Source organism: Paenibacillus sp. YAF4_2 (assembly GCF_052113225.1).
Taxonomy (GTDB): Bacteria; Bacillota; Bacilli; order Paenibacillales; family Paenibacillaceae; genus Pristimantibacillus.
Genome location: NZ_JBFRCT010000005.1, coordinates 57,672 through 115,342, shown reverse-complemented (window position 1 = coordinate 115,342; position 57,671 = coordinate 57,672). Strand labels below are relative to the sequence as shown.

Sequence of the window (57,671 nt, the reverse complement as noted above, 5' to 3'; positions counted from 1 at the left end):
AGCAAAAGTTATAAAAAATCACCAGCATGGACCGAACAGACTACACCAAATTCAATCTGGGCTAAACGAAAAGCAGCCAAAGCGGTACGCCGCTTTACAGATAACATTCAGAACGGTAAGTGGTATCGAAAGCTCTACTGTTCCTGGGATATTTGCGATTACCGTTTTTACAAAACCAAGCAACAAGCCATTCTCGAATGGGAGACATCTGACTGCTCACGGGATCAAGAAATGACTCGAGCCGAAGTCATCAACGACTGGGAAAAGCAATATAGAAGGAAATAAGCACAAGCGTCGGTCAAGGGAAGCCCGGCGCTTGTGTTTTTTCATTAGATACGGAAAAACTCTTTTGCCGTCTGCGTTGTGGCTTTCGCTACCTCATCTGCCGGTTTACCTATGCAATGAGCTACCGCTTGCAAATTATGCGGAAGGATTGCAGGCTCATTCCTTCCATCCACCGGTTTTACCTTCAGATCTCGAGGGGTCAGGAACGGTGCATCCGTCTCAATCATAAGCCGATCGAGCGGAATCATTTGTACAAGCTCCTTCAGATGCTTACCTCTGCGTTCATCACAAATCCAACCCGTTATCCCAATATGGAATCCCAGATCCAGATAGGCCTTCAGCTCAGACTGATTACCGGTAAAACAATGAACGACTGCTTTTTGCACGGCATGCTCTTTAAGCATCCCTATAAAATCTCCAAATGCTTCCCGCTCATGGAGAAACAAGGGCATATCTAGCTCCTGTGCCAAACGAATTTGTTCGCCGAACCACTTCCGCTGCACATCCCTTGGTGAGAAATCTCGGTTATAGTCTAGCCCACATTCCCCAACCGCGACGACCTGCGGCAGCGCCGCTAATTCCCGAAGCTTTATGATTGTTTCTTCATTACAGCTCTTCGCATCATGGGGATGCACTCCTGCTGTGGAGTACAGCTTTTTGGCATTCTGCCCGGCATAGCTGGCTGCGTCGATACTGTTTCTGAGGCTCGTCCCTGTAATGATCAATGGTGTAACGTTGTTTTCTACTGCTCTTGCAACGACTTGATCACGATCTTGGTGAAAGGAACGGTGCATCAAATTAACGCCGATATCTATAATTGGATCACTCATGGCTTCAATGCTCCTCTTCATCGTTGGATAGTATAACCAAGCAACACTCAGGCGGTACTCGATCAGCCAACCATACTTCGTTGCCAGCAAAATAAAATTCGATCCCTGATCGCTTCACATGCAATGTATCGATTTTTAATAAGACTAACTCTCCCCTTCGACTCCCCGCTAGTGTTGCAAAATTTGTGCTCTCCGACAAATGAACATACTGCCGATGTATCGGATTCAGCCCTTCCATTAAAATAGAGGCAAGAGCTTTCTTATTCGTACCGTGGTATAGAATCGCAGGAGGTTCTCCGGCTGGATATTGCACTCTTTCATGACTATGACCATACCTTGCCCTTATGCGCTCACCCTCAATGGCAAAACGCTGCTTTTCCGAGTTACGAACTACCTGCTCGATATCATCCATTGAAATGCTCGCCCATTTGGGCTGAGCCTGTATGGCTTCTAATAAAGTACGTATTGAACATGAACCGTCCTCAGGCTCCAAGACAACGCCAAACTCCCCAGGAGTGTGCCTAAGGATTTTGGTCATTAGTTTACTTAAGCTTTCTTCCATCGCTTTTATTAGCATGGTTTTTATTGCACCTTCTTCAATTCACTTTAATTTCCATTAATTTGATTATAGCTTCTACCATGCTGCAATAGGCGGGATTAATTGTTTTTACCGGAATGTTCGCACAAAAAAAGGCCTGAACCAAAGGATGGTTCAGGCACAATATACTCCTGCTTAAACTGTCACTTGAAACGCGTAGCTGCCTGAACCAAGAACGACAACCACATCATTCGTATCCAGCCTCAATTGGATTGAATCGGCTAGATTATCCGAATCGGATCGTGGCCAAATGGTCTGATTGCTTCCTTGCTCGAAAATCGACGATATAAGGGCACCATGACTTTTTATCGGAAAATAGACCTCTGCGGAGCAATTGGGCGGTATCTTTATCTCGCATTCCCAGCTGCCGCTGTTTTCTGTGGACCAACGAACGGTATACTGTCCGCGAATCGTATGGATCGAAGCAAATGCATGGCTTAAGCCCTCAACGCGAAACGGCTTGAAGACAGCTTGGTCGAATGCGACGGCTTCTGAATGTGGAGCTAATCCGGCCAAATGCTTGTAACACCAAGCGCTGACACTCCCGAACATCGGGTGATTATGGGAGTCATGTCCGTCCCATGATTCCCATAGGGTGGTGGCACCATTTTCGATCATATATCCGTAGCCGGGATATTCTCTAGTCAGCACCATTCCCAATGCTAAATCCGTCTCTCCTCGTTCACTCAGCAGGTCGAACAAGAAGGAGGTGCCAAATATACCGGTATCCAAATGCCCGCGTAGATCTTCACGGTAATGCTTCAATACCCGCTGCCACACTTTATCTTCATACCCTTCGGGAACACAGCCCAGAACGAACGGGAACAGATCGGCACCCTGCTGCCCAATGGAGTAGCACGCCGTTTCGGGATTAAAGAACGTCTCATTAAACGATGTGCATATATGACCAAACAGCTCCGTGTACTGCTCTTGATCTTCTTTTTGACCCAGCACTCCAGCAATCTTGGACATGATGTTCACCGTATAGGCACAATAGAAAGTGCTCACGAGCAGAGGGGGCAGCTTATTCTCCCCAGGGATACACCAATCGCCCAAAAACCAGCTGTCGGGCTCTTCAAACTCGACCAAATAGCCTCCTCGATTGCGCGTGCCCAAATAACTGATCCAGCTTTTCATACCTTCATAATGTTCAGTGAGCAAGCGCCGATCTCCATACGTGCGATACATCATCCATGGCATGATGATATAGGCCGATCCCCAAGCTACGCCGCCTCCGCCTCCATTAAACGGAGCTGTGTGCGGGACAAAGCCTGTCTCTTTGTTCTGAGAATCACTAATATCTCCAATCCATTTCGTATAAAATGCAGCCATATCAAAGTTATAGCCAGCCGCTTCAGCGGTTAAATGCCCGTCACCTGTGTATCCGAGCCGCTCTCGATGCGGACAATCGCTTGGCACGCCTCCATGCATATTGGTAAGCTGCGACCAACGATAAGCGTTCTGCACCTTATTCAGTAATGGTTCAGAGCAGGTGAATTCGCCAATGGGTTCGACAGAGGCATGCACAACTACGCCATCGAGATCCGTCAGCGCTGGTATGCCGGGATATCCGGTGAGCTCCACATAACGAAAACCATGCCAGACGAATCGTGGTTCGTATTGCTCTATTCCTTGGCCCTTCATTATGTAAGTATCGGCCTGGACTTGGTCGTCTCCTCCACAGCTTAACGTGTCAAGTCCGCCATTATCGCTGCAATTCTCTGCAAACCTCAGCGTGATCTGCTGCCCGGCATTTCCTTGCTGCATGCGAATGCGCACCCAACCGGAGAAGTTTTGAGCGAAATCAAAGACATAGACATTTGGTCGCACTTCGACACGGGAGACCGGAACGATCGTGCTAATTTTTTTATCCGGGGGAGACATCTGTGCTGTTAGCTGTCCTCTCGGAGCACGGACCAGGCGGGCATTGTCCCAAGATGAATCATCAAAATTAGTTTCGTTCCAGCCAGGCTGTTCGAGCCTCGCATCATATTTTTCTCCGTAGAAAACGTTATTGAACACAATCGGCCCAGCGCTACTTTTCCAGCTTTCATCGCTACGAATGCAGTCAACTGTACCATCCTCATACGTAACGACCAGTTGCAATATCAGCCGGGGAGCGCCGTAGCTCATTGTTCCTTCAACCGTTCTCTCCGTCTGATTGTAGAAACCGTTCCCCAGCATGACTCCAATCGCATTCTCTCCCTGCTGGATGTTGCCGGTCACAGCATATTGCATATAATTGACCCGCTTGGAAGTACGATCATCGAAAGGATACAGCAATCCCTCGATTTGGCGATCATCATAATCCGTCCAGTTCGGAACAAGGACGTGGTCCCCCATCTGATTGCCATTCATATAAAGCTCAAAGTAACCAAGTCCCGACACGAACACGGTAGCCTGCTTGACTGCTTTCTCAATGTGAAAGGTATTCCTGAATAATGGAGCTGCGATCTTCTCATCTGCCCCAATCCATTGTGCAGTCCATTCATCAGGGCTGAGAATACCCATTTCAAAAAAAGCGGGTGCATCAACCTCAAATAACTCTCCGTCTTGATCCCAACATCTGACCGTCCAGAAACAGCGTTGACCGCTAACCAGCGGCTTGCCCGCATATGTAATGTGGAAGGTTTCCGCAGAAGCGACTTTTCCGGAATCCCATAGCTCGCCGATCCCAGCAAGTGCATCCTTTTCGTTCTCAGATACGATAATTTGATAAGCAGCCTGCCTTCTGCCGCGTTTGGTGGTGTCGAGTTCCCAACTAAAACGAGGCTCGCTAGTTTGCACACCAATAGGATTCTGATTATACTCGCACCGCAATCGAATAATCTTTTCCATGATCGTAGTCCCCTTCTACTGATTAAGGATAAGTATGAGTTGTATTCGCTTTCAAAAAGAGATTAGTTAGTATACACATAGACTGATTAATACCCACATAATAACATACTAACTTTAACGATTAAACCATAAAACGCATACAAACTAAAAAAGGTCACGCGACCCTTATTCTTATGGAAACAATATATAAAACAAAAAAAGCCGCAGACTATGCGACTTCCATAAGTAAACTATAGGATCTTAACAGTCGCAATCTCTTTACCTGCCCATAGCCTAAAGGTGTACCCACTGACAAGTTCATGCCAGGGAGCTTCATCAACTATAAATCCTACATCCGCATACGTATCCCAAGTACCCTCAATAAAACCTGTAACTCTAACTGATACAGTCCAAGCATCTCCCATCAACTGTCTACCCTCAATAATCCCAAAGTGCACAATTAGATCACGCAGCCAAATATTAAGCTCATACTTGGTTGGATCTCTATCCCATGAAATAATAGCTTTGACTGACCGTATCGTCTCCATAGTCGATCTCCCTACGTTCAATTACAATGTTTATCTTCGTGCTCTAACCCACTCACTATCTTGAGTATCTCTCCATGCTATCCAACCAAGGGGAAGGTCTGAGAGTTGAATTAAACTTGGATCAATATCGACCATTTGTTTTAACGATAATATACGTGCCTCCTCTTCAATTACATCTTCACCATCAAGGAACTGCCACATTCCATCTTCTTCATCATGTGTCACATACAGAACTGGGCCTTCACGCTTCATTATTTTATCGATAGTCAAGATGGCTACATTTTTCGGATCCTCAAATGGCCATTTTCTTTTGAACATTTATTCACCTACTCTATTGGATTATTCTGTAGATCATTCATTTAAAAGAAAAGCTCAACCATCAGAATATCACTGGCTAAGCTTTTATAACGAATCTCCTACACCTTATATCTCGCCGGACCTCTAAACACCTCACGAAAATGCCAGTGAACGAAGTCATCCTTCGGCATGTAGTCCGGGTTAATCGGTTCGCGAACCTTGTGACCATGATATCTCATCAGCCACTCATTAAAGCCATTGGTTCCATGAGCCTGCTCCGCAACGAGCAGTTCCCTCTCATCGGTTATCGTAAATACGCCACGGTCGAACAACTTATGGTGCAAAGAGCATAACGCGATTCCGTTATCCTCAACGTCTGGCCCACCGGCTTGATGCCATTGGATATGAGCAGCATCTATGGCGACCAAATTATTACCTAACCGCACATTAAAGCCGCACACCGCGCAGCTATATTCATATGCCCTCAGAATGCGGTCTCTAAAGTTCGGATCACGTGGTCTTTTCCGCTTAATGGAGAAGTCGAGTCCTATCTCGTCTAGAATATCTTGATGAATACTATCTGGAAAATGTTCCGTTAACAGCATTTCCGCAAGCTCCTGAGATAGCAAGCTATTATTATGAAGCAGCTTCAACACATCGCTGTTGAATCCACCAGATACATGCTCAGACAGCAGAAGCTTGTCCGAAAAGCTCTTCTTATCTACGGACTGACTAAGCTCCCATATTCCGTCGGTCGAAAGCCTGACAAAAGGCTCTTCTGGATGATAAGACTTTCTAGCCGGACCAAACTCGATAAGCAGCTTTTTCAGCTTCTCCCTAACCATCTCATAAGGCAAAATTGTATGTTGCTGTTGGAACTGGGCTAAGCTTAACAGGATTAACAATGGCTTATGCGGAGCTCGCTGCCCGTTCTTTTTCCAGATCGATAGGTTCGCAATCTTGTCCTTAAGCTCATTAGCCTCCATGCTATTTCCCTTCCTCCAGCTTCTCTACGAACGGAATATCTGCCGGGGCAAAAGTAAACTCCTTGAGCTCCACACTACTGATCCAACGGTACTCATCATGATCAACCAATTCAATCTCACCGCTCATGAAAGTCGCTTTATATGCAATGAGCCGAATATGCGTTGAGCCATAGTGATGATCATTGACCCCGAAATACGCGTAAGGGTTGATCCCGATGTGCATCTCCTCAAGCAGCTCCCGCTTTAGGCAATCTTCTGCCGTTTCGCCTACTTCAATCTTGCCGCCAGGGAATTCCCACATGCCAGCTTGAGATTTCCCTTGCTTCCTTCTCGCGATCAAAATCTGTCCTTGCCCGTTTTCTATAATAGCTGCAGCAACCTCGATCATGTCATTCACGTCCTAAACAATCGCTTTATTCGCCGCTGGCACAAGGGCTGGCGGCATTTCTGTCTTGAGCCTCCATACGAAGCTCATTGGCTTATTGCCTTCATGTCTGACGTACTCCGCTTCGCCCAGGAAAACAAACGGAGAAGTGTAGTTACTCTCTTCCTTGTATTCCCGAACAAATAAGCAAATACGAGTCCCGAGCTGACGATGATGAATATATCTTTGTGCGGTTTTCGACTCTTCAGACGTACGGCTCTGCGTTTGCCAATGGAACAACCGCTCATTAATCGCATAGTCCTCATACAGCGTAGACGGAGAAAAATCTTTATCTGACTTATTTAACGTGATGAAGAAAATATCCGTTTCTTTATCATCGAAATATTTAACGCCCTCACGAAAGGCTGGTGACTTCTCCTCATTCCAATAGCCAAACGCAGCCAGCACCTGATCCGTGGAATAACTGCAATGCACGTCTAACGGACAAGCATACGGGAAGGTATTCGACTCATCAACGAAGCTAATATGCGAATCGTTATATTGAAGAATCTCTATTATCTCCTCACGGAACTGTGGACTGGCCACAATGGACTGAATGCCATGCTCTATTGTCTCGAAGCCATGCTTCTTAGGCTCAGACCGATAAAACGTATAATAGAACAGGTTCAGCATAAGCTGCTCTTCATCGGTAACGGTTTGTTTTTCCCCAGAGAGATACGCAATGAGGAATCGCAATAATCTTCGTGAATTTAAGCTTAACAATGCAGGAATTCGCTTCGTTAAATACTCTCCGTTTTTGAATTCAAATGGTCCCATAAGCTCTGCTTCTACCATTAAGCCACAGAAAGTACGATTACCTGTCCGGCCACCATATAACTCCTGAATGCTAAGTCCGTGATAACGGAGGAAGCTTGCGATGGTAAGCTTTTGCCCCGTGTCCCCTTCAAAATACTTCATCTTATGAATTAAGCTTCGACGGTTATTAGTCGCTTGCTTCAAGCTCTTCAGAATGTAATCCCGAGCAACCTTTTCCAGTTGAATAAAACTGCCTCTCGGGAGACTAGAGAAGCCATTCTCCACGTAGTGTTGAACAGAATGCTTCGTCTTGCCGAGTAAGGCTCGAAGCTTGTCCTGGAAGTTATATTCCTTATGAGCTTGTCCGATAAAATCTAGCACCGTTAAGCATTCTTTGCCTTCTGCCAGGCGTAATCCCCGACCTAGCTGCTGGAGGAATACGGTCAAGCTTTCCGTTGGACGAAGGAACAGAACCGTGTTCACTTCTGGAATATCTACGCCTTCGTTATAGAGGTCTACGACAAAGATCATTTTGATCTCGCCACAAACAAGTCTGCCCTTTACCTGATCCCGATCCTCATCACTCGAACCACCATGCAAAGCAATGGAAGGAAGACCAGCTTCATTGAATACCTTCGCCATATAAAGTGCATGCTCGACTCCAACGCAGAAACCAAGCCCTTTTACCTCATTAAGATCGGTCACATACTTCTTCAAGCTGTTAAGGATTTGGGTCGCACGGATTTTGTTGTTTGTGAACAGGTTCTCAAGCTCCGCCTGGTCATACCCACGTCTCGTCCACTTCACCTGCGAGAGATCCACATGATCACTCACGCCAAAATATTGAAAAGGACAAAGCAGCTTCCGATCAATCGCATCCGTCAGACGGATCTCAGCAGCAATCGTATCATCGAAATAGCGTAGAACATCCTTGCCATCCATCCGTTCCGGCGTAGCCGTTAAGCCCAATAGGATTTGAGGCTGATAATGCGCGAGCAGCTTCTGATAAGATGGTGCTGCCGCATGATGGAATTCGTCCACGATAATAAAATCATAGTAATCCGGCGTCGTAATCTCCGTTAGCTTCATTGAGTTCAGGCTCTGAATACTTATGAAAAGATGATCAAGCGCCTTTGCTTGATTACCTCCTACATGCAAGTCCCCAAAATTCAAATCCTTTAGGATAAAACGGAACGTATCCAAGCTCTGCTTCAGAATCTCCTCGCGATGAGCAACGAACAGAAGTCGCGCTCGTTGCGGGTTACGCTGAGCGAATCGTCTATAGTCAAAAGCTGAAATGACGGTTTTTCCGACACCAGTTGCTGCTACAAGCAAGTTTTTATGCCTGCCGTATAACGTCCGCTCTGCCTCCAGCTTCTCAAGAATCTCCTTCTGATAATCATAAGGCTGGATGCTGAACTTGAAGAACATCGCATCTTGGGCTTGGTCTTTGGAGTGATTTTTGCCCAGGGCTTGTTTGAGTTGTTCCTCATGGATAGGGTTGTCTCCTGAGAATGCAGAGAATTCTCGATCATTCCAATAGCTCTCGAAAGTCGCTTCGATTTTCTTGAGGACGTCGTAGGAATCCTTCTCCGTCACCTTCAAGTTCCATTCCAAGCCACTTGTTAGAGCTGGGTTGGAAAGATTCGAAGAACCCACATATGCCGTCGTAAAACCGGTGTCGCGCTTGAAAACATAAGCCTTCGCATGAAGCCTTGTCCGGGTGGAGTCGTAAGAGATTTTGATCTCCGTATTCGGCAGCTTGCTAAGCTCCATAATCGCCTTATAGTCCGTTGCTTCCATATATGTAGTCGTGATGACCCGCAGCTTCCCGCCTCTAGCCGTAAACTGCTCGAGTTGCTCGATCATGCAACGAAGGCCGCTCCACTTGATGAAGGACACCAAGAAATCGATGCGATCCGAAGTCAGGATCTCATGCTTTAATTCACTTAACATATTCGGCTCAGCATGAGAGCCTGTGAAGAGTGAGCTTTGCGATAAAGGAGTGGTTGGCCGAAGCACCTTCTCTTCCTTAACAGCACGAATAGAGTTGAGCTTCGCATAAACATAGGTTAGTACTTCTCCTTGTTCAGCGAGCTGCAACTCATCATAGTCTTGCTGGTCTAATACGTTTTTGAGGGTGGAAATAATGTCGTTACACGCGCGAACCTGTGCGAGCACTGCCTCTTCGTCGGTGTCAGAGTTCTCTCGAACAGCCTTTAAGGCTCTACGAGTTACGGTAGCGATATAGTTAGAAAGCAGCTTTCTTGCTTCTTCTGGATCTAATGGTTCTTTGCCTATATCAAAGGCGGAGGTGTCCAGTGAAGTTAGCTGCTGTAAGGTTACGTTGTTGATAAGTTGTTCGTAGAGACCTTGTTTCATTGGGGACACCTCATATAGAAAGTATGTTAAATACAAATAGGTTCTAGAACATAAAATCACTCAATATAAAGTCATGTAATCAAGGTTTTCTAACTCTTCCTCTAAATAAGAATAATACAAACCTCGATAATCTGTCCCTTCACCTTTATAGTCTATTGTCCCCTTTCTCCCCTTTCCTAAATATACAGCCTTGTTGGACTCAATATCAAAGCTTGTCTGAAACTGATTAAAACTAATAGGGTTAGTTAATTTAAAGTTTTCAACTAGTTTATCACAATATCCCTGTTCCTTATTTTCCTTTACAGGGAATACATAGTTTTGATACAAACGAACACTTCTATTATAATTACTGCTTCGAGATGTAAAAAATCTAATCCCTTCAAATTGTGTCGAATTCCTAACCCATTGCAGCAAAAGCTGAGGAATAATATACTCAGGTTTAAATGGTCGACTATCCTCTTTTACCTGAACGGAACATGCAGCAATTAATGGCCAACAAACATATATTGCTTTTAATGTATTAAATCTTTCAACTGGACTATTAATTAATGAATCTACTGTCGCCGTCGCTACTCTAGGGGGACAACCTAAATCAATAAAACTTACTCCTTTATTTATCTTAAATGAAGAAACATATACATCCTGTGTAGTACCAACCGATCTCAATTCCTCTAAACATGTATAAATCGAACTTCCCATATATAGGCAGGGAAAGCCTGGAATACTATATCTTTGAGTGGATACAAGCGTCCGTTCTTCAAATGGAATATGAAATAAGTCTTTTTTATTTGTTAGCATGCTCTGATTTTTTCTTATTCTATATAATCTAGGTCCTTCACTTATATTAAATAATCGGAAACTATCAAAATAACAGCTTATTTGATCAATAGCTGGTTTTATTAAATTATATGCTTCAGAAGGTTGTCCTTCATAATATTTATTGAGTGAGTTTTCAATTGCATCGCATACTTTATTGATCACTTTTATCTCAGCATCTGAAAGAACATTTATTAATTTTAACTGGTTAGCCCCTTCAATAAAGTAATGATTTTTATTTTTTATTAGCTCTTTATAAGTCAAACTAGTATAAGTAATAGGCAAATTAAATTCATCTTTTCTTAACTCTTCTTTAATAGCTTTTAATTGGTCTTCAATCCTCAAATTCATCAATCCTTATCTATACTATTATTTCACTAATCCTGGTGTGTCCGTTGTAGTTATTTTTAATCTTGTGAAATATTCGTTACTACCCCAACTAATTCCTTCCATTTATTAACACAGACAAAAAGAACTAGAAAAGAACTTCTCTAGTTCAAAATATAAAATATATTCTTCTTATCACTTTTGCCCTCAAACCCGCTTCGGCAGCACCTTCGAATACTTCCGCCTCAACCGGTGCAGCTCCTCACTCCCAGCAAGCGCAGCTTGCTCCCGCTCTTTCCCTACCGCGACAATCAGCGCCTCGATGACGGCAATCGGCGCCACCATCGAGTGGAACTCCCAGAGCTGGCCGCGGGCGGTGAAGAGGGAGATGTCGGCTTTGGCGAGCATGGGGCTGACGGCGAGGTCGGTGATGAGGAGGGTGCGGCAGCCGCGGTCGTGGGCGAAGTCGAGAAGCACGGCCATCTCTGGGGATTCGGAGACGAAGCCGAAGATGACGATGACGTCCTGTGGCTTGATTGGTACCATGCTTTCGAATAGCTCATGGCCACCGCGATCTAAGCGGCGAACGTCCGCGCCGAAGCGAGATAATCTAAAGTCCATTAATGCGGTTAAGCATTCAGCAGATCCAGGCCCGTAGATATGGACGGTTCCCGCTTCAGCCAATAATCCTACAGCAGCATCGAACGACTCCTGATCGATACGATCAGCGGATTGTTGAAGGTAATCTGCCACACCCAGCACATTAGCAGCTGCACCGCTTTCTCCGCCTACTTTATCAAAAGCAGACTGCAGCTTCCGAGCAGGAGAAAGCAGCGCCTCGTCTTTGACGCGCTGCTTGAATTCTTTCAGATTCTTCGAGCCTACTTCAGCCCAGAAGCGAGAGACGGTGGAGATACTTACGCCGCAGGCTGCTGCGATATTTTCTTCTACCATGAACGGTACGTCGTCCATGTTCTTACTTATATAATCCGCGATCCGTTGATGGCCGCGGGTCAGCTTCGTTTCATCAAATAGCATCATAGCCACTGTACCTCTCCCCCGTCCGCTCCCTGTTAGACTACTACTTCAACTTTCTTCTTCAGCAGCTTCTTCACGTAGTTCGCCGTGCGAACTTGTAGATTGAGGTTTGGCGAGATCACACGTTTGTATCCGCCGGCACGGATCGCTTCCTTCAACTCAGCCACGGTCTCAAAGTTTCCTGCAAAATCGTTATGAACACAGCCTACTTGGAACATCTGGTGCGCGTCACTTCCTGCGATAACTGGAACACCAAGCTCTTCGCCAAGCGTCAGTACTTTCGCGATATTTTCCTGGATACCAATCTCATAAAGATCTTTTCCGTTTAAATCAAACGCGTCGAAGCGTTTCAGCAGTTCCTTATCGATATGATACAAATGGTTGGATTCACGGAATGGATGGCCGCCGATGACCATGAGGCCACGTGGATGGCAGAGGTCGAACAATTGCTCCAGGCCGATAAAACGATCAGCTGTCAGATGATTCTCCTTCAGTACCGCATGTACTTCAAGTAATTTATCCTTTGGTCCGCTGACGAGGATATGGCCGCCTTCGGCTACATCGACTTCCATACCTGTGAAGAGTTTAAAACCGTCTACATTATAATAGTGGTTATTACATGGGTAGAGCTGATCAAGTGTGCCGTATACGTCCTCGAAGCGGTGCGTGTTGAAGTGCTCGGTGAGCGTAATAGCGTCGAGACCATGTGCTTTTGCTTCATTAATCATGCTGTTGAAATGCTCGATCTCGAAATTGGTTTTTTTCGAAAGTTTAACGTGAATATGAAAGTCGATCTTCATGACTTGATTCCCCCAGTTGGTTGTTAGTAGTTGCGTAGCTTAATTCCATTAGAACGCCTGTCTTCTTGTCGTATACATTCATCTGCTGCTCACGCAGCACCGCGAACAAAGTATCTCCCGGCTCGTATTCGGTCTCCCCGATCACACGGGCCATAAGCTGCCACCCTCCGGTATCCAGCTGTACCAACGTCTCCGCTCCGGATGGAAATACTGCCGATACACTTACACCAAGGCTCCCCGGTTGGTTCGTCTCATACAGCTTGATATCCTCGGGCCTTATCGTCAGGACAACTTCCTGTCCTTCTTCCAGACCTTCGTTCACGCCATCGCCCTCCGCCAGCGGCATAACAGCGATTGGTGTCTCCAGCCGGTGTCGTCCCCAGACTCCGCCTCCTGTCCGGATGACCCCTTCCAGCTGGTTCATCTGCATGCCTCCATTACCGATGAACTCGGCAACCTGCAGCGTCTTCGGATGTTTATACAATTGACGCGGCTTATCTAATTGCACGATCTGTCCGCCGAAAAATACCGCGACCTGCGTCGACAACGTCATCGCTTCATGCTGGTCATGTGTTACGTAAATCACCGTCGTGTTCAGCTCCTGATGGAGCCGTTTCAGCTCGGCGCGCATCTCAACGCGCAGCTTGGCATCCAGATTAGATAACGGCTCATCCAGCAGCAAAATATCTGGCTCTGTTACGATCGCCCTCGCAATAGCAACCCGCTGCTGCTGTCCACCGGACAGCTCACTTGGGTAACGCGCGGCAAGCTCGGCGATTCGCATTTTATCCAGCGCAGCTTCCACACTCCGCCGAATTTCGGCTTTCGCCAGCTTCCGCACCTGCAGGCCAAACGCGACATTTTCGAATACGGTCATATGCGGCCATAACGCATAGCTTTGAAAAACAAGGCTCAGCCTTCTAGCCGACGGCTCCATATGGAACCGTTTCTCCCCGTTCGCTACCTCGCGCCCACTGATCGTGATTGTCCCGGCATCGGCATGCTGGAGCCCGGCGATGGTGCGGAGCAGCGTTGTTTTGCCACAGCCAGAAGGACCAAGGAAGGTCATGAAATCCCCTTGTTTAATGGTAAGATCAATATCTTGAAGAACCTGCTTCCCATCCAGCGCAACGCGGATGCCTTGCAGTTCGATTGCATTCATGTTCATTGTCCTCCAATCCCTTGCGTTAGATCGGCTTTGCCGAACTTCACGGCGAGGAAATATACCGTAATGACAATCGCAATGATGATCATCAGAATGACGTTGGTCAGCTGCTCATAGCCTTTTTCGGCATAGTAAAAGGTAATCGTCGTCAGCGTCTCTGTTCGTGGTGTGATAAGCATGATGATTAGCTCCATCTCCTTCATCGCACCGATGAAGACGAGGAGAAATGCCGACACTAAGCTCTTGCGATTAAGCGGCAGCAAAATCCTTCGGAACCGTGTGAACCAGGAGGCTCCACTGATCTGCGCTGCTTCCTCCAACTCCTTGCCGATCTGCATCATCGAGGCGCTGCCCGCCTTCACGGTGAATGGTAGCTCCTTCACAACGGTAATTAAGATCAAGAGCGTCACTGTTCCGTATAAGGCCGGAATAATAAAGGTTGGCTTCGCAAACATCGAGATATAGATTGCGGCAAGCGAGATGCCCGGAATGAGATAGGGCAGGAAGGATACTTGATCCACTGCCCGCCCCAGCCAGGTCTGTCTGCCCCGGGCTACCACGTAGCCTAAGATCAGTCCAATAACGGCAGCAATAATGGATGCTACCCCTGCGATTTTCAGAGAGTTTTTCAGCGCAAGCATGAAAATAGGATTTTGCAGGACGCCCTTCTCCCCCGTATTAATGTCCGGATCGGAGCCGCCCCACCAGTAGTGCATCGTTAGGTTGCTCAGCGAATAATTGCCTTCCTTCAGCATGAAGGATTGAATCAGCAGTACAAGCAGCGGGACAACGGAGATGATGATCATTCCGATGGTAGTCGCGCTCGCCGCCGGGTAACGCCAGCGTCCAAGGGACGTTAATGTTCTGGCGCTGTCTTTGCCCGTGACGGTTACGAAGCTGCGCCGTCTTCCGATCACCTTCTGGTTCAAATAAATCGTCAAGATCGAGATGATCATAAGCGTCAGGCTAAGGACATTCGCTTCAGTAGTCAGCCGGGAACGCATACTGGAATACAGTATCGTCGAGATCATATAGAAGTTCACAGGCGTGCCAAGCAACGCCGGAACCCCGTAGGAGCTAATCGCCTTGGTGAAAATAAGGATGAACCCCGACAGGATCGACGGCATCACAAGCGGGAAAACAATTCGCCGCAGGATCGTCATCCTTTTCGCCCCCGACACATTAGCCGCTTCCTCCAGTTGACTGTTCATCGAGCTTAACGCCGCCCCAACGATCAGGAAGAAGAACACACTGTCGTGAATCGACAGGGAAACCACAATCGGTACAAAACCGTAAGACAGCCAATCCGGTGGAGACACATGGACAAGTGCTTCAAGAATGCCGGGTGTCCCGCCGATTTTGCCATTTTTGAAGAAGGTGAGCCACGCTTGCGAAATAATCCACGAAGGCAGCAGATACGGAATAACCGCGAGGAAAGAGATTGTCTTTTTCCAAGGGATATTCGTTCTGACCACCAGCCACGCAAGCCCGCATCCAATCAGCATGGAGAGCGCAGAGACGGCGAAGCCGACGCCAAGCGAATTCAAGATCGGCTTATAAAACAAGTTCATGCTCATATCGCTGGCCAGAACGCGGTCCCAATGATACAGCGTGAAATGTCCCGGATTCGCTTCACCCGTCAGACGGACATCCTGCTGTCTCCATATGAAGGTCGTATACATGATTTTCAGGACAGGCCATACAATCGTATACGCCAAAAAGAGGAGGGCGGCGATCCCGATCAGATGAACGGGATTCGCCAGCCAGTTTCGGGCTTGGTTATGGAATCGTGTTCGCTGCGCCAATTCTCTCTCCACCTTGCTGCCATTATTTTTGTTTAATCCAGAAGTCACGTACTTTCGGAGCTGTGTTGTACAGCTTATCGCCGTCGAACAGCCACAGGTTCAGGTCTTCGAATGAGATGTCATTCTTCGTCTTCACATCGGAACGCGGAACCCATGAGCCTACTTCGTTGAACGGATCAAGGCCAGCGCCCGTGCCGTCCTTCTCGCCCATCATCCAACGGATGAACAGCTTCGCAGCCGCTTCATGCGGTGCTTTGTTCGCAATAAAGAAATAGCCGGAGTCCGGAACGGACGTCTTTGGCTTAATATCGTAGATCGGCGCGATCGTCCAGCCGTTCTCTTCGTTCTTCGATACGTCGCCGGATACGGCTAGGCCGAGGGCGTCGCTTTTTGTTTTGCCAATCGCATCAAGTACATCATCACTGCCTTTAAGGACGATCAGACCGTTATCGAACAGCTCTTGGATGAACTCGTAGCCGGCATTTTCCGTCCCGTTCAAGACGAGATCTTTACCAAACTTCTCTTTGTAAGCCGCCGCCATGTCGTCACTATTGATGACCATAGTCGTGAACAAGTCCATGAAAGCTGGGGAGCTGAGCGGATCAGCTGTGTACACTTTGCCCTTGAACTCTGGAGTCGTCAGATCCCACCAGTTTGTAACAGGAGGTGCCGAGTATGTAGACTCGTTATAGAAAAGCGTGCGGAATTCCACATAGTTGGCATAAGCTTCTGCTTGTGTGCGGTAAGGCTCATCCACCATTGGTGCGATTTCTTCCGGCAGGTATTTGAGGTAGCGGCCTTGCATAACCATCTCTTCTTCCACCGCTCCGCTTACTTCCTTCGTAATAATAACGTCCGGGTTAAACTGTCCTGCGTCCTGCTCCTTCGTCACCTTGTCCATCATCTCGTCGGACTTGACCTTGCTCACTTCCACTTTGATCTCCGGGTATTGCTTCATGAAGGTCTCGGCTGCATCGTTCGCACGGCCGGAGGTGGAGTAGACAATCACTTTGCCTTCTTCCTTCGCCTTCGCATATAGTTCATCAAGCGACTCTGCTGCTGGAGCAGTGGACTGTTCGGCTGGTGCCGCCGAGGCATTCGCATTGGTGCTGTTTTCTGTGTTAGCTGGTACCGCGTTTGATAACGTGTTCGAGCTTTTGTTGTCCCCACAAGCGGACATGATCGTCATAGCGGATACGACCGTAAGCAGGACCAGAGCTGGCTTCTTCTTCGACATGAGCATAAGGATAACTTCCTCCTAGATAGATGGGCTCTCTATGGTTATGGCCTCATCCTCGTATGTTTGTTCTCTCAAGAAAGATCATAGTGCTCATTTGTAAGTGGCATGTTACGGCTATGTGGAGTTTTAGTAAAAAACTATTATTTTTCACGTTATGAAAGTTTTTCTTCATTCCGAGGAGTAAAAAGAACCATGCTCTCTGCTTCATACCTTGGATTCTTTCCACTATAATGGCCTTATATGGATCACCGGAGGAAAAGAAATGAACAAAACCGATCGGCAGCTTGCCATCATGCTTGAACTGCAGCGGAACAAGATATTGAGAGCCGAAGATATGGCTTCTCTATTTGAGACAAGCGTACGGACCATCTATCGAGATATTCAAGCTCTGAGCGAAATGGGAGTTCCGATCTTTGGAGCTCCGGGTCATGGCTATTCCTTAATGGAAGGATATTTTCTACCTCCAATTGGGTTCTCGGCTGAAGAAGCGGTAGCCCTGCTCATGGGTGCAGACTTTATCGAACAGCGGCTGGATGGCGATTACGGAAGAGTGGCTAAGGCTGCCAGGAGTAAAATTGAAGCTATTCTGCCGGAGCTGGTGCGGGAGGAATCAACGCGCGTTCGGGAAACGATGCGGCTTCTTCACGCTGGCGAACCAAAAACCGGCTTAAGGGAAAAGGACAATCTCGGTCTAGCTCGACGTGCCATCTTGGAGCGGCGAAAAATAAGCTTTTCGTACAAGAAAAACACACCAGAGCCGGATGGCAATCGGGAGAGCAAGCGCGAGGTCGCTCCGTACGGACTAGCGCTCGTTCAAGGCCATTGGATGTTAATCGGGCACTGCGACCTGCGGCAGGACATCCGTCATTTCCGGTTGTCGCGTATGACAGAACTAGCCGTGCTGGACAAACCATTTACCTTGCCGCTCGGGTTTAACCTGAGCCACTACCGCCCGCGGGATGACCGCAATGAGCATGTGCTGATTCGGGCCAATCCGGAAATCGCCGATAAAATCGCGGAGACCGGTAGTTTTTATATCGAATCAGTCGAGGAGCACAAGGATGGTCTATTGGTCCGCTTCCGCGTTAGAACACCGGAGGAGCTGCTGCAGCTTATCCTCAGCTGGGGAGATCATGTCGAGGTGCTGGAACCGGAATCGTTACGCCGCCGCATTCGGGAAGTAGCCGAAAAAATGTTAAAACGCTACTGACATACTGTTGTCAGTAGCGTTTTTTTATAGTGGAGTTATCCCGAAACAAATGAGGAGTGTTATTGATATGAGAAGCACAACGGAAGCATTGCAGGCGTTCGAAGCAGCGGTTGAACGGTATATAGATGAACTGGGTGACTTCAGTATGGGGCAATTACTCGCAAAGCCAAGCGAGGATGAATGGTCAATCGGACAAATGTATGTCCATTTGATTCAATCGGCTCGAAACATGCATCTTCATAATGTTGATCAATGCATAGCAGGAAACGATGCGGTATCGGTGGGCACAGAGGAAAAAACAGAGAACGGCAAGAAAGCCTTTGAGCTTGGAAGCTTTCCGCCCATTCGGATACGGGTCCCAGCTTCTCCGCAGTACACCCCACAGCAGCCAGAGAGCAAAGAGCAGCTAATTGAAGGACTTCAAGGTGTATTGGAAAGGATGAGACGTACTGAACCCGCATTAGCTCAAGCACCTCAAGAAAATACAATCCCCCATCCCAATTTCGGAGCATTAAACGCTGCAGAGTGGTTTTTTTTAGTAGAGATGCATTACAGACATCATTTCTTGCAGCTGGAACGATTGAGAACCCTTGGAATCTAAAGGCAATCAACCATGCTGTGAAACAAACAGCCCCCGGAGAGCATCACGCTCCCGGGGGCTGTTTGTTTCAAGCTATCCTATTTCAAGATATCTTCTTGAATTGTCTTCTGATCCTTCACGATCTGGAAAATATCATCTGGCATCAGCACGGTATCTTTATTCGCGGTATACCATTCTTGGTAGAACGCATCAATCTTTTCACCATTGTATTTCTTCCAAAGGCCTTGCATCTCGGTTATAGCCTTTTCAGGTGTATAGCTTGCGCCGCTTACAATCGCTTTCGTGGTGAGGTTGCCGATCTCAGTATTCGCATTCTGTTGGTCCACCAGCAGGTCTTGCGGAACAGTAGGCAAATGCTCTACGTGTGTCAGGCCAGGGAACTTGGCACCTTGATCAATCATGTTATAGAGAATTTCCATGTTTTCCTTGAACTTATCCTTCGCGAGCTTCTCATCCGGCTTATCCGGATTAAAGCTGCTTGCGATGAACGAACATTTGCCGCCGCTTACAACCGAGAAGATCATATTATAGTCTTGACCCAGGTAGCCTAGCTCGGTCTTGTTCTTCTCTTGATCAATTGGATTCGGACAGCCGGTTGCCCCTGCTTGCCAATGCTCGCCCTCAATGCCGTTTGTCAGTGTTCTGCCAGTCTCTGGTGTTGACAGGAAGTCGACATATTCCATAATCGCTTTTGGATCCTTGGCATTGCGATTCACAACCGCTGTCAGCTGCACCGGATTGTTAATCCAGACTGTGTACTGGCCAAGCGGAGATTTTGGATTTGGTACAATCTCAAGATCTGCTCCTGGTACATTTGCCTTCAACGTCGCATAATCCGTAATCCACAGACGGTTCCACATGTTCGTGTTTGCCTGTACGAAATAGATGCCTGTCTTCCCGTTCAGGAAGTCCTGGCGAGCCTTTGCTCCGTTGTTGTCGGTAATAAAGTCTTTATCAATAATTCCTTCATCATACAGTTGTTTAGCGAAAGCAATATATTGCTCGAAGTTATCCCATGTACGCACCAGCTTACCGCTCTCGTCAACATAGGAATTATTCAAGCCAGTTCCCCCGAAAATATCCGTAATACCTGGGCCGATATTCAAGCCATACGTATCCTTTTGGCCATTGCCATCCGGGTCCTGCTCGGCGAATGCCTTCGCCACCTGATACAGCTCCTCGGTTGTTTTCGGAGTTGTTAATTTCAGCTTGTCCAGCCAGTCCTGGCGAATAACGATAACATTCTGCGGAATTGCTTCATTTAACTTGCCGAACTCATACATCTTCCCGTCCGACTTGGTAGCTGCTGATTTCAGAGCCGGATTGTCCTCCAGAAGCTTCTTGTAAGTCGTGCTGTATTGGTTGATCATATCGTCCAGCGGCATAAGCTGCTTCTGATCATATAGCGGGTTCTTAATATTTGGGTCGAATTCGAAGATCAGATCCGGTGCACTGCCGGATGCAAACAGTGTATTCAGCTTTTGCTTTGACTCTGTCCGTGGAACAGCCGTAAATTTCACATTCGTTGGACCGTTCTCGTTAATCCACTTGGTCCAGCGGTTTTTCTCCATCGTGCCTTCGGACGCTGCAATCAATCCACGGTCGTATACCGTTGCGCTGATCGTTGGCTTTTTACCGCTGCCACTGTCGCCCGACTGTGCACTGTTATTCGCATTGTCATTATTTCCGCAAGCTGCCAGAACCGCAAGCAGTGTTAACGATGCACCTGCTATTAAAGCATTTCTCTTCGTCATCTTTACCATATATCTATTCCCCCATCGCCATAATGTAAAGTTAACCTTTCACAGACCCAAGCATGACGCCTTTGACAAAATACTTCTGCAAGAACGGATAGATTAGAACCATTGGCAGAATCAGTACAATGATACCGGCCGACTTGATTCCTTCAGGCACAAGTTCCAGGGCAGTCGTATCATTCGCAAGCGATTCGGTCAGCAAGGACTGACTTGCAATCATCTGCTGAATAAGAACGGTAATTGTATATTTTTCGGTCGAGTTGATATAAATGAGTACGTTCATGAAATTGTTCCAATAGCCTACGCCATAGAACAGGACTAGTGTTGCAATGACCGGCATGGACAAAGGAAGAATAATCCTGAATAACAGTGTCATTTCCTTACAGCCGTCAATTCGTGCCGCCTCTTCAATCTCCGGTTCAATGCCTTCAAAGTAAGAACGCATAATGAGCATATTATACGTGCTGACCGCCCCTGGCATCCAAATCGACCAATACGAGTCTATCAGACCCAGGCTCTTCACAACCAGATAAGTAGGAATTAAGCCGCCGGTGAAGACCATCGTGAACAGCAGCATCAGCGTAAAGGTTCTTCTGCCGTAGAAATAGCCTTTCGACAGCGGATAAGCCGCACAGATGGTAAAGACCATCGAGATGATGACGCCGCCAACTGTCATAACAACCCCGTTCCAAAGTGAGGCCAGCACCCGCGTTCCTTCAAATAGAGCTGAATAACTCTGCAGCGTAACATCGATGGGCCAGAGCAATACTTTGCCTGACTCAACGGCCTGCTTGCCGCTGAAGGAAATGGACAGAATGTTGATCACCGGTGCCAGACACGAGATCGAAATGAGCAGCAGGAGAACCGAAATCCCTATTCTTGTTATTTTATCTCCAGTAGATTCTCTCATCCTCGCTCACCTCAGAACAAATTGTTATCGAACTTCTTAGCCAACAGATTTGCGGCCAGAATAAGAATAAAGGCTACAACCGATTCGAACAGACCTAATGCCGTTGTCAGGCTGAATTGTCCGCCCTGAATACCAAGTGTATAAATATAAGTACTAATAACCTCCGAAATATCGGATACCATTGCGTTACGAAGGTTGTAGATTTGATCGAAACCAACCTCTAAGACTCGTCCCATGGAGAGAATTAGCACTAAGATGATTGTGCCTCTAATTCCTGGTAGCGTAACATTCCAGGTTTGTTTCCATTTGCTTGCCCCGTCAATCGAAGCCGCTTCATAAAGTGCTGGAGAAATGGATGTAAGAGCTGCCAAATAAATAATGGTGCTGAAGCCCATCTCCTTCCACACGCCGGAGCCTACAAAGATCGTGACCCAGGAGAGGGTTTTGTAAAGGAACGGATACGGCTCGCCGTATTTGTCTTCAATCCAATGGTTCAGGAAGCTGGATTCCATCGAGAACAGTGTGATGACCATGCCGCCTACGATAACCCAGGAGAAGAAATGGGGCAGATAAACGACTGTCTGGACGAATTTTTTATACCATGTACGTCTAACGCTATTAATCATGAGTGCCAGGACAATCGGTACCGGGAACCCTACCACCAGATTAAGCACGCTCAGCCAAAGTGTATTCCATATAATCCGAAGCGTTTTATCATTGCTGAATAGCATTTCGAAGTTTTTAAAGCCTACCCAAGGACTGTGGAACACCCCATCAAAGAAGTTGTAGTTCTCAAAGGAGATGATCAGCCCTCCTATTGGCAAGTATCTAAAAATCAAGTAATATGCAAGTGCCGGAGCGAACATCAACAGAAGAGGCACATTTTTTTTGAACTTAGATGCTGATTTCATGTTTTCCCTCCTTTCGAGTTTCTGTTAACCTTTGACCTGTAACTAGTGTATCCGGTTACAAAATGTACTTCTTTAACTTTAATTAGAGGAACCTTTGTTTAAATTAGATCTTGTGTTAACGGAGGACGGCAGCTATGTTCAACTTACCTTTTCAAACCCGAAGTCTTGTCGTAAAGCTTATTCTCAGCTTGTCGCTCATCGTTATTCTCACTTCCTCTATTACCGGGATTATCGTATACCGGTCCAATCAGAAGATGTTCCGCGAGGAAATCCGAAGCCAATTTCTGCAAAATAACAAGCAGGCGCTTCAGCGGATCAATCAGAATATTCACGAGGTGGAGCGTGTCTCGCAGTCCATCGTCTTCCACCCTACTGTTGTGTCCATCCTGACGAATTCCTTGAAAAACGAAGATAAAGTCGAACAGCTTCAGCTCATGTATGAAATGGTCTCGCAGGCCAAGCTGGATGCACCCCATGTCCGTGCGATGTTCATCTACAATCTGCGCGGTGAAAGCTATTATAATGCGAATTTCGGAGCTGTCTCGATGCTGGATCAGCCTACCCGCAGCCTCATTAATCAAGAGCTGGCTGGGACGAACGGGGCGTTGACCTGGTTCAGGTTGAAGCTTCCGAGCACAGCGGATCCAAGTGGTTACAGGAACATGATTATAGCGGCACGCCAAATGAAAAGCACCTTCCAGCAAACGTACGGGATATTAGTGCTGGTGCTGGACGAAGGTTTTTTCTCCGAGGTGATCGACGATATTGGACAAGATGACAGCATTGTCTATCTGCTTGACCGCAAGGACCGCCTTTTGTTTAGCGAGCAGAATCAGGACGATACTTACGCCGAGCCGAAGCCTGAAATCATTCCACTGCAGCACGACGAGGATGAGCAGGCATCTGTTGTCCAAGCTACCGAGCAAGGCAATTATCTGTTTGTAAAAAACATTTCCGATTCCGGTATCTTCAAGCTGATCAGCGGCTTAGGGCTCGATGCGCTGGACAAGCGGAACGCAGATATATTGAAGACGATCGCCATATCCGGCCTGTTCAGTATTCTGCTGGCCAGTCTGCTTCTGACGCTCACCAGTACCAGGCTGCTTCGTCCTCTGGGCAATCTGGTGTCCGGGATGAGGCGGCTCCGTTCAGGTCACATGAATGCCCGTGTCGAAGTTCGCTCCAAGGATGAACTTGCCTTTCTCGGAGAGTCGTTTAACGATATGGCCGACCATATTCAGAAGCTGATTGATGAGGTGCTGCTGAAGCAGCTGCGGGAGAAGGAAGCCGAGCTGAGGGCAATTCAGGCGCAGTTGAATCCGCATTTTCTATATAATATATTGAACGAAATCTACTGGAAGCTTTATCTCCAGAATGTGAAGGACACAGCTGGCATCATCCAGTCGCTGTCCAAAATCCTGCAATATTCCTTGAAGCCTATCGAGCAGACAAGCACATTACGGGAGGAGCTCGAGCAGCTTCGGAGCTATATAAAGATTCAGATGGAGCTGTTCCATCCCGAGCTGGAGCTGGATATTCAGACGGACGAGCATCTGCTGTCGACGGAAATTCAAAGACTGGTTCTGCAGCCAGCGGTTGAGAATGTCTTTGTCCACGCTTTTGCCAATAAAACAAAAGCGGACAAGAAGCTGCTGCGAATCCATGCTTATCAGGAGCAGGATCATCTGAGAGTAGATATAACGGATAACGGCAGAGGTATTGAACCCGAGATGCTGCGCAAATTAGCGGCCAGTGAACGGGACATCCATAGCGGCAATCATCTAGGTATTCATAACGCGGTGCGGCGGATTCTGCTTGTGTACGGGGCACCTTACGGCTTGCAGTTCGTAAGCAGGGTCGATGTCGGAACAACTGTCAGTTACATTTTACCGATCAGTAGTAAGGAGGGATTCGTATGAAGGGAACTGTCTTAATCGTTGAGGATCAGCCTAATTTTCGTGAAGGATTAAAGTTTTTCATCAGCCAAAGTATGGCGAACTGGACTGTGATTGGAGAAGCAGAGACCGGCGAAGAAGGCTGGAGAAAAGCCGTGGAGCTGAAGCCTGACCTTATTCTGATGGATATTCATATGCCGGTTATGAACGGGATTGAGCTCGCCGAGCGGATTCACAGCCATAACCTCGATACGCTGTTCATTATTATAACTGGCTTTCAAGACTTTCAATATGCGCAGTCCGCTATACGATATGGGGCTATGGACTTCTTGCTCAAGCCCTGTTCAGATGAAGATATTTCGGGCATTCTGGATAGTGCTTTCAAGCGGCTGAGAGTGAAACGCAAGGAGCAGCAGACTACGAAGGAGCATCTGCTCCGTTCTATCTTACTCAAGTATCAGATGAATCAGGAGCTGACTTCTCATTTCGTTCATCTGTTCCAATGCAGCCAGCTGTGGCTGATTACGATAACCGACTACTTCCCTGCAGTGAAAAACTACCGTGCCGACGATCTGTATGTACTGCAATACGGGATCTATAACATCATCCAGGAGCTAGCCTTCAGCGAGGATTCAGAGGCCAAGCTGCTTATTCTGAAGGAAGACCAGTTTATCCTGTCGCTGTCCTCCTCTGAACAGGCAGCCGAATCTTGGCGTGATAATGCAGCGGTTGCCGTTCGGGAGTATCTCGGTATCGAGATCGAGAGCACTCTCCTTGGATCAAGCTCGGATATCCATCTTCTTATGTCTGCCTATACCGGCTATTGCGAGCATCGCGTGCAGCCGGCGGGAATGCCACAGCCTGAGGCTAAGAGCAACAAACATCAAGCGGTTGAAGCTGTGAAAAATGAAGTAATGTCATTAATTATCTCCGGCGATCATCTTGCGCTGCAGGATTATTTCGAGAAGATAGGCCAGAAAGTGGGCGCTCTTCAGCTTACTGAAGTTAAGCTTAACGTGATTAACCATACCCTTGTGCTGGATCAAATCTCTGAAGTACTCGGGCTATTCTCGAATCAAAGCAAACCGGTGGACATGCTGCTGCAGATGATCGATCAGCTTCATAATAACGGCGAACTGCAGTGCTGGTTCAAGGATACCTGTCGCGATTTCACAGTCCGGCTCGAGCGGTGGAAGCAGCAGGCCAATCCTTATGTGAACAGCATTCAGCAAGCGATTGACTATATTGAAGAGCATTATTTGAACAGCGAACTATCCATCAAACAGGTAGCCGAATGTATCCACCTGAACCCTAGTTACTTAAGTACATTGTTCAAGAAAGAAACCGGCGAGACATTCACCGGTTATGTTACCAAGCTGAAGCTTCAGAAGGCACAGGTACTGCTGCGGAACACCGATATGAAAATATCAGAGATTTGCCAGACCGTCGGCTTCGACGACTCCACCTACTTCTCGAGCGTGTTCAAGAAGCACTTCCAAGTCTCGCCGAGCGAGTTCAGGCAGCATCATTAACAAAGCGTTCAAGGAGCAAGAAAGCTCCTTGAACGCTTTTTACTTACTTGAGCCCCTCGCTCATGCGTGCTTGTACTCGCTCTCGGGCTCGTGCTGCACTTTCGCTGCTTCCCTAACCTAACCCATTCTTCGCGTGTAGTTGGATTTTGTCCAACGTATTCCTCCTACTGGACTGCCTTATCTTTCGTACGTTGGATTTTATACAGTAGAATCCAACGATTTCGCTCACTCCGCCACCAGTTTGTTCATTTACGTTGGATGGAATCCAACACAGCTACGGCATGCAACATCTTCTTGTCATTTCGTTGGATGAAATCCAACTGCCCCTAGCTCAATCGCATACGTTGCATATTCAGTGACTCTATGGTTAATGAGCTCATCCGCCTATGTTGCACATTATGCAGCATATTGGTGCGTATCAGGCCAGTAACTAGGATTATCCTGCACGGAACGCAGCATATACCTCTCCAAACGGTCCATTCTGACCAATATTCCCGAGATATCCTGCACTCGGTGCAGGATATTATGACCGTACCCGTCATTTAAGCCGAAAATGCTGCATATCGTGCAGTGGAGCTCGAGTTATTTAGCATAGTTAGTTGGCGGAAGCGGATAGCGCGCCATTAGTGTACAATCAGTTACTCTATAATTAAGAAGCTCATTCGCTAAAACTGCACATTATGCAGCATAATGACGCGTACGAGCCCAGTCACACAAAAAAACAGCCCCCGATGAGCACCATGCTGCTCCCCGGAGGCTGTTCATCTACTATTACCCTTATTGCCCTACAATTGAACCCATCGAAGCAAACGCCAGTGGACCGAAGCCTTCGGTAGGCTCACCGACCGGCATGTTTACTTTAAATAAGAAGCTTGTGCCGTCTACCGTCTTCACGATAACTTCTTTCGTCAGCTTATCGCCGGAAGCTTTAAGCATCAGGTCGAAGTCACCCAGCATCGAGTTAGAATCCTTAGGATCAATCTTCTGCACATCGCCTACTGCAGCAAGCTCTTTTTCCCCATCTGCCTTAATATCCTCCAGCTTGAAGCCTTCCGGCAGCTTGCTGATCTCTACATAATAGTTGTTGTCGACATTCATGATCAGTTTGCCTGCTGCAGCATCGAATTTGAACTGTTCGAAAATATACAGCGCATAACCATCACCTTTTGCAAGTGTACCCGTACGGGTCTCTTCATTGCCTTCCAGCTGGAACTTGAAGTCTTTCGTAGCTGGAAGCTCTATCGCAGGTGTATTATCAGCCGATTTCTCAATCTTCGTAATGGTCAATAGCTTGGCTGTCGCATCCCCTTCGATGGCTGCTTCGGTATACTCGAAGGTAACATTATCGCCTTCTTTCAGAGTGTTAACCGCCTCATCCATTCCTTCTCCCAGCTGGTAGGCAGCTGCCTCGCCATCCACTGTAACCTCAACCGTATGGGAGTCGGCCAAGCCGACAAACACGCCTTTTCCTTGTTTTGTTTGTGCTTCAGGCGATTCGCTTGGCGTTGGTGATGCCGATACTGTCGCGCTTGGCGTCGGTGATGCATTCACATTCGAATTGTTGTTGTCGTTGCACGCTGACAATAGACAAGCTGCAAGTACGGTACTGCTCAGCAGGACGGTCCACTTTGTCGTTATGTTCTTGTTTTTCATTACTGATTTCCTCCTAAAAAGAATTGCAATTTGTTGAGTGGCCGCGTTAGGCCATTTTGAGGCAATTCTTACTTCGTAAGCCTTAGCTAAAGAATTGCAATTTGTTGAGTGGCCGCATTAGGCCATTTTGAGGCAATTCTTATTTCGTAAGCCTGAGCTAAAGAATTGCAATTTGTTGAGTGGCCGCGTTAGGCCGTTTTGAGGCAATTCTTACTTCGCCCCGCAATTCTTACTTCGTAAGCATTGCTCAACACTACTAACGAATCCTCCGCGCTAAAGGTTACATTAATTTTATGAATAACATCACCCAAGATTAGGGAAACCTTGTAATATCCCGCCATAAGAGGGGGTTCCTTGCATCGACAGCTCTACTATTTTGGAGCATAATGAGAGAAATATAATTAATCCTATATCGAAGCTTATTCACGATGAGCGGCCGCGGTTAAAGGAAGGATTTATCGCAAAACAAATTTTTTTGATTTTGAAAATTTCAGTTGTGGAAATTAAAAGGTTGTAATTCCGAGTAATCCGATGTAATATAAATTTCATTAGAAACAGCTCAGACAAAACTGGAGGATGGAATCATGCGCAAAAGCATACCCGCTTTACTTACCCTCATTATTCTTGCAGTAGTAATCAGTGCTTGCAGCGGCAACAACAATGGCAATAATGCAGGCAACTCCGAAGCATCGCCAACGAACACGGCAGCAGCCGATCAACCAAAAGACGGCGGCAGCCTGATCCTTGGTGTACAAGCCGATCCTGTCGTTCTTAACCCAATTTATGCAGGCGACCGTGTCAGCCTAACAATTGACCAAGCCCTGTACGCTCCACTGTTCCAAGTGAACAACGGCAAGAAAACATTCTACCTGGCTGACAGCCTTGAGCCTTCGGCTGACAACCTGACTTATACATTGAAGCTGAAAAGTGGTCTTACTTGGYATGATGGCCAGCCGCTCACAGCAGACGACGTAGTCTTCACTTTCGATACGATTCTCGACGAGAAGCAAAACAGCTTCTTCCGCGAGAACCTGATCATCGGCGGCAAGCCGGTCAAAGCAGTGAAAGTTGACGATACGACAGTTAAATTCCAACTGCCGCAAGTTAACCCGGCGTTCGAAGCAACACTTGTGCAATTGACTCCGATTCCTAAGCATATTTTCGAAGGCGAAGCGAATATTGAGAAAAGCACAAAGAACAATACACCAGTAGGTTCGGGTGCCTTCAAGTTCAAAGAATACAAAACAGGCGAGTATGTAACGCTTGAGCGTTTCGATAACTACTTCGCAGGCAAACCGCATCTGGATTCGATCACTTATCGTGTAGCAAAAGATGCGAATGCAGCGAACCTGGCTCTTCAAAATGGCGAAATTAACGTGAAATACCTGGATCCACAAGACGTATCGACAATCGAAAGCACTGGCAACTTCGATATTCAAGCTTACAGCGAAGGCCGCCTTGCTTACCTGCTCTTTAATGAAGACAGCGACACTGGCGCTCTGAAGAAAAAAGAAGTTCGTCAAGCGATCTCTTACGCACTGAACCGTGAAGAGCTGATCCAAACCATATACGGCTCGAGCGACTATGCCGATCAAGCCAAATCGTTCGTAACACCAGACGGCCTGTTCCACACGAACGACGTTACTTCTTACGATAATGATGTAAATAAAGCAAAAGAACTGCTGGCTTCCGCTGGCGAAAGCAACCTGAAGCTTCGCTTTATCGTATCAAGCGGCAACAAAGCGCAAGAAGCCGCTGCTCTGTACATTCAGCAAAAGCTGAAGGCTGTTGGTATCACGGTTGAACTGCAAAGCATGGACGCTTCGGCGTACAGTCAGAAATTCGTGGACCTGAAGGCAAAAGACTATGAACTGAGCTATGCAGGCTACATCATGGGTTACGACCCAGATGCTTACCGTATCCTGTTCACAAGTGGCTCTAACTCGAACTATGCTCGTTATTCGAACCCTGAAGTAGATGAATTGTTCAATCAAGGTGCTGGTGAAGCAGACGCGACAAAACGCGGCGAAGCTTACCAAAAGCTGCAACAAATCATTGCGGATGACGCGGTTATCTACCCTGTTGGCTATACAAAAACAATCGTAGCCATCGACAAACGTTTCGGCGGCCTCGATCAAGCGGTTCTGAAACCAGTCGTTATTTTCGAAGATCCGTCCAAGCTGTACATGAAATAAAACTTCTAATCTCTGCTTTAAAATTAAATCGAATATCGATACAGGCAAAAAATAGCTGGGGCTACCCCAATGTCATTACATGAAACTAACTTAATGACATTGGGGGTAACCCAGTTTATTTTTTGCCGTAAACAGCATAGGAGACAATCGTATGAGACAACTCATCGCTAGACGCTTACTGCAGACGATTCCATTGCTGCTCTTCGTCTCGATCGCCTGCTTTGCCTTAATTAAGCTGGCTCCCGGGGATCCTGTTCTTTCCTTCGTGACGCCTAACATGCATCCCGAGGACATTGAACGCATCCGTCATAACTTAGGGCTCGATAAGCCTGCTTATATGCAATATTTGTTATGGATCAAAGAGCTGTTCCAAGGCAACCTTGGTTATTCGCTTGTGAATCATCAGCCTGTTATGGACCAAATTCTAGACCGTTTGCCGGCAACGGCAGGACTGATGGGCTGCGCCCTTGCCCTTGCTGTTCTGCTAGCTATTCCGCTTGGCCTCACAGCCGGTGCGAACCGTGACCGCTGGCAGGATAAGCTGATCAACATGATCTCTTACGTCGGCATTTCGGTTCCATTGTTCTATCTCGCTATTTTACTTATCTATTTATTCGCAATTGAACTGCACTGGCTCCCGATTATGGGTATGCGGACGATTGGTGTCCACTCTCCTTGGGATGTCATTAAGCACGGCATTCTGCCTTGTACAGTTCTCGCCTTTGGCTTCTTGTCGGTCTATGTGCGTTACATCCGTTCCAGCACGATTGGTCAGCTGAAGGAAGATTACGTTCAAATTCAATACGCCTTCGGCGCAACTCGCCGGCAAGTGCTGTTCCGGCATGTGATGAAACATGTCCTGCTGCCGGTTATTACGCTGCTTGGGATGTCGATGGCGGACCTTGTTACCGGCGCGATTGTGACGGAAACAGTCTTTTCCTGGCCGGGCATTGGCTCGCTTGGCATGACAGCTGTTAAAGGGATGGATTATCCCGTTATTATGGGTATTACGCTCTTCTCCGCCTTGTTCCTGATCATAGGCAACTTGCTCGCGGATATTTTATACGGATTCGCCGATCCGAGAATCAAATCAACGAGGTGAGCTCATGAATCGGACCAAATGGCGAAATGCGGGCCTCGAGCTCGTACGCAGCAAAATGGGGATCGTGTCTATCGCGATTCTCGTTATTTTTATACTAGGAGCGGTCTTTGCTTTCCTCTCCTCTCATGATCCGAATGCTCTGGATGCGCTGCAGCGACTGAAGTCGCCAAGCTCCGAGCATTGGTTCGGCACAGACGACTACGGCCGCGACTACTTCGCCCGTGCGTTGTACGGCGGACGAGTATCCCTGATGGTTGGTTTCTCGGCTATGATTCTGGCGACCTCAATCGGCGTGATCGTTGGCGTTGTCAGCGGCTACTTCGGCGGTTGGATCGATAATCTGCTGATGCGTTTTCTGGAAGTCATATTGTCCATCCCATCGTTCCTGGTTATGCTCCTGCTCAGCGTATTCCTGAAGCCGAACCTGACCAGTATCGTCCTCATTATTGGACTCCTGATGTGGATGAACATGGCCCGCATCATACGAGCGGAGACAATGACGATTCTGGAGCGCGAATATGTGCTGTATGCGAAAGCCTCCGGTCAGAATCACTGGGGTATTATTTTCCGTCATATCTTCCCTAGCCTTGTTCCGGTCATTATCGTTGGCGCTACGAACAACGTGGCATCCGCAATTATGATGGAATCATCCCTAAGCTTCCTTGGATTTGGGGTACAAGCTCCTAACGCAACTTGGGGAAGTATGCTTAACAATGCGCAGGGCTATATCGCACAGGCGCCTTACCTTGCGTTGTTCCCAGGTTTATTCATTCTGCTGACGGTGCTCAGCTTTAATATTCTAGGCGATATTTTGCGCGTTGGCTTCGAGCCGAAGCTGGGCAAGCGTTAAATCATTTCTTGCCCTGTGCGCGTCCGAGAGGAGTGAACGTTAGATGGCAGACAGGCTGCTAACCGTCAATAACCTACAAGTATCATTCCATACCCGCAGCGGAGAAAATAAAGCGGTTCGCGGCGTCAGCCTTCATATTGATCAAGGCGAAACGATCGGCATCGTTGGCGAATCCGGCAGCGGCAAAAGTGTTACCGCCAAAGCAATTATGGCGATGATCCCGCCTCCAGGCCAAATTGTCAGCGGAGATATTACATTTGCCGGAGAGAACCTGAGTGGTTTATCCGATCGCAAATGGCGTCAGATCCGCGGCAACCGGATCGCAATGGTATTCCAGGATCCGATGACCTCTCTTAATCCGGTCAAAAAGATCGGCCAGCAGATGACCGAAGTCATTCGCCGGCATCGTGGTCTTAGCAAAGAAGCCGCTTTGAAAGAAGCGGTGGAAATGCTTCGTCAGGTTGGTATTACCGAACCTGAGCGGCGCGTCCAGCAGTATCCGCATGAATTCAGCGGCGGCATGCGCCAGCGCGTCATGATCGCGATGGCATTATCCTGCCAGCCGGAGCTGCTTATCGCCGATGAGCCAACGACGGCTCTCGACGTAACGATTCAAGCGCAGATCCTCGATCTGCTCAAAGAATTAAAAGATAAAACCAGCGCGTCCATCGCGCTGATCACCCATGATCTTGGTGTTGTCGCGCAGGTATGCAGCCGTGTTATCGTGATGTATGGCGGCATGGTCATGGAAGAAGGAACAGTGGAAGACATCTTCTACCGCTCCAAGCATCCATACACCCAAGGCCTGCTTCGCTCTGTTCCGAAGCGACAAGGCGGCTCGCGTGAGCGGCTAGTGCCGATTGAAGGCACACCACCGGATCTGCTTGACCCACCTTCGGGCTGCCCATTCATGGAGCGCTGTCCGCATGCGATGCCAAAATGTGCGGAGCTTCCTCCGCATTTTGAAATCAACGAAGGCCATCGTGCCCTCTGCTGGTTGAACGATGCTGAAGTTCAAGCCGAACTCGCGCGCCATCCGGAGCTTGAAGGGAGCGCTGCACATGTCAGAGGATAAAAAAGTGCTGGTGGACGTCCACCAGCTTAAGAAACATTTTGTGAAGAGCCGTGATGCTTGGGGCCGTACTTCGGAAGTATTGAAGGCTGTTGACGGTGTCAGCTTCCAGATCCGCCAAGGTGAGACTTTTGGTCTTGTTGGCGAGTCGGGCAGCGGTAAATCAACGGTTGGCCGTTGCATTCTGCGTCTGTACGATTACACGGATGGAACGGTGAAGTTCGACGGACATGATCTGGCCAAGCTTGGCGAGAAACAGCTGAAGCCGTTCCGCCGGCGCATCCAGTCGATTTTCCAAGACCCCTATTCCTCGCTGAACCCCGGCATGAGCGTGTTGGACCTGATCGGCGAGCCGATGAATATTCATGGTCTATATAAGAATTTGGATGAGCGAAAAGAAGCCGTTGGCTCATTGCTCGAGAAGGTTGGTCTGAAGCGTGAGCATCTGACCCGTTTCCCTCATGAGTTCAGCGGTGGTCAACGCCAGCGGATCTCGATTGCCCGCGCTTTATCCGTACGTCCCGACTTCGTTGTTTGTGATGAACCTATCTCTGCGCTGGACGTATCGGTGCAGGCACAGGTTGTTAACATGCTTGAAGATTTACAGGCTGAATTTGGCCTGACGTATTTATTTATCGCCCATGACCTGTCGATGGTTCGGCATATCTCGGACCGGATCGGTGTGATGTATCACGGACGTCTTGTGGAAGTAGCGGACAGTGATGAGCTGTACGAGAACCCTCTACATCCGTATACAAAAGCGCTGCTGTCCGCGATTCCGGTACCGGATCCTCGTGCAGTAGTCGAACGGGTTATTTATACACCGGACGCTGCAGCCGAAGAAGCTGCGGTGCTGAGAGAAGTAAGTCCGGGGCATTTTGTAGCACTGCCGTAAGGCATACGAGCTAGCTAAGGGAGGCTGAAACCTAATGACGAATATCGTGAAGCTGTCGCAATGGGATGCATTACTCGTGGAGTCGCTCCGTAAGGGACATGGCTGGTCCAACGACGAGATTATTGCAAAAGTAACAGGTGGAGTTGATCTCCCAACGGACGATAGCATCTTCCAATTTAACTACAGCGATCTGGCTGCTTTTGCTCAAAAAGAACCGGAGACGTTCGAAACTGCGGTACGTAACGGCTACCAGATCAAGTACAATACCGTTCGTGGTATTCGCAGCTGGATCTGGGTTGCCTTTGGCGAAGAGCCTCAGCTTGAGCTCGAAGCCGGACAAGAAGCCGTAACGGCACAGCTAACACCCGAACAACTAGAACGTGTGAAAACAGCGCTGTCGTTCGGATGGTCGATCGAGCCGACTGACGGCGCGGCAGGATCGTACCGGATTGAACCGATCCAACGGTAAATAGAGTTGATGAGAGCTGCTTTCTCGAAAGAGAATGCAGCTCTTTTTATTTTTATTTTTATCTTTATTTTTATTTTTTAGTTTCACCACCCTGCCCTCCAGCTATCGCAGCTTCCACTGCCTCCTCGCCGTAAACGATGGTGTTCGAGTAACTTTTGAGGCAACAGTGAGGCTAGACTCACTGTTAGTGAGGGGCGACGTTTGAATAAGGTGTAAAACCTCACTATTCCAGATAAAGAGACTCCCATCCACCACCTCAGCTCGAAATAGCAAAGAAAACGCTCAATGATGGTATAATAACGGGAACTAGTTAGCAGCTAAATGGAGGTCATATTGAACGTGGATACAACAACAGAGAACCAAATCGCCGAATGGATGATTAACGAGATTAAATTCCGGGGGATGCTTCGCCAGGAGGAAGCCATTGAGCACGTTAAACAACACTTCGGAGAACAATATGTATTTGTAAATGATAAGGGTAACGTCTCTCTCGAGAAAGAAGTAAAAAAGGCCTTCCGCAAGCAGCACGGCGGCCGTATCGCTTGGGATCGAGACGGATTCTTTTGGGCTTGGACATAGGCTAGTTAAGTTTTAATCAAAATTACTTTAAACAAATGATAAAAACAGGCTTCGCTACATTCGCGAAGCCTGTTTATTAATTAAAAGAGTTCTTTGCCGCCTTTGGATCTTGCTTCAAAGGACCATTCCAAATTAAGAGTATCGTTTTGGAATTGGCTTTGATCACCCTCATCAACGAATGTGAAACGCACAGTGAATGTATCCGTATTACCAACCTTCAGACCAGAAAGCTCTTCTATTGGGAAGCCAAGAAACTTCAGAACATCAAGATTCTCAAGTGCATCTGGACCTGCATTTTGAAGATCGTATAAGTTTGTTGTTAATACAACATTATCAGATTTATCAAGGTTTGTTAAAAACTCGACTTTGATATATCGGCCTAAATCCGCCGTGTTAGTCCCACCATGTCCATTAAGCGATCCATTGTCATCAGTAACTGTATACTTTGTATGCAAAATCGCTGATGCAATATCAACTGTTCCATCGTTTTTGAGTGTAAATGATTTAGTCATGTGATCTCCAGGAGCTAATTTAGAGAAAGTGATGTTTTCTGATGTCGCTGTACCGGCATTAAGATCAATATATCCTGATGCAAATGTACCTGTTTTTACAGCAGTATCAGTGAAATATGCGAAAGTACCTCCGCCTACCAACGAAATACCCAGTGCTGCTGTTGCCATACCAAGACCCAATTTAGCTTTGATTCCCATTTTTTTGTTTCCTCCCAAGGTTTCCTCATTTTGAGGTTTGTTTTTTATATTGTTATCCTTGTGCGCTGGCACAAGAAGGACAATCAGGTTACGATAAAGCTTCCGGATTAGGGTTAGGTGTGCTCGGCTCGTTCTTCTTTTTCTCCAGTTCAGCGAACGCCTTCAAGATGGTAATGATGGAGTAGAGAATCAAGAGAAGGCCTGGAACGAGCAGCAGCATGAGGCCGCCTATCTTAGAATTGGCAAAGTTCATCCCATATCCCACATAAGGAATGGTCAATCCGGAATACTGTCCAACGATACGATTGGCCGGTACTGGTGCTGTGTCAGCCGAGGGGTTATTGTCACCCTTGGTCGTATACACTTTTTGTCCATCCTTCGTATCGACGGCTGCAACTCTGTGCGTAATCAAGCGTTCTTCACTATCTTTATAAGTAACGACATCGCCGACATTGAAGCGGTTCATATCCCCGCCCGGCTTGATCGTAATGATGGAGCCTGTATGAATCCCCGGTTCCATGGAGCCAGACAATACAATCTTGATCTCGTAGCCTAGCAGCTTAGGCTCTCCGCCAGATGCCTTGGAGACAATCACGGAGAAGGCAACTAGAAGGAATACGACCAGCAGCAATAGCGTCACTGCCTTACTCATGATTGATTTCATTAGTTTCATTCGTTACACCACCTGGTTCATTGGAGTTTGATGAACTTTCTTCTGCAATCTCTGGAGGTGAAGTATTATCAGATACCTGCTGTTGATCTGGTTCAGAGATTTCTGGATGGCTCTCAGGAGCAGCCGTTCCATCAGGACTTTGTTCTACAGCTTGTCCCTCTTCTTGATCTACAGCCTGCTCTTCACCCGCTGCTGCAGCCTCGGCTTCCGCCTTTGCTTTCTCTCTTGCTGCTATTTCCGCATTTACTTGTGCAAGCTGTTGCTGTAAGCTAGTTTGCTGCTGTATATAAGAAGCGCTGGCATCATGAATGGAAGCTTGTACAGCTTCATAGCCGGCTTCGGCTTCCTCACTAACGGGTGACACTGGCGACAGGACTGCATGTGATTCTGCAATGGGTTCTGCAGAGACGGTATATACTGGTCTGCCGGATAACGCTTCATAGATTTCCCGAGCTCGTGACTCCAATGCCTCTGAAGCTATGCTGCTTTCATTCATCAAGGCTAGGAAGCTGGACAATACTGATGGATCTCTAGGTGTGAGGCAGTTCAAGCTGACACTCGACATATAATCGGACAGTTCAGTGAGGATCACGGAAGAGGAATGAAGCTCACCTTGAGCATCTTCCCATGCGGATACGTTCGTGCTCGAACGCTCGGCTAGACGATTTAACATTTCTGCAATATCGCTGATTTGCGAATTAATTCCATCACCTAATGTCCCTAACTGCTCATCAGATACCGTTGACAGATCTAAATTCCCAGCAGCTTCATCAAGTGATCCTGTATAACCCGATATGTCTGCATATTCCGCATCACCCTCACGGACATGCTGTTCAGCTTGTCCTAACAGCTGATCCACTTCATCCGGAAACACCGAGCAGATCCCAATCTCTCCTGTTACCTCAGCTGTTGCTGTGAAATTCCCGAAGGTTGTTCCTGCTTGGCTCGCCGTCATAATGAATAGCAGGAACACAATAGAAAGGGTATTCATGACTACAAAAAGGATCTTCGGAATACGCTCTTTCCTACTTCGCTTAACTCTGTTCCATCTTCGCTGCAAGAGCACACCCGCCTTCACTAAGAACGTTTTTGTTCGTTATTAAGAACAACTTGCACACTCAATATAGCCTATATCTCCCATAATTGAAAAGTTGGAAATAACGCCCAATATTCTTATTTAAGAACAAAGAGACTAATTTTAATCCAAAAATCACTCATTTTCTCATTATATCTTCTATTTTCGTTCTTTATAAAGAACGGTATCTTGCCACCTTTCCTAATCAAACAAAAAAACCCGGCCCCATGGCCGGATTTCATGAAAATGCTATATGTTTCTTTACAAAAATAGTTAATGTCCGTAAGATGATAATAAATACAAAGCAATTTCTATTATTTTTTAAGATAAGGATGCATGAACATGATTGATGAAATCGGAAAACGAATCCAACAACTGCGAAGCGACAAGGGCATGTCCATATCCGAGCTTGCTGAACGGGCTGATGTCGCCAAATCTTATATAAGTAATGTAGAACGAGGCTTACAGTCTAATCCTTCTATTCAGTTTCTCGAGAAAGTAGCATCTGCCCTGGAAGTATCGATTCACTCTATTCTATACAATGATCCTACGCAGACTGAGCAATTGCTTGATAATGACTGGCAGCTCCTATTACGAGAAGCAATGGACTCCGGCATTAGTAAAAGTCAGTTCAAGGAATTTCTAGAGTTTCAAAAATGGAAAAAAAATAATGAAAATCCGGAGTAGTTTATGACCAATCCGGATTGTTTTGTTGTATAACCTTATAAGATTGCAAGAACCGTCTAACTTCCTCGATGGACACTCCCATATCTTTTGCCTCCATCAATAAATGGATCCATTCCTGCTCACTGCCAATATCCCTCGTTGTCATCGAAGTCACATTTTCCGACCTCCACTATTTTTTTACATCGTCTTCCGCTTCCACACAAGACTATTGACCTATATATGTAATCGCTTTCGAACAATATGATACATATTGTATCCTGAAAAGGTTGTCGAACCTTGACAGACTATTAAAATATTTTCCCCAACCGGTTCTAAAGTCTTATAGATTCAATCCCACCTAATCGCAGCACAAAAATAACCCCCAGCCATCACTCGAGGCCGAGGGTTACTTGTTAATCAATTAGCTTATGCCGATACCACTTCTTGCCGCGGAAACGCCAGAGGAAGATCATTCCCCGCACGCCCCACTCCAGATTCATCGCAACCCAGACGCCGATGATTCCGAAATTAAACACGATACTTAGCAGGTAGCCAAGCACAATACGGAACAGCCACATGGATAATAACGATACAACAGATGTGAACTTCGAATCACCAGCTGCCCGAAGGGCAGATGGCATAATAAAGCTGATTGACCAGAACACCACTTGAGCAAGAGCATTAATAAGCGTGATGATCAGGATATCATTCACAATATCTGACGGAGGATGGAACAGCCCCACCAGCGGATAAAACAATGGGATCATGATGAGAGCCATGAAGAGCAGACAAGCGGCGGACAGCCATAAGAAAGATCGTGTAAACTTTCTGGCATCCTCAATATTTTGCTGCCCAATACATTGACCAATTACCGTGATTGTCGTGATCGCCAAGGCATTCGAAGGAATCTGAAGGACATTAGCAAGAGAACCGCTTATCGCATTTGTCGCAATAGCGTAGGTGCCAAGACCGACGACAAACGTTTGGGTGACGATTTTCCCGCCATTGAAAAACATCTGCTCTGCTGCAAACGGCATACCGATGAACAGAATCTTTTTCAGCATGGTCAAATTGAACGCCAGCAAATCCCGAATACGCAGCCGCAGGCTCGTATCAATCTTCACCAGATAAATAATAGCGAGAATGGCCGCCGCATACCGGGAGATATTGACGGAAATCGTCAGTCCAAGCACACCCATATGCATCAGGTTAATAAAGACAATATTCAGCAGCACGTACGACAGATTCATGACGAGGGACAACATGAGAGAAGCCCGGCTTCGCCCGATTCCACGCAATGCCCCACATACAGCCTCCATCATCGCAATCCCGACATAGGACAAGCCGCTGCCGATCAGATACGTCTTGCCTTCTGCGAATACTTCCGGTGTTGCAGCACCAAACAGCAGATTCAGCATCGGATTATGGAAAGCTACCACAATTAAGCTGATCGCAAGGGCAACTAGCGTAACCGAGGATACGGAGCTTGCCGCTGATTTGGATACCATCTGATCGTTCCCGCTGCCTTTATACTGGGCAACAACAACCGTTCCCCCGGTCGACACTGCGATAAAGACACTGATCAGGAATATATTAAGCGAATCCACCATATTAACAGCACTGACCGCGTCAACACCAGATGAACTAATCATCGCGGTATTCACAAGGTTCAGACCAACGAGGAAAGCCTGATCGATCAGAATCGGAATAAACAAGGATATAATCTGTCTATAATCAATGGACACTCCGGTAAAGTGCCGATTCAGGAAAGCCTCTCGCCTTCCTAATTGTCTGGGTCGTCCTATACCCATATCATCACATTCTTCTTGTTGGATTGGTGAAGCTTCAGTTATCTCTTACTATAGCAGAGATTTGTCCGTTGTGGATTGCTCCCAAAGACATAAAATCCACAGCCTAAACGGCTGTGGATTTCGATTCATAAGCAGTCGTACGTCTGCTCTCGACGAGCCCGGCGATATAGAGCACCAGCATAAGGCCAAGCAGCGCCGCACATACAGAGAGCGGAATAGCCCAGTGATGGGCCGAGTGTGAAAAGAACGGAATAAGCGCCACGGCCACAATTGGCGGGGCATTCCACTTAAATTTATTAATTAACCAGATGGTTATAATAACGTTAACAAATAACGAGATTGCGCTTGGATAAATGTAATACAGCAGCGTTCCAATTCCGGAGGATACGACAGCACCAAAGGTGACTTTCCCCACTTCGGATATGGTCGACGAGCGGGATAGGAAGAGAAAACTAAACGCACCAAGCGTTGGGAAGAAAAGTGTATCCAAGAAGGAAAAATGTAGAGACAGCCAATAAATAAGCCCTACATAGAGACAAATCACGATTGTTTTCAAGTTCATGAGCTTCTTGATTACCTCCTGTCAGCGGCCGTGCAATTTTGCGCCTGCTCCATTGTAAAGAGTTTTGGATAGAGCGTCAATCTCTAAAATTATACTCTTTATTTCCTACCCGATAACTATGATTTAGTGTATACTGAAAATAACCGATTTTATAAATCGAAACCTGAACGGAGGATGATCATGTCCCAGCCGGTCGTCAACTTAAGTTATGAATGTGTAGAAGAAGTGCCTTTACACCGTGTACGCGGCAATCAGCTCGGCATTCTACTAAGCGTTATCGCAACCGTCCTAACCCAGCAATGGTGGATTCTTGCCCTGCCCCTCGTCGTGCAATTAATTAGTCGTACGTACGGAGTAAAATATAATGTCTTCGTCCGCCTGTTCTCGCCGTTACTGCCGGTAAGCCCACGGACCGAAGCACGCGAGCTGCTGCGCTTCAACAATCTGCTCGCTATTCTGTTCCTCGTCGTTACGCTCGCAGCACACTATCTCGGCTTAACCGTGCTGTCCTATATCAGCCTTGGTATGCTTACAGCTGCTGTCGTAGCTGCCTTAAGCGGCTTTTGCTTAGGCTGTTTTATGTACTTCCAATACAAACAGTTCCGTCTTCGCCAGCAAAGACATTAAAAGTAAGAAAGAGCCCGCCAGGAATGGCGGGCTCTCTTGTATATAAGCTTAGAGAACAATATCAGAGATAAACCGTTCTAGCACGGTCACGTCCGTAATGTTCTTATTGCAGGTGTCGCTGTTCACACACATATAGTTGCCAATCGCCTTGTAGTAATCTGGCGAAGCATTCGCTGGCTTCGACTTCGTAATCGCCGAGACTAACGCCACTTCTTCATGCTTGTTACATAGGAAGCATACGCTTTTCTTCTGCACAGGCGTGAATCTAGCCTCTACTCCTACCAGTCGACCGTTCAAATGATAAGCGAGATACATCTTATTCGTGCCAATATCCGTCCAGCCCATATAAGTAATATAGCGAAGATCCATCGCCGCGAGGTCAGGAACCTTCAGCTTCTTTACCTTCGGGAACAGCTTCTTCAGCTGCTTCTCCTCGACCTTCTCGAACGGCAGAATGTACTCTTCAAGTGAACGCACATAGCCCTGGAGTTCCTGCGGGGAACTTAATGACGCAAAGCTTCCAAGCAATTGCTGCTCCTGCTCCGATGCCCCAGGGAAAGCTTCCATGACTTTAAATGACGTGTTTGATCGAACCGATTCAATCACCTTCGGATCCGATACCGTACTGCAGGCTTGCTGCAGTTGACCTGCTTGCTTTTTAATGACGTTCAATTGATGGTTTCTAATAAATGGTGTACACATTGCTTTGTCAGCCCCTTATTTGGTATAAAATCATAAATCAATAAGGTGCAAAGCCCATTATTAGAAACGATAGCCGGGCGACCATTCTTTCAAGTACGCCCCATGCAAAGTATCGCCCCTAATTCAGGCTCTGCATGAAGCTGATTCGTAATCCGGCAAATTGATTTGCCATTTTTACCGCCTCCCTTTACTACTAAGATTATAAAATAAACGCTGCACCGTCCGCAATCCTCGTTCTTATTGTTCCAACCATTCCCGGAGCTGCGGCATCATCCGCTTCGCATCCTCATATCCCTGCCTGTAAAGCGCCTCTAGCTTCGCCGGGTCCCGCTCCATCCGCCCGACTACAAGCGTCTCTTGCGGCCGAATCACAAATGCCAGGCCCGTGCGCTCCTGCTCCGCTATATAATCAAGCGTCTCGTTATAACGTTCATGCCGCTTGAACATCTTCTCCACCAGCCTCGGATATTTCCGGTAGGCACGCTTAACAATCCAGCCAAACTGTCCCGGCGACTTCCGGTAATCCTCATTCCTCGTCAGGATAAGAAGATTACGCTTATAGCCGTCACTCTCGGCTTTCTTCAGCGGAATCGGATCAGAGATCCCTCCATCCAGCAGCTTCCGGCTGCCATATTCGACTATTGGTGCAATAAACGGAAGGGAACTGGATGCCCTGAGCAGCTGCAGCAGATCGAAGTCTGGATCGCTTTTCCGATAATAGACGGTCTCCCCTGTTACACAGTCAGTCGTGCCGATGACGAACTCCTCCGGACTATTCCGGAAAGCTTCGTAATCGAATGGAACATGTTTGTTTGGGATTTCATCGAAAATAAAGTCCATGCCGAAGAGCTGCCGTTTACTCCATAGATTTTTCCATGAGATATACCGCGGATCACTTACCCATTCCACATTGACGACCCGGTTGCGTCCAAGCTGTCTGGACAGATAACTCGCACCCATGCAGGCACCAGCTGACACACCGATCATATATGGAAAATAAATGTTATGCTCTGAAAAATACTCCAGCACCCCGGCCGTATAAACGCCGCGCATGCCTCCACCTTCCAATATGAGTCCAATCGATTCTGCTTGGCTCATGCCTTTTGCCTCCCTGTAAGAGGCTCTGCCTCTATTCATTACTGTAATTGTAGCCATCACCGTTCGCGTTAGTCAATTTGGCATCCGGCCTAAAATGGATAGGCGCATAGGCATGGCTAAAAAAACTTAACAAACTTCCCTATGTCCTTGTCTTGAAACCGCTTGCGAACTATGTCACAATCAAAAAGGTTACATATGCGAGTGATTACAGCAATCCGATGCTTACGAAGCAAGAATTGCTTCACAATCTCATGCTTACGAAGTAAGAATTGCTTCACAATTCTTTAAGCAAATGCTTACGAAGTAAGAATTGCTTCACAATTCTTTAAGCAAATGCTTACGAAGTAAGAATTGCTTCACAATTCTTTAAGCAAATGCTTACGAAGTAAGAATTGCTTCACAATTCTTTTTAGGAGGACTAATCAATGAAAACAATTCAACTCGGAAACAGCGCGTTAGAAGTACCGGTAGTTGCGGTTGGCTGTATGCGTATTAATTCCTTGGATAAAGCAGGGGCAGAGCGTTTTGTCCAAACGGCACTTGAGCAAGGAGCAAACTTCTTCGACCATGCGGATATTTACGGCGCTGGTACATGCGAGGAGATCTTCGCAGAAGCCATTCATATGAACGACAGTGTTCGTGAGAGCATTATTTTGCAATCCAAATGCGGCATTAAGCCGGGCGTTATGTTCGACTTCTCGAAGGAGCATATCCTTGCTTCGACGGATGCGATCCTGAAGCGTCTGAACACGGACTACCTCGACATTCTGCTGCTGCACCGTCCAGATGCATTGGTTGAGCCTGATGAAGTTGCAGAAGCCTTCGACCGTCTGGAAAGCTCCGGCAAAGTACGCCACTTCGGCGTATCGAACCAGAACCCGATGCAAATTGAGCTGCTGAAGAAATCGGTGAAGCAACCACTTGTTGCGAACCAGCTTCAACTGAGCATCACGAACGCGAACATGATCTCCAACGGCATCAACGTGAACATGGAGAACAGCTCCGCGATTAACCGTGACGGCAGCATTCTCGACTACTGCCGCCTGAACGACATTACGGTTCAGCCTTGGTCGCCATTCCAATACGGCTTCTTCGAAGGTGTATTCCTCGGAAGCGACAAGTTCCCTGAGCTAAACCAAGTGATCGATGAGATCGCTGGTAAATATGACGTAAGCAACACAACGATAGCGATCGCTTGGATTCTGCGTCACCCAGCGAAAATGCAGCCGGTTATCGGTTCGATGAATATCGAGCGCCTGAAAGACTGCGTCAAAGCATCCGACATTACACTTACCCGCGAAGAATGGTACGCAATCTACCGCGCGGCAGGCAATATTTTGCCATAAGCTTCGAAGGTATAGCAGCAGCCTCTGGTCTTGGATGACCAGAGGCTGCTGTTTCATTTCGTAGAGCAAGAATCATCAAGAACAGGATCATCCATTCGTATACAATGAGGTCACCCGGAACAAGGAGGTTAGACATCCGAATGAAGCAGGATTATTTGATGCAGATTCAACAGACGATTGATTACATCGAAGCCCATATTGCCGAAGAGCTGTCTTTATCGCGGCTGGCGCAGGTTGCGAGGCTCTCGGACTTTCATTTTCACCGTGTCTTTCAATCCATGGCAGGAGAGACCGTGATGGAATATGTGCGTAAACGTCGTCTGGCGATATCCGCTTATCAGGTTGCTCATTCGGATGCGAAGCTGATCGATATCGCGCTCGATACGGGTTTTCAGAATCATGAGACGTTCACCCGAGCTTTCAAGCGCATGTTCGAAATGACACCGGGCGACTACCGTAAACGGGAAATTAAGCCCCCGGCATACTCCAAGCTGAATGTGCTGCAGCGCAAGTACAATCCCTATTTAGGAGGAATACGAATGGAATACAAGATTATAACGAAGCCTGCCTTCAAAGTGATCGGCTACGAGATCCGCACAAGAGCAAATGGTGACAATCATAGAGAGATCCCGGCCTTCTGGCAGGAATATATTCAAAAAGGACTGTCTAAAAACATCCCCAACCGCGTGCATAAGGACTCCCCTGTTGAGCTTGGTATCTGCCATAAATTTGATATGGACTCCGACAGCTTCTCTTATCTAATCGGTATGGAAGCTGAAAGCTTTGAAGGTGTAGAGGGCGAAGGCCTCGTCTGCAGTGAGTTTGATGCTGCGGAGTACGCTGTATTCACCACACCAAAGGTTCCGCGTGAACAGTTCTCCTCCTCTATCCAAAGCACCTGGATGACAATCTTCGGGGAATGGTTCCCTCATTCCGGTTACGAGCATGCTGGCAAGCCGGAGTTCGAGCTGTATGATGAGCGCAGCAACCATGAGCTGTCTGAAATTCAGATGGATATCTATATCCCGATTAAAAAAAGAGCTTAGACATTTCGCTTAATATGATAAGTTGGATTTCATCCAGTAACTTTCCTGATTAAGCCATTTCCCCTTGTTTAGACTGGATTTTCTCCAATCAAATCCAGTCTGAAAAGATGATACTACACGTGTAGAGCTAATTATCCTGCATTAATTCCAACGTAGGAAGCCAAGTGCCGACAAACCCAGTGCTAGACTGGATAAGATCCAGTCTAGCCTGTATGACAAATAATAATGGCGTAAAAAGGGCCGTACCATCACTCAGTAATTACTGAATGATGGTATGGCTCCTCCTCTATGTCTCTGCTTATGGATTGATTAGTCCCGCTGCAACCAGCATACGCTTCATCATTACTGCCGATTCCGCGCGTGTAATCGGCTGCTGCGGCAGCAGCTTGCCTTTTGTTCCCTTCACAATCCCTTGCTTCGCTCCAGACGCGACAGCGGCATGAGCCCAGCTGTCGATGCTTGTGTTATCGCTGAACTGGCTAATCAAGCCCGCTGTTTCACTTGCCGAAGCCTGCACCAGACTGGTCATCGCAGATGCACGGTTAATCATCACAATCGCTTCCTCACGGGAGATCGAAGCATTCGGATGGAAGCTTCCATCCGCGTAGCCTGTAATCAGGCCGTAAGATACCGCTTGGATAACGGCGTCATGATACCAGGCAGTCGCTCGAACATCTTTGAAGGATACTTTGGCATCATCCTTCACGGCATGTATGCCGAGTGCGCGGAGCAGGATCGCCGTAAACTCTGCCCTAGTCACGGAGCGGTCCGGTGCAAATTGGTCTGCAGACACGCCTTGGATCACCATACGGGACGCCAAATCATTAATGTCGGCTTTTGCCCAGTGGTTCGTCACATCGGCAAAGGTTTTGGAATGCCATACGACCGCATACGTGCTATTCGTCAGGCTGTTGATTTGAGCGTAATAGTGGCCGTTAACCTGTGTAATCTGGGTTGGCACATGGTGAACCGTACCATCACTGTTCAATACAATACCTGTCGTAATGCGGGATGGATCAACCCCATCTGGAATGGCGATCGTACGGTTCACATAATTCGAGAACCGATCTATCGTTATGGACTTGCCTCTGTAGCTCGCCGTCACCTCGAAGTTGACCGGCGCAGCCACAAGGCTCGCCCCGCTTGCTTCTGCCGCCTGTTCTACCTGCTCAGGAGACTCCGCTGCTGCAATCGTGACATGGATCTTAATATCCTGCAGCGCTGCTCCCGTGCCTAATTGACCGGCAACTTGATCAATATTCATTTGCGAAGCAGACAAGGTATAACTCGCCTGATTGGTCTGAATGACGAGGGCAGCATCTGCATTTTCCATAAGCTTCACGAGCTGCCCGTTCAGTTCCCCGACGACAATATCACGATTGCCGTCTACAGGCAGCGTCAGCCTTTTGATCTGATTCTTGTTCAGCTGCTCCGCCACTTTATCGTTATCTACGCTGATGGTCGTCACGTTGCGGCCGTTAACGATTACGCTCGACAGAGTAGCCGATTCGCCTTGGTCCTTTCCATCTACAATGACTTTTACTTTACCGGTATCAGCCGGCGGGTTCGGGTACACCGTAATCTTGCCTTCTGTCACCGATACAGGCAGGGAATGCATATCACCGTCTGTAAAAGTTAGATTGGCCGGGTCTTCCGCATCAATCGTCAATGCTTGTTTCGTCAACTCTGATCCGGATTTGGCTTTAATCTGTATAACAAACAACTGCTTTGCTTCGCTAATTAAACGGTCACCACCTGTCGTATCCACCCAGATCACGCGAATCCATCCGTTATCCGCGTCGATGTTGGACAAGAAGCAGCCTTCCTCCGATTCGCTGCATGTATCTGTATCAGCATTACCGTATTTTGGCGTTACGCTAATAATTTCTAGGGCCTTGGGGTCGTAATTCAGCTGGACATTATAGGAGCCAATCCCTCTCTCCAGCTGCTTGATCGATACCGGAACATCAACCGTCCGGCCAGTATTCACGCTCACATCACCAATCGTCAGTTGAACAGGCGTGCCTGCCGTAGCATGTACACTGGTGCTGCCAAAAGACAATCCGCTCAGGAGCAGGGCAAAAGCCAGCATAGCCGCCATTAATGGTTTATAAAACGTCTGCTGTAAGGTCATGTTGAGCCTCCAATTATTATGTAATCAGCTATTGCAACTTAAGGGGTATGCTGGCCTAAGAATTGATCAGTATTTGTCGGGTAAACTGTCCATTGCGAGCTGTCATAATCCAATACTCCGCCAATAACACCTGATTTACGGACAAGTGTGCCCCCTGATGCCAACAGGCCACCTACTCCTTGAGCATTTGGATCACCAAGAACATCGATAGCCTGACCGTTCTTTTTAAGAACAATTCCTTTCAAGACCATGCCTGGTCCATTGTTAAAGTTTCCTTGTTCGTTAAAGTACCAAGCATTAGGCAGATCAAAATCTCCATACCAATTATCAAGAATAAGATAAAGATTTAAACGGTTTGTATCAATATGAAGTGGAACCTCGGATGCAACTGTCCTCTGGTTTACTGTGTCATAATGGTAGATCCACAACGAATAGCTGGTCGACGGCATTGGGCCTGCTAGAGCCTGTGACGGAAAATATAGCTCAACTGCGTATTGATTATCGCCTGATCCATGCATGAATTCCGAGATAAACAAATCCGGTATGACTTCCACTGCCACCGTTCTAAATGCGGACGTCTGAAGCGCTTTGTTACCAATTTGACTGGTATCAACAAAAGCTCCTGCTTCAACGACCACATAATATTCCGTGTTATTCACGAAGGCATTATGCTGGATTGTCACTAACGAGCCGCTCACCGTTACTTTCGCTATATTACCCGCATCAATCGTCTCAACTACACTGTTATCGGATTTTTTGTAGATTGTAATCTTTTTCCCCGCTACAGCAGTAATGTTCTTATCAAAGGTCATCGTTAGCGGATCAGCCTTCTTCACCTTGTCTGCCCCCGCTGCAGGAACCGTGCTGATCACGTTTGGTTCGATTTCAGATGTAATAGTCAAGTCCTGCGAGGTAATGGAATAACCTTTCCCGACAGCAGAAGACAATGCCGTAATGGAGAAGTTCGTAATATCCGTATCGAAATCCGTTCCGTCATAGTCGAACATGACATACGCCGTGTGCGCATCAAACACACCAGCCCCAATAATCGTTAGTCCGACTGGAGCATGGTTCAGCGCGAAATCATCTACATCCACATCGCTTAGGTAATTGTCGCCATCTGCCTCGCCTACAAACGTATCCCCATCAAGCGTCAGTGTCACAAAGGCCCCGTTATTCAAGGTCCCTTCGGCCAGCGGTATATTTTCGCCTTCAGCAGCCAGCATCTCGCGAGAATCCTTAGTTGTAAACGACCAGTCCGTGATCCCCGCAAAGCCATTGCCCGCCGCATCCTTGACTGCACCCGCTTCAATCTGGATGACATAACTTTTCAACGTGTCAAACGGTGCATGCTGTATGGTCAAGGTGTCATCGGAAACCAATACTTCCGCATCCGCACCTAAGGTATAGACAGCAAATTCCGACTGGTCCCCGTTCATGATCTTTACCTTCTTGCCTTCAACCGGTACAACCGGTTCGTTGAACATCACGGTAAGCGCATCGGACTGGCTTACTTTTGTTGCGTTCTGCGAAGGGTTGAAACTGCTAATAACAGGCGCAATCGTATCCGGTGTTGTGAAGTTCCATGCCGATATTCCTTGCAGACCCGTATAGCTGTTGCCCGCCGCGTCCTGGAATGCCCCGGCGTCCACTTCTATATAAAAGTCTGCGCCGTCCGCCAGGTTCGGAGCCAGCAATGTCACGGTATCCCCATTCACCTTAACACTATTCGTATTCGTTACGTTGTAGGTTTTGAACAGGCTGTTGTCGGAAGCACGATAAATCCGAACCGTTTTGCCGCTAACCGCCTGGACAGGTTCCGAGAAGGTCATCGAGATCGCTGCTGTCCGGTCCACTCCCGAAGCATTGTCTGCTGGAGTCGTTGCTTGAACAATTGGAGCAATTGTATCCGGTGTTGTGAAGTTCCATGCCGATGCTCCTTGCAGACCCGCATAGTTGTTGTCAGCAGCGTCTTGGAAAGCCCCGGTATCGACTTCTATATAAAAGTCTGCGCCGTCCGCCAAGTTCGGAGCAAGCAGCGTCACGGTATCGCCATTTACCTCAACACTATTCGCGTCCGTTACGTTGTAGGTTTTGAACAGGCTGTTGTTAGAAGCACTGTAAATCCGAACCGTTTTGCCGCTAACCGCCTGGACAGGTTCCGAGAAGGTCATCGAGATCGCTGCTGTCCGGTCTACTCCCGAAGCATTGTCTGCCGGAGTCGTTGCTTGAAGAGTTGGTGCAATTGTATCCGGTGTTGTGAAGTTCCATGCCGATGCTCCTTGCAGACCCGTATAGCTGTTGCCAGCCGCGTCCTGGAAAGCCCCTGCGTCGACTTCTATATAAAAGTCTGCGCCGTCCGCCAGGTTCGGAGCTAGCAATGTCACGGCATCCCCATTCACCTCAACACTATTCGTGTCCGTTACGTTGTAGGTTTTGAACAGGCTGTTGTCGGAAGCACGGTAAATCCGAACCGTTTTGCCGCCAGCCGCTTGAACCGGTTCCGAGAATGTCATCGAGATCGCTGCTGTCCGGTCTACTCCAGAGGCATCGTCTCCCGGAGTTGTTGCTTGAAGAATTGGCGCAATCGTGTCCGGTGTTGTAAACGACCAGTTGGCGCCGCTGATTCCTTCGAAGGCGTTACCGCTCAGATCCGTAAATGCTCCCTCTTCCACTTCAATAGAGTAGGAAGTCGTCTCGGCCAAGCCCGGATTATGGATCGTCACTGTCTTGCCGCTGATCGTCACTTTGGACGCGTCGGCCGCATCATAGGAAACTAGCTCGCTTTGATCTGCGTTAAGAATCGTCACCTTTTTTCCAGCAACAGCTTGTACATTCTCATCCATCGTCAGGGTGAAAGCTGCAGCTTTATTGGCATCCGCCGCCCCGTTGACCGGAGACACGGAAGCTGCGACAGGAGCAACCGAATCTTCCGTTACAAAGCTCCACGCTGCATTTCCGGAAATACCTTCATACGGATTGCCAACAAGATCTGTGAAGGCTCCTGCATCGATGTTTACATAGTAGGCTGTTACGTTACCTAGACCAGGATTTACAATAGCAGCCGTACTGCCTGTAATTGTTACCTTCGAGGTATCTGCTGCATCGTAGGATGTAATCAGCTGATTATCCGAGGTACGATAAATATAAATGCTTTTGCCTGCAGCTGCCTTAATCGGCTCACTAAAGACGGTCTGCAGCTGATCCGTCCGACTTGCAGAATTCGCCTGTACAACCGGGGTTGTTCCCGTTAATACAGGTGGTGTTGTATCCGGAACGGTGCCGGTTGTGCTTGCCATTACAGCAGTACCGTTAGCTCCTAGCGCATCCACCGGGGTCACCTCGAAGAAGAGGTAATGATCCACATCGGCTTCTTGTACGGTATATGTTGTGCTGGTTTCAGCTGCAATCGGCGCTTTGTCCGACCCGTCTGCCTCCGCACCCCGGTACCATTGATAGAGCGAGGTCACTTCTGCATCATTTTCCGGATCGGCATAGCGGTAGCTGCCTGTCAGCGTGCTTCCTGTATGTACGGTTCCTGTAACGGTAATCTGATCAGCGGTTGGCGCATCATTGCTTTCCTTAAGCTCCGCAATAAACTTTACTCCGCCTGTTGCAGGCGTTTTGCCAACATAGTTATTCATCAGGACTGTCGCATCTGCCGTCGTAATGACGCCATCGCGGTTAATGTCCAATCTATTTTTCTCCTGATCCGTTACCGGAAGCTTAGAGTTTATAACTTTATAGATATACAGCACGTCGGCTGAGGTAATGAGGCCGTCACCTGTTGTATCTCCCAGCAGGGTCACGTTCAAATCGACATAATCGGTTAAAGAGAGAGCTGTAGAATCGCTTCCCGTAATCGCCAGACGGGTTGTCCCCTGCCCTTTGACTTTCACTTCGATCCGGCCATTAGCTTCCGATACAGCTGCGATATTCGGCTTGCTAGAAAAGGCCGACATCGTAATAGGACCTGTCAGCTGCGGAAATACCGTACGAATATCAAAACTGAAGGAATCTGCATTTACGTTCATTCCAGCATCAATCCAACCGCTATCCCCGGTGACTGGCGTCAGGATCGTATTCGCTGGTGCATCTGCATATGCAGTTTGTCCACTCACAACCGGTACAGCAAGCAGTAAAGCCAAGAGTGCGCAAGCAGCTCTCTTGGGATAACGAGAGCTGTTCAATCGTTCTTTCATGTAATCGTTCCCCTCTGTTGGTTTAAACTCTGTGTTGCTTACAGCGACTACAGACCTATACACAAGCGTTATCGAATGAGTCTTGGAACCTATATTTCGACATTGTTTGCTAAATTCCTTTCGAGCGAGGAATGATTTCCCACATTTAATTGTCGAATTTATCCTTTACCGGGCTCTCTCCTGTCCACCATCAACCTTTCCTCCGCGATCTCATCAAAATACTTTATTACTAAAATTTACTGCAACACTCTCTCCACATGGTTCGTCTAAGGGGAGGAAGGTTAAGCTATATCTATAAACCATTTAGGCGGTGAACATCATGATTAAGAAAATTAGCACCCTTATTCTCCTCGTGACGCTCAGTTTGTCCCTGCTCTTGGCAGGCTGCTCGAAAGCTAACAATACTTCGAATAATACGCCAGCATCAGAAGAAGCCGGGAATAATTCCTCTGCTCCTTCATCGAACCCTAGCAATACAAATACGGGCACGGATACGGGTACACCTAGTACCAGCCCTGACGAGGGTACTTCTTCACAGCAGCCTGGCAATACTGGCGGCGGTACTTCTGGGAATCCAACTCCAGTTAGTACTGGTGAAAAAACCGTTCAAATCAGCACCGTTACAGCCTTGCGCCTCGCTGACTCCAAGACCGGCTGGGTTGCCGGCAATGGTCAAATTGCAAGAACAGAAGACGGCGGCGCTCACTGGAAGCTTCAATACGCAGGCAGCAAACCGGTTAACCAAATTTTTGCTCTGAGCAGCAGCAAAGTTTGGGCAACCATTGGCGACGAGAGCGCAAGCACCCTGACACTGATTCAATCTACTAACGGCGGAAAAACATGGGCGAAAGCCGGTACTGTACCTAACCGCGGCTATCTCCATTTCACCAGTGACAAAACAGCCTTTAGCGGCGACGCTATGACCAAAGACGGCGGCAAGACGTGGACAACATTGCAGACACCAGGCAAAGAAATCGGCGAAGTGTACTTCCATGACATCAACAATGGCTGGGCTGTACAAATGGTGAATGGCAAAATGCTCTTCATGCATACAGCAAGTGGCGGGAAAACCTGGGATACTGTTATGACACGTTCAACAGAAGAAGCCCCTAATAACGTCATCATCCGCTCTACAGCAGCAAACGATGCTTGGATTGAGCTCATTGGAGGCTCAGGTATGTCGCAAACCTCCTACTCGCTCTTCCACACAACCGACGGAGGCAAGACTTGGCTCCCAGCAATTGTGAAGAACGGTGCAGGATCCGGTCCCGCGCCAGGGTTTACAATGAACGATCCAAAGGTTCCAAGCGGCATGACCAGCTCAAGCCCAGGCACCTTGTATGTTGTCAATTCACAAACAGCGATTATGGGCGGCCAATGCCAAGCTTGCGATAAGCCCAACACTTTAATGGAAACCAAAGACGGCGGTAAGCATTGGATGATCAGCAAGGCGGAATTGACCGGTTACGGCACCCAAGTTATTGGCGCTTCTGACGCTAGTCATATCTGGTTCATCACAACAGATCATACCGATCCATCTGTCTTGTACACGTCTACGGATGGCGGCAAGACCTTGCATAAGGTGTATACCTTTAAGAAGCCATAAGCAGAATAGTCAGAAACGCCCTCCTCATACCCGATAATCAATCGGCGTATGATGGAGGGCTTTTTTTATATAAAGCTATATGACTTTAATGATTCACATCCTTAACGCCAATTAGCTCCTTCCGATGCGAATAAGAAAGCAGAATAAAATTGATAACGCCAAGCAGCACAATGGGCCATGAGTAATTATCCAGAACCAAATAGATCGACAGCAGGAGCATACCAAGCACAACATGAAAGGCATCCGTTTCTGAGGAGGTTGACCTGCCTTTGTTGATTAGTCTCGTTACCGAGAGCAGCACAGCAAGTATAATCGCATACGCCAGCGAAACTGCGAATCCCGTCAGCCCGCTCCATACGCCAAACGTCACCGCAATCGCTTTGCCGCCCTTCCAACCCGTAAACGGAGAAAAGATATGTCCAAGAATAGCCGCTGCTGCAGGAAAAACAAGAGCAAATCCCGTAACGTCGCCGCTATGGTGAAGCCAAAGCATCGGTAAATACCCTTTCAAGAAATCCAGCACAATACCGGCCATGCCATAGGTAAAACCCGTTGCTTTCCATAAGTTAATTGCACCGGGATTGCCATCACCGTATTCTTGGAGATTGTGATTTTTCGCTAATCCAATCCAATACGAGAACATCAAGGAACCCGCCAGAAAAGCTGCCGCTGTCCATAAAATAATCATGGATTGCCACGCCCCCCAACCTTAATGCTTCTGCCTTTCCAGGCAACCTGCCGTAGAAACACCACCTGATAAAGCGAATACAGCATGATATAGAGGAAAAAGACCGTGCTAAGTATATGGACGATCGGCAGCCATATCCCGAACCTTCCGGTATAACGGACAAAATAATAAATCTGCAGCGTGTACAGCACATATCCAATAGCAAACGGAAGCAGATAAGAGGTACCTATGACAAAAGGTGCTGCTTCCGCGGCAATTAAGCCGATCAGCCATACGGCAACAAGCAGCGATGTCCCGATATTCAGCTTGCTTGTACTTAGCACCGCTCCTTTACTGAAGCCTTGGATCTCACTCTTGATACCACCTGGATACATCCGGAAGGAGACCATGCCGCGTCCGATGTAATTGGTCACTTTCACACCGGCTTCCACAAACCTTGCTCCTAAGTTCAGATCATCCAGCACTTCGGCCTTTACACCTTCATGACCTTTTGCCTGTTCATAATCCGCTCTTGTGGCGAGGATGCAGGAGCCATATAAGCCTTTGCTCGGGTTTGTCCGCTCCATAGGGGAAGTGAAGGCAAATAAGCCTAATACGTTCACGATCAATGCTAACCGCTCATAAAACCTCTCCGCAATATGGAACGGCACGACAGAAATAACCCCGCCCTCTTGTTCTCTTGCAGTAAGAAGTGAGCGAAGTGCATGTGGTGCAAGACGGACATCCGCATCCAGAAAAGCAATTAGATCACCGGTAGCCTGAAGGTAACCGTTCCATACCGCCCAATTCTTGCCTGTCCATCCCAAAGGGAGCTCGGGATTCGTAATCACCTTAATTCCGTAACTTTCCGCAATTTCTCTGGTCCGATCCTCCGAATGGTCATCTACGACGATAATTTCCAAGTCCGTGTAGGTTTGAGCTTGCAGTGAGCTCAGCAAGTGAGGCAGGTTGCCTTCTTCATTCCTTGCCGGAATAACGACGGACAGCTTCCCCTGCTGAATGGGACCCTCACGATAGACGGGGATCGTATTTTTACGGAATAACACCAGCCCCATGGCACAAGCGCATACGAGCAATGCTGTGATCAACATCCCCATATCCACACCCCCATTTTGCATATATATCAAATATATGGCTCCCGCTGTTGTTCTAGGACGCTTATCTGTTCGCGAAGCAGGCTTGGACCGTTAATTTTTTATGAAATGTCACCCCTCCGCTGACCGATAAGACCCTCGCAGGGTCTTATCCAGCCAATTCTAACTATTCTAACAAGCGATAAGACCCTGACAAGGCTTTATCGCTTCAAATAATGACCATTTCGGCTTATTCTACAGCCATTCAATGAATGATAAGACCCCCACAGGGCCTTATCCCACCCAAGATTAACCACTCAAACAACAATAAGACCCTGACAGGATCTTATTGTTGTTTGAGCAGCTAGAACAGCTGCACCTCTATGCAAGTTTAATACTCCTTAGTTCATCCTTGAGGGCTGTACGATACGGATAAGCAAGTATGAGCTGTTCAATTATTTCCTTCGCTTTTAAAGTTCCGCCTGCCTTAATAAGATGTCTAATTGTACCGCAGACCTTTTTATATTGATTCCTATTCGAGGCCTCTGCAGCTGATTCTGTAATCCATTCCTGGAATAGTTGATATACTTCATCGGCATATTGGCCAACAAGATGAGGATAGTATTCGACGATTTCCCTTTTTCTGCTCTGGACATACTCGAGAAGCCTTGTTACTTCCTTCTCCTCAATGAGAATTCGAGTGTACAATCTCTCCGTGGACCAGTAACCCTTGCCTCCACTAGCCAGACTATTCAATACCCGATGATAGACAGACTCCCATTCATCAGTACTGCACATTTCCTTCAACTCGAGGTAATAGGCATACTTCCCTGACAGAACGAACTCTTCCGCGAGTGCCAGCTGCTGCTCCCGTTGATTGGTGGCTTTGTAAACCTCATAGCGATACTCTTTCCATTTTGCAACAAGACCTGGAAGGCTATTCTTGCCATCTTGCTCTTCACCGTCCTGAGCCAGTTGCAGCGCCCGTTCAAAGTTTGCATTCTTTATAGCATGCTTGATAGCCATCTCTCGGAAAACAGTTAAGCTGAGATGCTCTTCTAAATAACGTTCCGCCTCCTGTTCGCCGTCATATGTCTGTATCACCAGATACTGAAGTTTAGCAGCATGCTCCTCAAAATAGGAAGAATCGCCATTCTTCTCTTTTAGCGCCATCAACTGCTTCTCCCATAGCACCCTCTCTGCCTGAGTCCTAAGGAATAACATGGCACTCTCCATAAGCGATAATTGCCATTCACTCCAACCATCCAAAAGAGGATGAAGAGCCTCCCTAAGAATCAATTGAAATAGAGCTTCCTTGTCCTTCGTCACTTCCTGCTCAATATCGAGATTAACAGCAATATGATGAATGACATCCAAGCACTCGCTAATCATTCCACCAACAATACCGTCGGAATCATCTGAGCACTGAAGCAAATCTCCCATTTCATGCAATATACAAAAGACGATATCAGCAGCATGAAGATACTGTCCTTGATCTAAGGCTTCCTCTGCTTTCCGCATCACTTTCTCAGCACCGTCGACAGCACCAGATACTTGCCGATAAGCTACAAAGCCATAACGATCCGCATTGTCCTTAATAGAGGAACGTATAATTTTCTTGTATGAAGCCATGCTTGCTTTCGCGTCCGTACTCATGAACCGCAACACGAGATCCTGCTCCACTTCCTTTATTTCTTTCGAAAAATGAATCAACAGCGCTACCAGCTCATCTTTCGTCAACTTGGACAGTTTATCCGATAAACCTGCTTTACCCATTGTAGACTTTGTTTTTTACTCTCACTTTGCTTCATTGGCTTTCCTGCTTTCCTCTCGTTGATTATCTATCTCTCATACTAGCAGGAAATCAGGTTTTACTCAGCTATTAACTTGTACCAACGTTCACTCTACTTCTTCCTCCTCCGCCTGCAATTCAGGAGGCCCCATCGAGACCCGCGTTTAGAATCGCATCACCTAATCCATCATTCGCAGGAATAACACAGCCAGACGTAACTAGCTGCTCTTTTCTCAAACTTAAGGTCCCTTAGGGACCTTATCCCACACGTCTATGCTCATATCATCGCCCAAATCTGACACTCTGCCCGTTTAAGGTCCCTAAGGGACCTTAAATATCTGACTAGCTGCTACTTTCTCGAACTTAAGGTCCCTTGGGGACCTTATCTCACACGTCTATGCCCATTTCATCGCCCAAATCTGACACTCCGCCTGCCTTAAGGTCCCTAAAGGACCTTAATCACCTAACCAGATGCTCTTTTTTCGAACTTAAGGTCCCTTGGGGACCTTATCTCACACGTCTATGCCCATTTCATCGACCAAATCTGCCACTCCGCCTACTTTAAGGTCCCTTAGGGACCTTAATTGCCTAACTAGCTACTCTTTTCTCAAACTTAAGGTCCCTTGGGGACCTTAAGACGCCATAATGTTCGTAACACACCACCAGTTTCACCATTCCCCTAAGCAAATAAGACCCTGCCAGGGTCTTATCACTCCACAAGTTACTCTATTAACATCATTTAAGACCCTGCGAGGGTCTTATTGATTGTGCGTACACCCAGTAACACCCCTTTTCGCCGTTCCCCTAAGCAAATAAGACCCTGCCAGGGTCTTATCACTCCACAAGTTACTCTATTAACATCATTTAAGACCCTGCGAGGGTCTTATTGATTGCCCGTGCGCCCGCGCCATGCCAACAAAAAAAGCCCCTAAGACTCAATGGCCTTAAGGGTTTGTTAGTATCAGATTCGTCTGTTATTTCGCGTAGTTAAACATCGACTGAACGGTTATCCGTTCCGGTACAGCAGGAACAAATTGAACGCCATCCGCTGTTCTCTGCTTGAACTGGACAGTGACTGGAATGCCTGGAATCAGATCGAAGAAGTTATCCGTGAA

At 47.4% G+C, this 57,671-nt stretch carries 49 protein-coding genes (2 of these 49 cut by a window edge); 17 read left to right on the top strand and 32 right to left on the bottom strand.

Annotated features, from left to right (window positions below; translation table 11 throughout):
* Positions 1-285: the 3' portion of a hypothetical protein gene (locus AB4Y93_RS13615; RefSeq protein WP_441892750.1), read on the top strand. 3 nt of this gene lie to the left of the window's left edge; 285 of the gene's 288 nt are visible here — the last part of the coding sequence; its start codon lies off the left edge, out of view; it ends in the stop codon at positions 283-285.
* Positions 286-329: 44 nt separating this feature from the next.
* Here AB4Y93_RS13615 and AB4Y93_RS13610 read toward each other — a convergent pair whose 3' ends face one another.
* The 14 genes from AB4Y93_RS13610 to AB4Y93_RS13545 form a co-directional block, all read right to left on the bottom strand.
* Positions 330-1,115: a TatD family hydrolase gene (locus AB4Y93_RS13610; protein ID WP_441892748.1), complete on the bottom strand. Its 786-nt coding sequence runs from the start codon at positions 1,113-1,115 to the stop codon at positions 330-332.
* Between the two features lie 4 nt (positions 1,116-1,119).
* Entirely contained in the window at positions 1,120-1,692 is a 573-nt protein-coding gene (locus tag AB4Y93_RS13605) for an RNA 2'-phosphotransferase (protein WP_441892746.1), read from the bottom strand.
* 156 nt (positions 1,693-1,848) lie between these two features.
* Entirely contained in the window at positions 1,849-4,551 is a 2,703-nt protein-coding gene (locus AB4Y93_RS13600; protein WP_441892744.1) for a family 78 glycoside hydrolase catalytic domain, read from the bottom strand.
* A gap of 230 nt (positions 4,552-4,781) precedes the next feature.
* Positions 4,782-5,078, bottom strand: coding sequence for a hypothetical protein (locus tag AB4Y93_RS13595; RefSeq protein ID WP_441892743.1), 297 nt, complete (start codon positions 5,076-5,078; stop codon positions 4,782-4,784).
* Positions 5,079-5,108: 30 nt separating this feature from the next.
* Entirely contained in the window at positions 5,109-5,396 is a 288-nt protein-coding gene (locus AB4Y93_RS13590) for a hypothetical protein (RefSeq protein WP_441892741.1), read from the bottom strand.
* A gap of 98 nt (positions 5,397-5,494) precedes the next feature.
* Positions 5,495-6,361 carry a phosphorothioated DNA-binding restriction endonuclease gene (locus AB4Y93_RS13585; protein ID WP_441892739.1) on the bottom strand — a complete coding sequence of 289 codons (867 nt, stop codon included), beginning with the start codon at positions 6,359-6,361 and terminating at the stop codon, positions 5,495-5,497.
* Position 6,362: 1 nt separating this feature from the next.
* Complete coding sequence (gene mutT / locus AB4Y93_RS13580; protein WP_441892737.1) at positions 6,363-6,749, bottom strand: 8-oxo-dGTP diphosphatase MutT; 387 nt, start codon at positions 6,747-6,749, stop codon at positions 6,363-6,365.
* Positions 6,750-6,761: 12 nt separating this feature from the next.
* A complete protein-coding gene (locus AB4Y93_RS13575; RefSeq protein WP_441892735.1) occupies positions 6,762-9,923 on the bottom strand; it encodes a DUF3427 domain-containing protein in 3,162 nt (1,053 codons plus the stop codon).
* Positions 9,924-9,983: 60 nt separating this feature from the next.
* A complete protein-coding gene (locus AB4Y93_RS13570) occupies positions 9,984-11,084 on the bottom strand; it encodes a hypothetical protein (protein ID WP_441892733.1) in 1,101 nt (366 codons plus the stop codon).
* Positions 11,085-11,273: 189 nt separating this feature from the next.
* Positions 11,274-12,107, bottom strand: a complete 834-nt coding sequence (locus tag AB4Y93_RS13565; protein ID WP_441892731.1) for a MurR/RpiR family transcriptional regulator — start codon at positions 12,105-12,107, stop codon at positions 11,274-11,276.
* A 32-nt stretch (positions 12,108-12,139) separates the two neighbouring features.
* The gene (locus AB4Y93_RS13560) at positions 12,140-12,904 is read right to left on the bottom strand and encodes a PHP-associated domain-containing protein (protein ID WP_441892729.1); all 765 of its coding nucleotides are present in this window, start codon (positions 12,902-12,904) and stop codon (positions 12,140-12,142) included.
* Positions 12,876-14,066 (bottom strand): ABC transporter ATP-binding protein, encoded by a 1,191-nt coding sequence (locus AB4Y93_RS13555; RefSeq protein ID WP_441892727.1) that lies wholly within the window; start codon positions 14,064-14,066, stop codon positions 12,876-12,878. The genes AB4Y93_RS13560 and AB4Y93_RS13555 overlap by 29 nt, the downstream gene beginning before the upstream one ends.
* A 2-nt stretch (positions 14,067-14,068) precedes the next feature.
* Positions 14,069-15,874, bottom strand: a complete 1,806-nt coding sequence (locus AB4Y93_RS13550) for an ABC transporter permease (protein WP_441892725.1) — start codon at positions 15,872-15,874, stop codon at positions 14,069-14,071.
* Between the two features lie 22 nt (positions 15,875-15,896).
* Entirely contained in the window at positions 15,897-17,117 is a 1,221-nt protein-coding gene (locus tag AB4Y93_RS13545; protein WP_441892723.1) for an ABC transporter substrate-binding protein, read from the bottom strand.
* A 259-nt stretch (positions 17,118-17,376) separates the two neighbouring features.
* Here AB4Y93_RS13545 and AB4Y93_RS13540 point away from each other — a divergent pair, with 259 nt between their 5' ends.
* Both AB4Y93_RS13540 and AB4Y93_RS13535 read left to right on the top strand, forming a co-directional pair.
* On the top strand, positions 17,377-18,324 hold the full coding sequence (locus tag AB4Y93_RS13540; protein ID WP_441892721.1) for a helix-turn-helix transcriptional regulator: 948 nt from the start codon (positions 17,377-17,379) through the stop codon (positions 18,322-18,324).
* Between the two features lie 67 nt (positions 18,325-18,391).
* Positions 18,392-18,925, top strand: a complete 534-nt coding sequence (locus tag AB4Y93_RS13535) for a DinB family protein (protein ID WP_441892719.1) — start codon at positions 18,392-18,394, stop codon at positions 18,923-18,925.
* Between the two features lie 77 nt (positions 18,926-19,002).
* Here the strand turns inward: AB4Y93_RS13535 and AB4Y93_RS13530 are convergent, their stop codons facing one another.
* From AB4Y93_RS13530 to AB4Y93_RS13520, 3 genes are read right to left on the bottom strand one after another with little or no spacing between them, the layout of a single operon-like run.
* Positions 19,003-20,688 carry an extracellular solute-binding protein gene (locus AB4Y93_RS13530; RefSeq protein WP_441892717.1) on the bottom strand — a complete coding sequence of 562 codons (1,686 nt, stop codon included), beginning with the start codon at positions 20,686-20,688 and terminating at the stop codon, positions 19,003-19,005.
* A gap of 31 nt (positions 20,689-20,719) precedes the next feature.
* Complete coding sequence (locus tag AB4Y93_RS13525) at positions 20,720-21,592, bottom strand: carbohydrate ABC transporter permease (protein ID WP_441892715.1); 873 nt, start codon at positions 21,590-21,592, stop codon at positions 20,720-20,722.
* An 11-nt stretch (positions 21,593-21,603) separates the two neighbouring features.
* Entirely contained in the window at positions 21,604-22,503 is a 900-nt protein-coding gene (locus AB4Y93_RS13520; protein WP_167278290.1) for an ABC transporter permease, read from the bottom strand.
* A gap of 134 nt (positions 22,504-22,637) precedes the next feature.
* On the opposite strand from AB4Y93_RS13520, the gene AB4Y93_RS13515 reads away from it, so the two are divergent.
* On the top strand, positions 22,638-24,422 hold the full coding sequence (locus AB4Y93_RS13515; RefSeq protein WP_441892712.1) for a cache domain-containing sensor histidine kinase: 1,785 nt from the start codon (positions 22,638-22,640) through the stop codon (positions 24,420-24,422).
* A complete protein-coding gene (locus AB4Y93_RS13510) occupies positions 24,419-25,930 on the top strand; it encodes a response regulator transcription factor (protein WP_441892710.1) in 1,512 nt (503 codons plus the stop codon). The genes AB4Y93_RS13515 and AB4Y93_RS13510 overlap by 4 nt, the downstream gene beginning before the upstream one ends.
* Positions 25,931-26,707: 777 nt before the next feature.
* On the opposite strand, the gene AB4Y93_RS13505 is transcribed toward AB4Y93_RS13510, so the two are convergent.
* Positions 26,708-27,583, bottom strand: a complete 876-nt coding sequence (locus AB4Y93_RS13505; RefSeq protein ID WP_441892708.1) for a hypothetical protein — start codon at positions 27,581-27,583, stop codon at positions 26,708-26,710.
* Between the two features lie 584 nt (positions 27,584-28,167).
* Here AB4Y93_RS13505 and AB4Y93_RS13500 point away from each other — a divergent pair.
* The 7 genes from AB4Y93_RS13500 to AB4Y93_RS13470 all read left to right on the top strand — a co-directional run bounded on the left by AB4Y93_RS13500 (position 28,168) and on the right by AB4Y93_RS13470 (position 34,745).
* Positions 28,168-29,778 carry an ABC transporter substrate-binding protein gene (locus tag AB4Y93_RS13500; protein WP_441892706.1) on the top strand — a complete coding sequence of 537 codons (1,611 nt, stop codon included), beginning with the start codon at positions 28,168-28,170 and terminating at the stop codon, positions 29,776-29,778.
* Positions 29,779-29,929: 151 nt separating this feature from the next.
* On the top strand, positions 29,930-30,880 hold the full coding sequence (locus tag AB4Y93_RS13495; RefSeq protein WP_441892704.1) for an ABC transporter permease: 951 nt from the start codon (positions 29,930-29,932) through the stop codon (positions 30,878-30,880).
* A gap of 4 nt (positions 30,881-30,884) precedes the next feature.
* A complete protein-coding gene (locus AB4Y93_RS13490) occupies positions 30,885-31,730 on the top strand; it encodes an ABC transporter permease (RefSeq protein ID WP_441892702.1) in 846 nt (281 codons plus the stop codon).
* A 43-nt stretch (positions 31,731-31,773) separates the two neighbouring features.
* A complete protein-coding gene (locus AB4Y93_RS13485) occupies positions 31,774-32,805 on the top strand; it encodes an ABC transporter ATP-binding protein (RefSeq protein WP_441892700.1) in 1,032 nt (343 codons plus the stop codon).
* Entirely contained in the window at positions 32,792-33,697 is a 906-nt protein-coding gene (locus AB4Y93_RS13480; RefSeq protein ID WP_441892698.1) for an ABC transporter ATP-binding protein, read from the top strand. Before AB4Y93_RS13485 ends, AB4Y93_RS13480 begins: the two co-directional genes overlap by 14 nt.
* 34 nt (positions 33,698-33,731) lie before the next feature.
* Positions 33,732-34,166, top strand: a complete 435-nt coding sequence (locus AB4Y93_RS13475; protein ID WP_441892696.1) for a hypothetical protein — start codon at positions 33,732-33,734, stop codon at positions 34,164-34,166.
* A 321-nt stretch (positions 34,167-34,487) separates the two neighbouring features.
* Entirely contained in the window at positions 34,488-34,745 is a 258-nt protein-coding gene (locus AB4Y93_RS13470; protein WP_441892694.1) for a DUF6953 family protein, read from the top strand.
* Positions 34,746-34,825: 80 nt separating this feature from the next.
* On the opposite strand, the gene AB4Y93_RS13465 is transcribed toward AB4Y93_RS13470, so the two are convergent.
* From AB4Y93_RS13465 to AB4Y93_RS13455, 3 genes are all read right to left on the bottom strand, one after another.
* Positions 34,826-35,455 carry a TasA family protein gene (locus AB4Y93_RS13465; RefSeq protein ID WP_441892692.1) on the bottom strand — a complete coding sequence of 210 codons (630 nt, stop codon included), beginning with the start codon at positions 35,453-35,455 and terminating at the stop codon, positions 34,826-34,828.
* Positions 35,456-35,543: 88 nt separating this feature from the next.
* Positions 35,544-36,128, bottom strand: a complete 585-nt coding sequence (gene sipW, locus AB4Y93_RS13460) for a signal peptidase I SipW (protein ID WP_441892690.1) — start codon at positions 36,126-36,128, stop codon at positions 35,544-35,546.
* Positions 36,100-37,188, bottom strand: a complete 1,089-nt coding sequence (locus AB4Y93_RS13455) for a hypothetical protein (RefSeq protein ID WP_441892688.1) — start codon at positions 37,186-37,188, stop codon at positions 36,100-36,102. The genes sipW and AB4Y93_RS13455 overlap by 29 nt, the downstream gene beginning before the upstream one ends.
* A 357-nt stretch (positions 37,189-37,545) precedes the next feature.
* On the opposite strand from AB4Y93_RS13455, the gene AB4Y93_RS13450 reads away from it, so the two are divergent.
* On the top strand, positions 37,546-37,890 hold the full coding sequence (locus tag AB4Y93_RS13450; RefSeq protein ID WP_441892686.1) for a helix-turn-helix domain-containing protein: 345 nt from the start codon (positions 37,546-37,548) through the stop codon (positions 37,888-37,890).
* A gap of 1 nt (position 37,891) precedes the next feature.
* Here AB4Y93_RS13450 and AB4Y93_RS13445 read toward each other — a convergent pair whose 3' ends face one another.
* The 3 genes from AB4Y93_RS13445 to AB4Y93_RS13435 form a co-directional block, all read right to left on the bottom strand.
* Positions 37,892-38,035 (bottom strand): anti-repressor SinI family protein, encoded by a 144-nt coding sequence (locus tag AB4Y93_RS13445; RefSeq protein WP_441893313.1) that lies wholly within the window; start codon positions 38,033-38,035, stop codon positions 37,892-37,894.
* 247 nt (positions 38,036-38,282) lie between these two features.
* Entirely contained in the window at positions 38,283-39,680 is a 1,398-nt protein-coding gene (locus AB4Y93_RS13440; RefSeq protein WP_441892684.1) for an MATE family efflux transporter, read from the bottom strand.
* Between the two features lie 103 nt (positions 39,681-39,783).
* Positions 39,784-40,242: an HPP family protein gene (locus tag AB4Y93_RS13435; protein ID WP_441892682.1), complete on the bottom strand. Its 459-nt coding sequence runs from the start codon at positions 40,240-40,242 to the stop codon at positions 39,784-39,786.
* Between the two features lie 180 nt (positions 40,243-40,422).
* Here AB4Y93_RS13435 and AB4Y93_RS13430 point away from each other — a divergent pair, with 180 nt between their 5' ends.
* Positions 40,423-40,869: a DUF4395 domain-containing protein gene (locus AB4Y93_RS13430; protein WP_167278268.1), complete on the top strand. Its 447-nt coding sequence runs from the start codon at positions 40,423-40,425 to the stop codon at positions 40,867-40,869.
* A gap of 48 nt (positions 40,870-40,917) precedes the next feature.
* Here AB4Y93_RS13430 and AB4Y93_RS13425 read toward each other — a convergent pair whose 3' ends face one another.
* Entirely contained in the window at positions 40,918-41,571 is a 654-nt protein-coding gene (locus AB4Y93_RS13425; RefSeq protein ID WP_441892679.1) for a FusB/FusC family EF-G-binding protein, read from the bottom strand.
* A gap of 237 nt (positions 41,572-41,808) precedes the next feature.
* Positions 41,809-42,669 (bottom strand): patatin-like phospholipase family protein, encoded by an 861-nt coding sequence (locus AB4Y93_RS13420; protein ID WP_441892677.1) that lies wholly within the window; start codon positions 42,667-42,669, stop codon positions 41,809-41,811.
* A 425-nt stretch (positions 42,670-43,094) separates the two neighbouring features.
* Between AB4Y93_RS13420 and AB4Y93_RS13415 the strand changes: the two genes are divergently transcribed.
* Positions 43,095-44,015 carry an aldo/keto reductase gene (locus AB4Y93_RS13415; protein ID WP_441892675.1) on the top strand — a complete coding sequence of 307 codons (921 nt, stop codon included), beginning with the start codon at positions 43,095-43,097 and terminating at the stop codon, positions 44,013-44,015.
* Positions 44,016-44,155: 140 nt separating this feature from the next.
* Entirely contained in the window at positions 44,156-45,061 is a 906-nt protein-coding gene (locus tag AB4Y93_RS13410; RefSeq protein ID WP_441892673.1) for an effector binding domain-containing protein, read from the top strand.
* A 298-nt stretch (positions 45,062-45,359) separates the two neighbouring features.
* Here the strand turns inward: AB4Y93_RS13410 and AB4Y93_RS13405 are convergent, their stop codons facing one another.
* Together AB4Y93_RS13405 and AB4Y93_RS13400 are read right to left on the bottom strand one after the other, a co-directional pair.
* Positions 45,360-47,195, bottom strand: coding sequence for an S-layer homology domain-containing protein (locus tag AB4Y93_RS13405; protein ID WP_441892671.1), 1,836 nt, complete (start codon positions 47,193-47,195; stop codon positions 45,360-45,362).
* Between the two features lie 38 nt (positions 47,196-47,233).
* Complete coding sequence (locus AB4Y93_RS13400; RefSeq protein WP_441892669.1) at positions 47,234-51,397, bottom strand: Ig-like domain-containing protein; 4,164 nt, start codon at positions 51,395-51,397, stop codon at positions 47,234-47,236.
* A gap of 319 nt (positions 51,398-51,716) precedes the next feature.
* Here AB4Y93_RS13400 and AB4Y93_RS13395 point away from each other — a divergent pair, with 319 nt between their 5' ends.
* Entirely contained in the window at positions 51,717-53,003 is a 1,287-nt protein-coding gene (locus AB4Y93_RS13395; protein WP_441892667.1) for a hypothetical protein, read from the top strand.
* Positions 53,004-53,088: 85 nt separating this feature from the next.
* On the opposite strand, the gene AB4Y93_RS13390 is transcribed toward AB4Y93_RS13395, so the two are convergent.
* From AB4Y93_RS13390 to AB4Y93_RS13375, 4 genes are all read right to left on the bottom strand, one after another.
* On the bottom strand, positions 53,089-53,691 hold the full coding sequence (locus AB4Y93_RS13390; RefSeq protein ID WP_441892665.1) for a glycerol-3-phosphate acyltransferase: 603 nt from the start codon (positions 53,689-53,691) through the stop codon (positions 53,089-53,091).
* On the bottom strand, positions 53,688-54,788 hold the full coding sequence (locus AB4Y93_RS13385) for a glycosyltransferase (RefSeq protein WP_441892663.1): 1,101 nt from the start codon (positions 54,786-54,788) through the stop codon (positions 53,688-53,690). The genes AB4Y93_RS13390 and AB4Y93_RS13385 overlap by 4 nt, the downstream gene beginning before the upstream one ends.
* Before the next feature lie 357 nt (positions 54,789-55,145).
* On the bottom strand, positions 55,146-56,540 hold the full coding sequence (locus AB4Y93_RS13380) for a hypothetical protein (protein ID WP_441892661.1): 1,395 nt from the start codon (positions 56,538-56,540) through the stop codon (positions 55,146-55,148).
* 990 nt (positions 56,541-57,530) lie between these two features.
* Positions 57,531-57,671, bottom strand: partial view of a beta-mannosidase gene (locus tag AB4Y93_RS13375; RefSeq protein ID WP_441892659.1) — the 3' portion only. The gene runs 2,397 nt beyond the window's last position; only the last 141 of its 2,538 coding nucleotides appear in the window; its start codon lies beyond the right edge, outside the window; it ends in the stop codon at positions 57,531-57,533.

Coding starts and splice junctions, on each gene's coding strand:
- AB4Y93_RS13610 (WP_441892748.1), bottom strand. CDS start 1,115: ATGAGTGATCCAATTATAGATATCGGCGTTAATTTGATGCACCGTTCC.
- AB4Y93_RS13605 (WP_441892746.1), bottom strand. CDS start 1,692: ATGCTAATAAAAGCGATGGAAGAAAGCTTAAGTAAACTAATGACCAAA.
- AB4Y93_RS13600 (WP_441892744.1), bottom strand. CDS start 4,551: ATGGAAAAGATTATTCGATTGCGGTGCGAGTATAATCAGAATCCTATT.
- AB4Y93_RS13595 (WP_441892743.1), bottom strand. CDS start 5,078: ATGGAGACGATACGGTCAGTCAAAGCTATTATTTCATGGGATAGAGAT.
- AB4Y93_RS13590 (WP_441892741.1), bottom strand. CDS start 5,396: ATGTTCAAAAGAAAATGGCCATTTGAGGATCCGAAAAATGTAGCCATC.
- AB4Y93_RS13585 (WP_441892739.1), bottom strand. CDS start 6,361: ATGGAGGCTAATGAGCTTAAGGACAAGATTGCGAACCTATCGATCTGG.
- mutT (WP_441892737.1), bottom strand. CDS start 6,749: ATGATCGAGGTTGCTGCAGCTATTATAGAAAACGGGCAAGGACAGATT.
- AB4Y93_RS13575 (WP_441892735.1), bottom strand. CDS start 9,923: ATGAAACAAGGTCTCTACGAACAACTTATCAACAACGTAACCTTACAG.
- AB4Y93_RS13565 (WP_441892731.1), bottom strand. CDS start 12,107: ATGATGCTATTTGATGAAACGAAGCTGACCCGCGGCCATCAACGGATC.
- AB4Y93_RS13560 (WP_441892729.1), bottom strand. CDS start 12,904: ATGAAGATCGACTTTCATATTCACGTTAAACTTTCGAAAAAAACCAAT.
- AB4Y93_RS13555 (WP_441892727.1), bottom strand. CDS start 14,066: ATGAATGCAATCGAACTGCAAGGCATCCGCGTTGCGCTGGATGGGAAG.
- AB4Y93_RS13545 (WP_441892723.1), bottom strand. CDS start 17,117: ATGCTCATGTCGAAGAAGAAGCCAGCTCTGGTCCTGCTTACGGTCGTA.
- AB4Y93_RS13540 (WP_441892721.1), top strand. CDS start 17,377: ATGAACAAAACCGATCGGCAGCTTGCCATCATGCTTGAACTGCAGCGG.
- AB4Y93_RS13535 (WP_441892719.1), top strand. CDS start 18,392: ATGAGAAGCACAACGGAAGCATTGCAGGCGTTCGAAGCAGCGGTTGAA.
- AB4Y93_RS13530 (WP_441892717.1), bottom strand. CDS start 20,688: ATGGTAAAGATGACGAAGAGAAATGCTTTAATAGCAGGTGCATCGTTA.
- AB4Y93_RS13525 (WP_441892715.1), bottom strand. CDS start 21,592: ATGAGAGAATCTACTGGAGATAAAATAACAAGAATAGGGATTTCGGTT.
- AB4Y93_RS13520 (WP_167278290.1), bottom strand. CDS start 22,503: ATGAAATCAGCATCTAAGTTCAAAAAAAATGTGCCTCTTCTGTTGATG.
- AB4Y93_RS13515 (WP_441892712.1), top strand. CDS start 22,638: ATGTTCAACTTACCTTTTCAAACCCGAAGTCTTGTCGTAAAGCTTATT.
- AB4Y93_RS13510 (WP_441892710.1), top strand. CDS start 24,419: ATGAAGGGAACTGTCTTAATCGTTGAGGATCAGCCTAATTTTCGTGAA.
- AB4Y93_RS13505 (WP_441892708.1), bottom strand. CDS start 27,583: ATGAAAAACAAGAACATAACGACAAAGTGGACCGTCCTGCTGAGCAGT.
- AB4Y93_RS13495 (WP_441892704.1), top strand. CDS start 29,930: ATGAGACAACTCATCGCTAGACGCTTACTGCAGACGATTCCATTGCTG.
- AB4Y93_RS13490 (WP_441892702.1), top strand. CDS start 30,885: ATGAATCGGACCAAATGGCGAAATGCGGGCCTCGAGCTCGTACGCAGC.
- AB4Y93_RS13485 (WP_441892700.1), top strand. CDS start 31,774: ATGGCAGACAGGCTGCTAACCGTCAATAACCTACAAGTATCATTCCAT.
- AB4Y93_RS13480 (WP_441892698.1), top strand. CDS start 32,792: ATGTCAGAGGATAAAAAAGTGCTGGTGGACGTCCACCAGCTTAAGAAA.
- AB4Y93_RS13475 (WP_441892696.1), top strand. CDS start 33,732: ATGACGAATATCGTGAAGCTGTCGCAATGGGATGCATTACTCGTGGAG.
- AB4Y93_RS13470 (WP_441892694.1), top strand. CDS start 34,488: ATGGAGGTCATATTGAACGTGGATACAACAACAGAGAACCAAATCGCC.
- AB4Y93_RS13465 (WP_441892692.1), bottom strand. CDS start 35,455: ATGGGAATCAAAGCTAAATTGGGTCTTGGTATGGCAACAGCAGCACTG.
- sipW (WP_441892690.1), bottom strand. CDS start 36,128: ATGAAACTAATGAAATCAATCATGAGTAAGGCAGTGACGCTATTGCTG.
- AB4Y93_RS13450 (WP_441892686.1), top strand. CDS start 37,546: ATGATTGATGAAATCGGAAAACGAATCCAACAACTGCGAAGCGACAAG.
- AB4Y93_RS13445 (WP_441893313.1), bottom strand. CDS start 38,035: ATGACAACGAGGGATATTGGCAGTGAGCAGGAATGGATCCATTTATTG.
- AB4Y93_RS13440 (WP_441892684.1), bottom strand. CDS start 39,680: ATGGGTATAGGACGACCCAGACAATTAGGAAGGCGAGAGGCTTTCCTG.
- AB4Y93_RS13435 (WP_441892682.1), bottom strand. CDS start 40,242: ATGAACTTGAAAACAATCGTGATTTGTCTCTATGTAGGGCTTATTTAT.
- AB4Y93_RS13430 (WP_167278268.1), top strand. CDS start 40,423: ATGTCCCAGCCGGTCGTCAACTTAAGTTATGAATGTGTAGAAGAAGTG.
- AB4Y93_RS13425 (WP_441892679.1), bottom strand. CDS start 41,571: ATGTGTACACCATTTATTAGAAACCATCAATTGAACGTCATTAAAAAG.
- AB4Y93_RS13420 (WP_441892677.1), bottom strand. CDS start 42,669: ATGAGCCAAGCAGAATCGATTGGACTCATATTGGAAGGTGGAGGCATG.
- AB4Y93_RS13415 (WP_441892675.1), top strand. CDS start 43,095: ATGAAAACAATTCAACTCGGAAACAGCGCGTTAGAAGTACCGGTAGTT.
- AB4Y93_RS13410 (WP_441892673.1), top strand. CDS start 44,156: ATGAAGCAGGATTATTTGATGCAGATTCAACAGACGATTGATTACATC.
- AB4Y93_RS13405 (WP_441892671.1), bottom strand. CDS start 47,195: ATGACCTTACAGCAGACGTTTTATAAACCATTAATGGCGGCTATGCTG.
- AB4Y93_RS13400 (WP_441892669.1), bottom strand. CDS start 51,397: ATGAAAGAACGATTGAACAGCTCTCGTTATCCCAAGAGAGCTGCTTGC.
- AB4Y93_RS13395 (WP_441892667.1), top strand. CDS start 51,717: ATGATTAAGAAAATTAGCACCCTTATTCTCCTCGTGACGCTCAGTTTG.
- AB4Y93_RS13390 (WP_441892665.1), bottom strand. CDS start 53,691: ATGATTATTTTATGGACAGCGGCAGCTTTTCTGGCGGGTTCCTTGATG.
- AB4Y93_RS13385 (WP_441892663.1), bottom strand. CDS start 54,788: ATGGGGATGTTGATCACAGCATTGCTCGTATGCGCTTGTGCCATGGGG.
- AB4Y93_RS13380 (WP_441892661.1), bottom strand. CDS start 56,540: ATGGGTAAAGCAGGTTTATCGGATAAACTGTCCAAGTTGACGAAAGAT.